The 55,338-nt window shown below is 69.8% G+C and carries 60 protein-coding genes and 2 pseudogenes (2 of these 62 cut by a window edge); 29 read left to right on the top strand and 33 right to left on the bottom strand.

Features of this window, described 5'->3' with window-relative positions; all coding sequences use genetic code 11:
• A protein-coding gene (locus DL991_RS28910) for a LuxR family transcriptional regulator (RefSeq protein WP_125787499.1) crosses the window boundary here: on the bottom strand, positions 1 to 101 show its 5' end (the start). Its footprint begins 2,266 nt before the window's first position; only the first 101 of its 2,367 coding nucleotides appear in the window; the start codon lies at positions 99 to 101; its stop codon lies off the left edge, out of view.
• A 48-nt stretch (positions 102 to 149) separates the two neighbouring features.
• Complete coding sequence (locus DL991_RS28905; protein WP_125787498.1) at positions 150 to 746, bottom strand: QsdR family transcriptional regulator; 597 nt, start codon at positions 744 to 746, stop codon at positions 150 to 152.
• A gap of 140 nt (positions 747 to 886) precedes the next feature.
• On the opposite strand from DL991_RS28905, the gene DL991_RS28900 reads away from it, so the two are divergent.
• From DL991_RS28900 to DL991_RS28875, 6 genes are read left to right on the top strand one after another with little or no spacing between them, the layout of a single operon-like run.
• The gene (locus DL991_RS28900) at positions 887 to 1,744 is read left to right on the top strand and encodes a serine aminopeptidase domain-containing protein (RefSeq protein ID WP_125787497.1); all 858 of its coding nucleotides are present in this window, start codon (positions 887 to 889) and stop codon (positions 1,742 to 1,744) included.
• A 59-nt stretch (positions 1,745 to 1,803) separates the two neighbouring features.
• Positions 1,804 to 2,574: an ABC transporter ATP-binding protein gene (locus DL991_RS28895; protein ID WP_125787496.1), complete on the top strand. Its 771-nt coding sequence runs from the start codon at positions 1,804 to 1,806 to the stop codon at positions 2,572 to 2,574.
• Complete coding sequence (locus tag DL991_RS28890) at positions 2,561 to 3,265, top strand: ABC transporter ATP-binding protein (protein ID WP_125787495.1); 705 nt, start codon at positions 2,561 to 2,563, stop codon at positions 3,263 to 3,265. The genes DL991_RS28895 and DL991_RS28890 overlap by 14 nt, the downstream gene beginning before the upstream one ends.
• An 11-nt stretch (positions 3,266 to 3,276) precedes the next feature.
• Positions 3,277 to 4,155, top strand: a complete 879-nt coding sequence (locus tag DL991_RS28885; RefSeq protein WP_125787494.1) for a branched-chain amino acid ABC transporter permease — start codon at positions 3,277 to 3,279, stop codon at positions 4,153 to 4,155.
• On the top strand, positions 4,139 to 5,158 hold the full coding sequence (locus DL991_RS28880) for a branched-chain amino acid ABC transporter permease (protein WP_233599049.1): 1,020 nt from the start codon (positions 4,139 to 4,141) through the stop codon (positions 5,156 to 5,158). Before DL991_RS28885 ends, DL991_RS28880 begins: the two co-directional genes overlap by 17 nt.
• Entirely contained in the window at positions 5,155 to 6,462 is a 1,308-nt protein-coding gene (locus tag DL991_RS28875; protein WP_125787493.1) for an ABC transporter substrate-binding protein, read from the top strand. The genes DL991_RS28880 and DL991_RS28875 overlap by 4 nt, the downstream gene beginning before the upstream one ends.
• 127 nt (positions 6,463 to 6,589) lie before the next feature.
• Here DL991_RS28875 and fahA read toward each other — a convergent pair whose 3' ends face one another.
• The 3 genes from fahA to DL991_RS28860 all read right to left on the bottom strand — a co-directional run bounded on the left by fahA (position 6,590) and on the right by DL991_RS28860 (position 9,227).
• Positions 6,590 to 7,765, bottom strand: coding sequence for a fumarylacetoacetase (fahA, locus tag DL991_RS28870; RefSeq protein WP_125787492.1), 1,176 nt, complete (start codon positions 7,763 to 7,765; stop codon positions 6,590 to 6,592).
• Positions 7,762 to 8,604 carry a hypothetical protein gene (locus DL991_RS28865; protein WP_125787491.1) on the bottom strand — a complete coding sequence of 281 codons (843 nt, stop codon included), beginning with the start codon at positions 8,602 to 8,604 and terminating at the stop codon, positions 7,762 to 7,764. Before DL991_RS28865 ends, fahA begins: the two co-directional genes overlap by 4 nt.
• An 80-nt stretch (positions 8,605 to 8,684) precedes the next feature.
• Positions 8,685 to 9,227: a MarR family winged helix-turn-helix transcriptional regulator gene (locus tag DL991_RS28860; protein ID WP_125787490.1), complete on the bottom strand. Its 543-nt coding sequence runs from the start codon at positions 9,225 to 9,227 to the stop codon at positions 8,685 to 8,687.
• A 210-nt stretch (positions 9,228 to 9,437) separates the two neighbouring features.
• Between DL991_RS28860 and DL991_RS28855 the strand changes: the two genes are divergently transcribed.
• The 3 genes from DL991_RS28855 to DL991_RS28845 are packed head-to-tail and all read left to right on the top strand — an operon-like array spanning position 9,438 to position 12,036.
• Positions 9,438 to 10,052 carry a DUF1989 domain-containing protein gene (locus tag DL991_RS28855; RefSeq protein ID WP_125787489.1) on the top strand — a complete coding sequence of 205 codons (615 nt, stop codon included), beginning with the start codon at positions 9,438 to 9,440 and terminating at the stop codon, positions 10,050 to 10,052.
• Positions 10,049 to 11,170 carry a tRNA-dihydrouridine synthase gene (locus DL991_RS28850; RefSeq protein WP_125787488.1) on the top strand — a complete coding sequence of 374 codons (1,122 nt, stop codon included), beginning with the start codon at positions 10,049 to 10,051 and terminating at the stop codon, positions 11,168 to 11,170. Before DL991_RS28855 ends, DL991_RS28850 begins: the two co-directional genes overlap by 4 nt.
• On the top strand, positions 11,167 to 12,036 hold the full coding sequence (locus DL991_RS28845; RefSeq protein ID WP_125787487.1) for a polysaccharide deacetylase: 870 nt from the start codon (positions 11,167 to 11,169) through the stop codon (positions 12,034 to 12,036). Before DL991_RS28850 ends, DL991_RS28845 begins: the two co-directional genes overlap by 4 nt.
• On the opposite strand, the gene DL991_RS28840 is transcribed toward DL991_RS28845, so the two are convergent.
• Positions 12,024 to 13,583 (bottom strand): helix-turn-helix domain-containing protein, encoded by a 1,560-nt coding sequence (locus DL991_RS28840; protein WP_125787486.1) that lies wholly within the window; start codon positions 13,581 to 13,583, stop codon positions 12,024 to 12,026. The genes DL991_RS28845 and DL991_RS28840 overlap by 13 nt on opposite strands.
• A 117-nt stretch (positions 13,584 to 13,700) precedes the next feature.
• Between DL991_RS28840 and DL991_RS28835 the strand changes: the two genes are divergently transcribed.
• From DL991_RS28835 to DL991_RS28825, 3 genes are read left to right on the top strand one after another with little or no spacing between them, the layout of a single operon-like run.
• The gene (locus tag DL991_RS28835; RefSeq protein WP_125787485.1) at positions 13,701 to 14,918 is read left to right on the top strand and encodes a serine/threonine-protein kinase; all 1,218 of its coding nucleotides are present in this window, start codon (positions 13,701 to 13,703) and stop codon (positions 14,916 to 14,918) included.
• 56 nt (positions 14,919 to 14,974) lie between these two features.
• Entirely contained in the window at positions 14,975 to 15,601 is a 627-nt protein-coding gene (locus DL991_RS28830) for a ClpP family protease (RefSeq protein WP_125787484.1), read from the top strand.
• Positions 15,598 to 16,188, top strand: a complete 591-nt coding sequence (locus DL991_RS28825; protein ID WP_125787483.1) for a ClpP family protease — start codon at positions 15,598 to 15,600, stop codon at positions 16,186 to 16,188. Before DL991_RS28830 ends, DL991_RS28825 begins: the two co-directional genes overlap by 4 nt.
• Positions 16,189 to 16,191: 3 nt before the next feature.
• Here the strand turns inward: DL991_RS28825 and DL991_RS28820 are convergent, their stop codons facing one another.
• Positions 16,192 to 16,524: a helix-turn-helix domain-containing protein gene (locus DL991_RS28820; protein WP_125787482.1), complete on the bottom strand. Its 333-nt coding sequence runs from the start codon at positions 16,522 to 16,524 to the stop codon at positions 16,192 to 16,194.
• A gap of 70 nt (positions 16,525 to 16,594) precedes the next feature.
• Positions 16,595 to 16,852, bottom strand: a pseudogene (locus tag DL991_RS44060) (AraC family transcriptional regulator); the annotation flags it as partial.
• Here DL991_RS44060 and DL991_RS44055 point away from each other — a divergent pair.
• Positions 16,793 to 17,077 (top strand): annotated as a pseudogene (locus DL991_RS44055) (cupin domain-containing protein); the annotation flags it as partial. The pseudogenes DL991_RS44060 and DL991_RS44055 overlap by 60 nt on opposite strands.
• Positions 17,078 to 17,102: 25 nt before the next feature.
• Here DL991_RS44055 and DL991_RS28805 read toward each other — a convergent pair.
• From DL991_RS28805 to DL991_RS28790, 4 genes are all read right to left on the bottom strand, one after another.
• Positions 17,103 to 17,762, bottom strand: coding sequence for a pentapeptide repeat-containing protein (locus DL991_RS28805; protein ID WP_125787481.1), 660 nt, complete (start codon positions 17,760 to 17,762; stop codon positions 17,103 to 17,105).
• A gap of 94 nt (positions 17,763 to 17,856) precedes the next feature.
• Entirely contained in the window at positions 17,857 to 18,033 is a 177-nt protein-coding gene (locus DL991_RS28800; RefSeq protein ID WP_125787480.1) for a CsbD family protein, read from the bottom strand.
• Positions 18,034 to 18,109: 76 nt separating this feature from the next.
• Entirely contained in the window at positions 18,110 to 18,316 is a 207-nt protein-coding gene (locus DL991_RS28795) for a hypothetical protein (protein WP_125787479.1), read from the bottom strand.
• A 35-nt stretch (positions 18,317 to 18,351) separates the two neighbouring features.
• Entirely contained in the window at positions 18,352 to 19,590 is a 1,239-nt protein-coding gene (locus DL991_RS28790; RefSeq protein WP_125787478.1) for an MFS transporter, read from the bottom strand.
• An 88-nt stretch (positions 19,591 to 19,678) separates the two neighbouring features.
• Between DL991_RS28790 and DL991_RS28785 the strand changes: the two genes are divergently transcribed.
• The 3 genes from DL991_RS28785 to DL991_RS28775 all read left to right on the top strand — a co-directional run bounded on the left by DL991_RS28785 (position 19,679) and on the right by DL991_RS28775 (position 21,723).
• Positions 19,679 to 20,077, top strand: a complete 399-nt coding sequence (locus tag DL991_RS28785; RefSeq protein WP_125787477.1) for a YafY family protein — start codon at positions 19,679 to 19,681, stop codon at positions 20,075 to 20,077.
• A 98-nt stretch (positions 20,078 to 20,175) separates the two neighbouring features.
• Positions 20,176 to 20,703 carry an EF-hand domain-containing protein gene (locus tag DL991_RS28780; RefSeq protein WP_199754114.1) on the top strand — a complete coding sequence of 176 codons (528 nt, stop codon included), beginning with the start codon at positions 20,176 to 20,178 and terminating at the stop codon, positions 20,701 to 20,703.
• A 93-nt stretch (positions 20,704 to 20,796) separates the two neighbouring features.
• The gene (locus DL991_RS28775; RefSeq protein ID WP_233599048.1) at positions 20,797 to 21,723 is read left to right on the top strand and encodes a hypothetical protein; all 927 of its coding nucleotides are present in this window, start codon (positions 20,797 to 20,799) and stop codon (positions 21,721 to 21,723) included.
• A gap of 103 nt (positions 21,724 to 21,826) precedes the next feature.
• On the opposite strand, the gene DL991_RS28770 is transcribed toward DL991_RS28775, so the two are convergent.
• Positions 21,827 to 22,462 carry a response regulator transcription factor gene (locus tag DL991_RS28770; protein WP_125787476.1) on the bottom strand — a complete coding sequence of 212 codons (636 nt, stop codon included), beginning with the start codon at positions 22,460 to 22,462 and terminating at the stop codon, positions 21,827 to 21,829.
• A gap of 82 nt (positions 22,463 to 22,544) precedes the next feature.
• Positions 22,545 to 22,796, bottom strand: a complete 252-nt coding sequence (locus tag DL991_RS28765) for a hypothetical protein (protein ID WP_125787475.1) — start codon at positions 22,794 to 22,796, stop codon at positions 22,545 to 22,547.
• Positions 22,797 to 23,032: 236 nt separating this feature from the next.
• Between DL991_RS28765 and DL991_RS28760 the strand changes: the two genes are divergently transcribed.
• The 5 genes from DL991_RS28760 to DL991_RS28740 all read left to right on the top strand — a co-directional run bounded on the left by DL991_RS28760 (position 23,033) and on the right by DL991_RS28740 (position 32,804).
• Positions 23,033 to 25,096, top strand: a complete 2,064-nt coding sequence (locus tag DL991_RS28760) for a BTAD domain-containing putative transcriptional regulator (protein WP_125787474.1) — start codon at positions 23,033 to 23,035, stop codon at positions 25,094 to 25,096.
• A gap of 60 nt (positions 25,097 to 25,156) precedes the next feature.
• On the top strand, positions 25,157 to 28,810 hold the full coding sequence (locus DL991_RS28755; RefSeq protein ID WP_125787554.1) for a BTAD domain-containing putative transcriptional regulator: 3,654 nt from the start codon (positions 25,157 to 25,159) through the stop codon (positions 28,808 to 28,810).
• 44 nt (positions 28,811 to 28,854) lie between these two features.
• Positions 28,855 to 30,114 carry an ABC transporter substrate-binding protein gene (locus DL991_RS28750; RefSeq protein WP_125787473.1) on the top strand — a complete coding sequence of 420 codons (1,260 nt, stop codon included), beginning with the start codon at positions 28,855 to 28,857 and terminating at the stop codon, positions 30,112 to 30,114.
• Positions 30,115 to 30,125: 11 nt separating this feature from the next.
• The gene (locus DL991_RS28745; RefSeq protein ID WP_125787472.1) at positions 30,126 to 31,487 is read left to right on the top strand and encodes a GH1 family beta-glucosidase; all 1,362 of its coding nucleotides are present in this window, start codon (positions 30,126 to 30,128) and stop codon (positions 31,485 to 31,487) included.
• Positions 31,488 to 31,622: 135 nt separating this feature from the next.
• Positions 31,623 to 32,804: a DUF222 domain-containing protein gene (locus tag DL991_RS28740; RefSeq protein WP_370308062.1), complete on the top strand. Its 1,182-nt coding sequence runs from the start codon at positions 31,623 to 31,625 to the stop codon at positions 32,802 to 32,804.
• A gap of 459 nt (positions 32,805 to 33,263) precedes the next feature.
• Here DL991_RS28740 and DL991_RS28735 read toward each other — a convergent pair whose 3' ends face one another.
• The 8 genes from DL991_RS28735 to DL991_RS28700 form a co-directional block, all read right to left on the bottom strand.
• Positions 33,264 to 34,091, bottom strand: coding sequence for a carbohydrate ABC transporter permease (locus DL991_RS28735; RefSeq protein WP_199754113.1), 828 nt, complete (start codon positions 34,089 to 34,091; stop codon positions 33,264 to 33,266).
• A 2-nt stretch (positions 34,092 to 34,093) separates the two neighbouring features.
• Entirely contained in the window at positions 34,094 to 34,987 is an 894-nt protein-coding gene (locus DL991_RS28730; RefSeq protein ID WP_125787470.1) for a carbohydrate ABC transporter permease, read from the bottom strand.
• Positions 34,984 to 35,106: a hypothetical protein gene (locus tag DL991_RS43815; RefSeq protein WP_255431391.1), complete on the bottom strand. Its 123-nt coding sequence runs from the start codon at positions 35,104 to 35,106 to the stop codon at positions 34,984 to 34,986. The genes DL991_RS28730 and DL991_RS43815 overlap by 4 nt, the downstream gene beginning before the upstream one ends.
• Before the next feature lie 62 nt (positions 35,107 to 35,168).
• On the bottom strand, positions 35,169 to 36,356 hold the full coding sequence (locus DL991_RS28720; RefSeq protein WP_125787469.1) for an RNA polymerase sigma factor: 1,188 nt from the start codon (positions 36,354 to 36,356) through the stop codon (positions 35,169 to 35,171).
• A gap of 5 nt (positions 36,357 to 36,361) precedes the next feature.
• The gene (locus DL991_RS28715; RefSeq protein ID WP_125787468.1) at positions 36,362 to 36,715 is read right to left on the bottom strand and encodes a YciI family protein; all 354 of its coding nucleotides are present in this window, start codon (positions 36,713 to 36,715) and stop codon (positions 36,362 to 36,364) included.
• Between the two features lie 27 nt (positions 36,716 to 36,742).
• Entirely contained in the window at positions 36,743 to 38,563 is a 1,821-nt protein-coding gene (gene glmS, locus DL991_RS28710; RefSeq protein ID WP_125787467.1) for a glutamine--fructose-6-phosphate transaminase (isomerizing), read from the bottom strand.
• 57 nt (positions 38,564 to 38,620) lie between these two features.
• A complete protein-coding gene (locus DL991_RS28705) occupies positions 38,621 to 38,893 on the bottom strand; it encodes a hypothetical protein (RefSeq protein ID WP_199746590.1) in 273 nt (90 codons plus the stop codon).
• A gap of 56 nt (positions 38,894 to 38,949) precedes the next feature.
• Entirely contained in the window at positions 38,950 to 40,026 is a 1,077-nt protein-coding gene (locus tag DL991_RS28700) for a M20 family metallopeptidase (protein ID WP_125787465.1), read from the bottom strand.
• A gap of 159 nt (positions 40,027 to 40,185) precedes the next feature.
• On the opposite strand from DL991_RS28700, the gene DL991_RS28695 reads away from it, so the two are divergent.
• Positions 40,186 to 41,100: a helix-turn-helix transcriptional regulator gene (locus tag DL991_RS28695; RefSeq protein ID WP_125787464.1), complete on the top strand. Its 915-nt coding sequence runs from the start codon at positions 40,186 to 40,188 to the stop codon at positions 41,098 to 41,100.
• Here the strand turns inward: DL991_RS28695 and DL991_RS28690 are convergent.
• The 4 genes from DL991_RS28690 to DL991_RS28675 form a co-directional block, all read right to left on the bottom strand.
• A complete protein-coding gene (locus DL991_RS28690) occupies positions 41,087 to 41,860 on the bottom strand; it encodes a hypothetical protein (protein ID WP_125787463.1) in 774 nt (257 codons plus the stop codon). The two genes, DL991_RS28695 and DL991_RS28690, sit on opposite strands and share 14 nt — an antisense overlap.
• A 9-nt stretch (positions 41,861 to 41,869) precedes the next feature.
• The gene (locus DL991_RS28685) at positions 41,870 to 42,541 is read right to left on the bottom strand and encodes a papain-like cysteine protease family protein (RefSeq protein ID WP_125787462.1); all 672 of its coding nucleotides are present in this window, start codon (positions 42,539 to 42,541) and stop codon (positions 41,870 to 41,872) included.
• A gap of 186 nt (positions 42,542 to 42,727) precedes the next feature.
• The gene (locus tag DL991_RS28680; RefSeq protein ID WP_125787461.1) at positions 42,728 to 44,317 is read right to left on the bottom strand and encodes an adenylate/guanylate cyclase domain-containing protein; all 1,590 of its coding nucleotides are present in this window, start codon (positions 44,315 to 44,317) and stop codon (positions 42,728 to 42,730) included.
• 62 nt (positions 44,318 to 44,379) lie between these two features.
• Positions 44,380 to 45,183 (bottom strand): class I SAM-dependent methyltransferase, encoded by an 804-nt coding sequence (locus DL991_RS28675; protein ID WP_125787460.1) that lies wholly within the window; start codon positions 45,181 to 45,183, stop codon positions 44,380 to 44,382.
• 115 nt (positions 45,184 to 45,298) lie between these two features.
• Between DL991_RS28675 and DL991_RS28670 the strand changes: the two genes are divergently transcribed.
• A complete protein-coding gene (locus DL991_RS28670; RefSeq protein ID WP_199754112.1) occupies positions 45,299 to 45,553 on the top strand; it encodes a hypothetical protein in 255 nt (84 codons plus the stop codon).
• On the opposite strand, the gene DL991_RS28665 is transcribed toward DL991_RS28670, so the two are convergent.
• A complete protein-coding gene (locus DL991_RS28665) occupies positions 45,517 to 46,254 on the bottom strand; it encodes a MerR family transcriptional regulator (protein WP_233599047.1) in 738 nt (245 codons plus the stop codon). The genes DL991_RS28670 and DL991_RS28665 overlap by 37 nt on opposite strands.
• A gap of 62 nt (positions 46,255 to 46,316) precedes the next feature.
• Here DL991_RS28665 and DL991_RS28660 point away from each other — a divergent pair, with 62 nt between their 5' ends.
• The 3 genes from DL991_RS28660 to DL991_RS28650 all read left to right on the top strand — a co-directional run bounded on the left by DL991_RS28660 (position 46,317) and on the right by DL991_RS28650 (position 48,898).
• Complete coding sequence (locus tag DL991_RS28660; RefSeq protein ID WP_125787459.1) at positions 46,317 to 46,793, top strand: DUF6194 family protein; 477 nt, start codon at positions 46,317 to 46,319, stop codon at positions 46,791 to 46,793.
• Positions 46,794 to 46,814: 21 nt separating this feature from the next.
• Positions 46,815 to 47,519: a TioE family transcriptional regulator gene (locus tag DL991_RS28655; RefSeq protein WP_125787458.1), complete on the top strand. Its 705-nt coding sequence runs from the start codon at positions 46,815 to 46,817 to the stop codon at positions 47,517 to 47,519.
• Between the two features lie 218 nt (positions 47,520 to 47,737).
• Entirely contained in the window at positions 47,738 to 48,898 is a 1,161-nt protein-coding gene (locus DL991_RS28650; RefSeq protein WP_125787457.1) for a S1 family peptidase, read from the top strand.
• A gap of 50 nt (positions 48,899 to 48,948) precedes the next feature.
• Here the strand turns inward: DL991_RS28650 and DL991_RS28645 are convergent, their stop codons facing one another.
• The 4 genes from DL991_RS28645 to DL991_RS28630 form a co-directional block, all read right to left on the bottom strand.
• Complete coding sequence (locus DL991_RS28645; protein WP_125787456.1) at positions 48,949 to 49,428, bottom strand: DinB family protein; 480 nt, start codon at positions 49,426 to 49,428, stop codon at positions 48,949 to 48,951.
• Between the two features lie 346 nt (positions 49,429 to 49,774).
• The gene (locus DL991_RS28640; RefSeq protein ID WP_125787455.1) at positions 49,775 to 50,746 is read right to left on the bottom strand and encodes an alpha/beta fold hydrolase; all 972 of its coding nucleotides are present in this window, start codon (positions 50,744 to 50,746) and stop codon (positions 49,775 to 49,777) included.
• Positions 50,747 to 50,759: 13 nt separating this feature from the next.
• The gene (locus tag DL991_RS28635; protein ID WP_125787454.1) at positions 50,760 to 51,224 is read right to left on the bottom strand and encodes a DinB family protein; all 465 of its coding nucleotides are present in this window, start codon (positions 51,222 to 51,224) and stop codon (positions 50,760 to 50,762) included.
• The gene (locus DL991_RS28630) at positions 51,221 to 51,814 is read right to left on the bottom strand and encodes a bifunctional 2-polyprenyl-6-hydroxyphenol methylase/3-demethylubiquinol 3-O-methyltransferase UbiG (RefSeq protein ID WP_125787453.1); all 594 of its coding nucleotides are present in this window, start codon (positions 51,812 to 51,814) and stop codon (positions 51,221 to 51,223) included. The genes DL991_RS28635 and DL991_RS28630 overlap by 4 nt, the downstream gene beginning before the upstream one ends.
• Positions 51,815 to 51,881: 67 nt before the next feature.
• Here DL991_RS28630 and DL991_RS28625 point away from each other — a divergent pair, with 67 nt between their 5' ends.
• Positions 51,882 to 52,454, top strand: a complete 573-nt coding sequence (locus DL991_RS28625) for a helix-turn-helix domain-containing protein (RefSeq protein WP_125787452.1) — start codon at positions 51,882 to 51,884, stop codon at positions 52,452 to 52,454.
• Here DL991_RS28625 and DL991_RS28620 read toward each other — a convergent pair.
• The gene (locus DL991_RS28620) at positions 52,451 to 53,053 is read right to left on the bottom strand and encodes a response regulator transcription factor (protein WP_125787451.1); all 603 of its coding nucleotides are present in this window, start codon (positions 53,051 to 53,053) and stop codon (positions 52,451 to 52,453) included. The genes DL991_RS28625 and DL991_RS28620 overlap by 4 nt on opposite strands.
• On the bottom strand, positions 53,050 to 54,153 hold the full coding sequence (locus DL991_RS28615) for a sensor histidine kinase (protein WP_125787550.1): 1,104 nt from the start codon (positions 54,151 to 54,153) through the stop codon (positions 53,050 to 53,052). The genes DL991_RS28620 and DL991_RS28615 overlap by 4 nt, the downstream gene beginning before the upstream one ends.
• A 119-nt stretch (positions 54,154 to 54,272) precedes the next feature.
• On the opposite strand from DL991_RS28615, the gene DL991_RS28610 reads away from it, so the two are divergent.
• Positions 54,273 to 55,151 carry an ABC transporter ATP-binding protein gene (locus tag DL991_RS28610; protein ID WP_199746587.1) on the top strand — a complete coding sequence of 293 codons (879 nt, stop codon included), beginning with the start codon at positions 54,273 to 54,275 and terminating at the stop codon, positions 55,149 to 55,151.
• 26 nt (positions 55,152 to 55,177) lie between these two features.
• Positions 55,178 to 55,338 carry the 5' end (the start) of an ABC transporter permease gene (locus tag DL991_RS28605; protein ID WP_125787548.1) on the top strand. The gene runs 559 nt beyond the window's last position, so the window shows 161 of its 720 coding nt (coding positions 1-161); it begins with the start codon at positions 55,178 to 55,180; its stop codon lies off the right edge, out of view.

Raw genomic sequence — 55,338 nt, 5'->3', positions numbered from 1 at the left:
TTACCGAGGCCTTCCGTTCCGTGGACCAGCACGGCACGGCCGGCGGCCGAACGCAGCCCACCGAAGAGGTCGTCCCTGCCCCGCAGCGGGTACACAGGCATCGGCGCCTCCTCGAGATCCCTCTCGATGAAACACCAGGCGCAAGTGTTTCACAAGGTCCTGCTCGGCACCCGTCCTTCCACGAGGGCTCCGAGCAGTGTCGACGCCGCGTCGAGATCGGGTGTCCGGGAGGCGAGGACGTCCGAGTACAGGAACGCCTCTCCCAGTCGGACGATCGCGTAACAGAGGCTGTCCAGGCCGACCGCGGGCACGAAACCGCCGTCCTCGACGTCCCGGCGAAGCAGCTCGACGTGGGCCGCGATCACCCTCGGCTGGACGCGTCCGTCCGGGTCGGTGAGCAGCCGGATCGCCAGCACCGGCTCGTCGTCGAGGAAGCGCCGGAACCCGGAGCTCGCCGCCAGCACGGACCGGTACTCGCGCATGATCGAAAGACAGCGCAGTTCACCGGCAGCGTTGCGCACCACGTCGCCCTCTTCGCGCTCCCAGGTGCGCGCGGCGGCCGTCAGGGTGCGCTCGGACAGGTAGTAGAGGGCATCACCGAGCAGGTCTTCCCGATTGCCGACACGGCGGAACAGGGTGCTGCGCGAGATGCCGAGATCCTGGGCGAAGGCGGAGGTGTCGACGCGGACACCGCGATCGATCCACCGCGCCGCTGTGCGGACTATGTCCTCGGCTGAGGGGTTCACGATCGCCGATCGTACGGGCGGGCGGCCCGGCGGGGGCGGTCGCGGATCAAGACTGGCGATTTCACCGATGCAGCCTCCTCCGGCCGTTTGCCACAGTCCATCACCACGGACTGTGTTCAACGGCGAACGGAGAGGGCACCATGCGTAGTACGACCCGGATCCTTTGTGGACTGGCCACCGTCGCGGCACTCGCTATCGCTCCCACGGCCTATGCCGCCGAGAATCCCTACGAACGAGGCCCGGACCCGACGGAAAGCAGCATCGAAGCCTCCCGCGGCTCGTTCGCGGTGTCGCAGACCTCCGTTTCGAGCCTGGCAGTCACCGGATTCGGCGGTGGCACCATCTACTATCCCACCAGCACCACCCAGGGCACGTTCGGCGCGGTCGCCATCTCGCCGGGATTCACCGCGACCCAGTCGAGCATCGCGTGGATCGGCCCGCGGCTGGCGTCGCAGGGCTTCGTGGTGTTCACGATCGACACCAACACGATCTACGACCAGCCCGACAGCCGCGGTGACCAACTGCTGGCCGCGCTCGACTACCTGACCCAGCGCAGCACCGTCCGGTCCCGCGTCGACACCACCCGGCTCGCGGTCGCGGGCCACTCGATGGGCGGCGGCGGTTCGCTCGAAGCGGCTCAGGACCGGCCTTCGTTGCAGGCCGCGGTGCCGCTCGCGCCGTGGAACACCCAGAAGTCCTGGTCCTCGCTGCGGGTGCCGACGTTCGTCATCGGCGGTGAGTCCGACTCGGTCGCGCCGGTGGCGTCGCACTCGATCCCGTTCTACACCAGCATTCCCGCTTCGGCGGAGAAGGCGTACATGGAACTGGACAACGCGAGCCACTTCTTCCCGAACACCGCGAACACGACCATGGCCAAGTACACGATCTCGTGGCTGAAGCGGTTCGTGGACAACGACACCCGCTACGAACAGTTCCTCTGCCCGGCCCCGGACGACCGCACGATCAGCGACTACCGGGACACGTGTCCGCACGCCTGAGTGTCTTGGGTCCCGGCGCACCCGCGCCGGGACCTCCTCTCTCCGTTGGGAGTTCTTGCGTGACCCTGTCGACCTTCGAGATGTCCGGCGTGTCGGTGACCTTCGGTGGTCTCGTCGCACTGTCGGACGTCTCCCTGAGCGTCGCGCCCGGCCGGGTGCTCGGCGTGATCGGCCCGAACGGGGCGGGCAAGACCACGCTGTTCAACGTCGCGTGCGGGTTCGTCCGCCCGGACACCGGCACGCTGACCTGGCGCGGCACGGAACTGCGGCGGCTGCGCCCGCATCACCTCGCCGGCCTCGGCATCGCCCGCAGCCTGCAGGAACTCGGCCTGTTCGACCGGATGACCGTGCTGGAGAACGTGCTCGTGGGCGCGGGAAGGCATGCGAAGTCCGGATTCTGGACTTCGTTGCTGGGCATGACGAAGAGCGAGAAGGCACTGGCCGAACGGGCGATGGCGCGGTTGGAGGAGTTCGGCATCGCCGACCTCGCGCATCGCTATCCCGCCGCTCTTCCTTATCCGGTGAGGAAAAGGGTCGCTCTGGCGCGAGCGCTGGCCGCCGAACCGGATCTGCTGCTGCTGGACGAACCGGCGGGCGGCCTGTCGTCGGCCGAGATCGCCGAGGTCGGCGACCTGGTCCGCGGGCTGACCGAACGCATGTCGGTGATGCTCGTGGAGCACCACATGGATCTGGTGATGGGCGTCTGCGACGAGATCGTGGTGCTGGACTTCGGCAGGGTCATCGCCCGCGGGACACCGGACGAGATCCGCGCCGACCCGGCGGTCCAGGCCGCCTACCTCGGCGAGGAGGTGGCCGGTGCTGACCGTTGAGAACCTTTCGGCGAGCTACGGCCCGGTGCGCGCGCTCGATTCCGTGAGCCTTTCGGCCGCGGAAGGCGAGATCACCGCGGTGCTCGGCGCGAACGGCGCGGGTAAGACCACCTTGCTGCGAACCATCTCCGGACTCGTCCGGCCGACGGGCGGCAGCGTCTCGCTCGCGGGACGGGACCTGAGCCGAGTGTCCACAGAGGACCTTCCCGCGCTCGGACTCGCGCAGGTGCCCGAAGGCCGCGGCGTACTGGCCGAACTGACCGTCGAGGAGAACCTGCGGCTCGGCGCCCTCGGCGCACGCGGTCGCGCGTCGGCGGCCGATCTCCGCCGGATCTACGACCTCTTCCCGGCGCTCGCCGACCGCAAGAACGGTTCCGCGCACGTCCTTTCCGGTGGGGAACGGCAGATGCTGGTCATCGGCCGCGCGCTGCTTTCCCGGCCGAAGGTGCTGCTGCTCGACGAGCCGTCCTTGGGGCTCGCGCCCCGGATCGTGGCGCGGATCTTCGGCCTGCTGCGCGGCCTCGTCCACGACGAAGGACTGGCCGTCGTGCTGGTCGAGCAGAACGCGCGCAGCGCGCTGTCCATCGCCGACCACGGCGTCGTGCTCAACCTCGGCGAGGTCGTCGTCCGGCGGGACGCGGCCGCGCTCGTCGCGGACGACGACCTCCGGCACGCCTACCTCGGATTCTGAAAGGGAGCACTGTGCAGCAACTGCTCACCACCGCGCTCACCGGCCTGACGCTGGGTGCGGTGTACGCCGCGTTCGCGCTGGCGCTGGTGCTGATCTGGCGGGCGACGCGGATCGTGAACTTCGCGCAGGCTCCGATGGCGATGATCACCACCTACCTCGCGCTGGTCCTGATCGACGCCGGCTGGTCGTACTGGGCCGGTTTCGCGGTGGCCCTGCTTTCCGGGCTCGTGCTCGGCGCGCTGGTGGAACGCTTCGTCGTCCGGTTCGTCGACGGCAAGGCCGAGATCAACGCCGTCATCCTCACCCTGGGGTTGTTCATCGTGTTGCACGCGCTGGCGGCGCTGGTGTTCGGCTCGCGGTACCGGTCGTTCCCGGCACCGTTCGGGCTCACCGGGTTCCGGGTCGGCGACACGACGATCGCGCTGACCGGATTCGGCGTGTTCACCATCGCCGCCGTCGGCGTCGTGCTGATCGGGCTCGTGGTGCTGTTCCGCGGTACCGACCTTGGCCTGCGGATGCGCGCCGCGGCGTTCGACCGGGAAGTGGCCCGCCTGCTCGGCGTGCGGGTCGGGCGGATGCTCACCCTCGGCTGGGCGCTGGCCGCTCTCGCCGGTTCGCTGTCGGGCCTGCTGATCGCCGGCGGCGGCCTCGTCCATCCGTCCTATATGGACGGTGTGGTGGTGTACGGCTTCGTGGCCGCGGTGCTCGGCGGGCTGGACAGCCCGGTCGGCGCGGTCGTCGGCGGTGTCGTCCTCGGCCTGTCGTTGAGCCTGGTGAGCGGTTACGTCGGCGCGGAACTGGTGCCGCTCGCCGCGCTGGTGCTGCTCATGGCGGTGCTGCTGCTCAAACCCGGCGGCCTGTTCGCCGTCGTCCGTGAACGGAGGGTCTGAGGTGCTGCGCGGTCATCTGCTGGGCGCGCTCGCCGCGCTGGTCGTCGTCGTACTCGTCCTGGAGACTTCCGGGCCGTTCCTCACCGCGCAATTCACCACGATGGCGTACCTCGCGATCGCGGCGGGCGGCCTGACCGTCCTCACCGGACTCAACGGGCAGCTCTCGCTCGGGCATGGCGCCTTGATGGCCGTCGGCGCGTACTCGACGGCGCTCCTGCTGAAGTCGGCGGTCTTGCCGCTGCCGGTGATCCTGCTGCTGGCGGTGGTGATCACGCTCGCCGTCGGGGCGCTCGTGGGGGTCGCCGCGGCCAGGTTGCACGGCCCGTATCTCGCCGGGGCGACACTGGCGCTCGCCGTCGCCGTGCCCGGCATCCCGTTGTTCTTCGGTGAGGCGCTCGGCGGCGAGCAGGGCTTGCCCGTGCGCATGCCGGAGATACCCGGCTGGCTGGCCGACGCCGCGTACTTCGTCACCGGCCAGGATCTCACGTCGATCCGTTACCTCGCCTACCTTTCGTGGCTCGCGGTGATCGTCGTGTTCGTGCTGCTGGCGAACCTGTCCCGTGGCCGCGTCGGACGCGATTGGCGGGCGGTGCGCGACGAGAACGTGGCCGCCGAACTGGCCGGGATCGACCTCGGTCGCACGCGGGTACGGGCGTTCGTCGTCAGCGCGGGCTGCGCGGGGCTGGCCGGAGCGCTCATGGCGTTGTCGGCGCGGCTCGCGGCGCCGAGCGGGTTCGCGCTGACGTTGTCGCTGCTGCTGGTGTCCGCGGTGGTGCTCGGCGGTCTCGGGAGCCTCACCGGAGCACTCGCCGGGGCCGCGCTGCTGACCTTCCTGCCGCCGCTGGTGACCGGCGCGGGCACGGATCTCGGCCTCTCCGACGTGCAGGCCGCGCATCTGGCGCCGTTGATCTACGGCCTGGTCACCGTCCTGATCGTGCTGCTCGCACCCGCCGGTCTCGCCGGCGGGCTGCGGAAACTCATCCACTCGAGGAGAAGTTCATGAAACGCTGGACCAAGGCCGTGGCCGTCTTCCTGGCCGTCACGGTCACCGCCGCCTGCGGCGCGGGCGGCAGACCCGAGGGCGAGCAGAAGGGCTCGACGGTCGGCGTCACCGACACGACCATCAAGATCGGCGCGCATTTCCCGCTGACCGGGGTCGCCGCGCCGGGCTACAGCGAGATCCCGAGCGGGCACCAGGCCTACTACGACTACGTGAACGCGAACGGCGGCGTCAACGGCCGCAAGATCGAGTTCGTGGTGAAGGACGACGGCTACAACCCGACCAACACCAGCGCCGTCACCAACGAACTGGTGCTCAAGGACGAGATCTTCGCGATGGTCGGCGGCCTCGGCACGCCGACGCACAGCGCCGTCGTCGAGTTTCTGAACACCTCGAAGGTGCCGGACCTGTTCGTGTCGTCGGGTTCGCTGCGCTGGGGCGACGATCCGAAGAAGGCGCCGGTCACCTTCGGCTGGCAGCCGGATTACGAGATCGAAGGCAAGATCATCGGCGACTGGGTGCGGAAGAACCTGCCGAACGCCAAGGTCGGCCTGTTCCTCCAGGACGACGACTTCGGCCGCGACGGTGAGAAGGGCGCCCGGCGTTATCTCGGCCAGCAGATCGTGGAGGTCGCGAAGTACTCCCCTGGCAACACCGACATCGCGCCGCAGATCGCGAAACTCAAGGCCGCGGGCGTCGATCTGGTGCTGGGCTTCACCGTTCCGTCGTACACCGCGCTTTCGCAGCTGGCTTCGCTGAAGATCGGGTTCAAACCGAAGTGGGTCTACAGCAACGTCGGCTCCGATCCGGCGCTCGTCGGCTCACTGCTCGCGCGGTTCTCCGAAGGCAAGGTCACCAACGGCGCGTCGCTCATCGACGGCGTGATCACCACCGAGTACCTGCCGGGTGTCGACGCGCCGGACAACGCGTGGACCAAGCTGTGGCAGAACGTCTGGAAGGCGCACGGCAAGGGCGGCGACCTGACGAACTACCGCATCTACGGGATGGCGCAGGCGTACACGTTCGTCCAAACGTTGCAGGCGGCCGGAAAGGACCTGACGCGCGAGCGCCTCGTCGAGGTGATCCAGCAGTCCGGGAAGGCGTTCGAGGGACCGGGACTGGCGCCGTTCCGCTACTCCGCCGACAGCCACCTCGGCATCTCCGGGATGTCGGTGGTCGAGCTCAAGGGAGGCGTCGGCAAGGATCTGACGCCGGTACTGGTGACCGACCTCGGCGACGCGCCCATCAAGGCGGACGACTCCGCGGCGAACGACGCGCCGCCGCCCAACGGGATTCCGGGTAGCTGAGAGGTGGTCGTGAGGCAACCGTGGCGTGCTGCCGAGGCTCGTGATGGCCTTCCGGGGGTCCGTGAAGGACTCCTTGAGGGACCCTGGGTCCCTCAAGGAGTCCTTCACGGAACGGCCGCTACCCGGCTCACCCCGCGGGCAGCACGCGTCCCCGCACCTCACCGAACCCGATCCGCGAGCCGTTCGCGCCGGGCGCGGTCCCGGTGATCACGACCTCGTCGCCGTCCAGCAGGAAGGTGCGTTCCTCCCCCTTGACCGTGAGCGGTTCCTTACCGCCCCAGGACAATTCGAGGAACGCGCCGCGCTGGTGCTTCTCCGGTCCGGAGATCGTGCCGGAACCGTACAGGTCGCCCGTGCGCGAGGAGGCGCCATTGACTGTCAGGTGGGCGAGCATCTGCGCCGGCGACCAGTACATCTCGCGGAAGGGCGGGCGGCTGACCTCCTCGCCGTTCCATGCGATGACCAGGTCGATGTCGAGGCCCCACGGGTCGCTCTCCCGCAGGTACGGCAGCGGTTCCGGATCCGTCTGGCCGGGCAGCGGGATCCGCGCGGCCTCGAGCGCCAGGATCGGCACCACCCAAGGGGAGATCGACGTCGCGAAGCTCTTGCCGAGGTGCGGACCCAGCGGCACGTATTCCCACGCCTGGATGTCGCGGGCCGACCAGTCGTTGAGCAGGACGGCGCCGAAAACGTGGCGAGGGAAGGCATCCGGGGCGATCGGGGCGTTCAGCGGGGTTCCGGTGCCGACGACGAACCCCATTTCTGCCTCGATGTCCAGCCGCGTGCTCGGACCGAACACCGGCGCCGCGTCGGCGGGAGCCTTGCGCTGGCCGCTCGGGCGCACGATGTCCGTACCGGAGACCAGGACGGTGCCGGACCGTCCGTGGTAGCCGACCGGGAGGTGTTTCCAGTTGGGCAGCAACGGTTCCGCGTCCGGGCGGAACAACCTGCCGACGTTCGAGGCGTGGTGCTCGGAGGCGTAGAAGTCGACGTAGTCCGCGACCTCGATCGGCAGGTGGAGGGTCACCCGTTCGATCGCGTGGATCGCGCCGTCGGGGACCTCGCCGTCGACCAGGTCGCGGATCCGCTCCCGGACCGCCACCCAGCGGTCGTATCCCTGCGCCATGAACGGGTTGAGCGTCGGCGCGGCGAAGACGTCGTCGCCGAGGGCCGCGGCCAGGTCGAGAACGGAGTCGCCGACGCGCACGCCGACGCGCGGGGAATCACCGTCGACGGAGAACACGCCGTACGGCAGGTTGTCGATCCCGAACAGCGAGCCTGCGGGGACGTCGATCGTGGTCATGCCTCTCCTCGGAGCGCCTCGAGCAGGCCGAGTCCGGCCAGTTCGGTCAGGGGGTCGGTGATGCTGCAGGTGCCGAACGACGTGAACGCCGCACGGACGGCGGCGACGCGATCCGCGTCCAGCGCCCGAAGCCGTCCGGCGATGACGGCGCCGTCTCGTTCGGCGAGAACGGCTTCGGCGTCGCCATCGGTGAGGACGGCGTCCGCGGCGAGCATCAGGTTGAGGAAGCCGTGCTGTTCGAAGCCGGTCTCCGGATCGGTGTTGCGGAGGGCGTGGTGCAGTCCGGCGGTGGCCTTGAACGGAACGCCCGCCCCGACGGCGGCCCGGACCGCGGCGGCGAGTTCGGCTTCGCCCGGGTACAGGTCGGCCCGGACGCCACCGGTGCGGAACTTCGCGCGGTGGCCGGTGCCGGAAAGGGCGGTCAGCAACGGAAGACGCCGGTCGTCACGCGGGATCTCGACGAAAACCGGTGCGGTGGCACCCGAAATCGCGGCGAGCACCTCGTCCGCGCCCATCCCCTCGGGGACGGCGATCTCGAGCGCGTCGAGGTCCACCGGCAGTGAGGCGACGGCTTCGAGCACGCCGTCGAGCTGCGCGGGCCCGCCGGGCAGGGTCACCGAGACCGGCAGTGGGGTGTCCCGGCCACCCAGCACTTCGGCGAGGTCGCCGAGCGCGGTGGCGGCTATGACGAGCGGGCCGACCAGGTCGGCGTACCAGGCGGAGACGTGCTCGTCGTGCGCCGCGACGGCGTCCGGCAACGGGGCCAGCCCCGGCGGGAACACCGCGGCGTCGTCGCACAGCCCGGCGAAGAGCGCGGGAATCCGTCCGCCGTCCACCATGGTCTCCTCCTCGCCGATTTAGTTCACACTTTGACTACCCCTCGGGCAGCGTAGCCGGGTCGTCCTCGCGACGGGAAGGCCTACTTGCGGCTCCGGGTGCCGAACTCGGCGCGGCTCGTGATCAGCTTGCCCAGCAGCATGACGAGGATGCGCTGTTCGGTCTCGGTCAGCGCGTTCGTCCAGCCGAACTCGCGCTCGTTGTGCTCGCGGAAGACCGAGACCATCTCCTCGTGCCCCGCCTCGGTCAGCGAGAGCTGCACCGAACGGCCGTCGCGCTCGTCCGGGACCCGGTGGAGCATCCCCTCCGCGACCAGCGTCTTGACCAGATTCGACACCGCCGCCCGGCTCATCCCGGTCAGCCGGGCCGCGCTGGTCGGTTCGAGCGGTCCGGCGAGCCAGACCACGAAAAGCAGCCGGAACGCCGACCACGACCGGCCGCGTGGCCGGTGCACCGCGGCTTCGAGGTCGTAGGTCACCAGGTCCGAGGCACGGTTGAGGGTCAGCAGCACCTCGGTCGCCAACTGGTGCCGGAAGCCGTACTCCTGCGCGAGCCGCCGGTTCGCCAGCGCCACGAACGACCAGAAGTCCAGCCCGGCCGCGTCCACAGCGTCCACGTCTTCCATCGCCGGACACTAACCTGGTGTCTCGAAAATGGTCAAAGTCGAAACTACTTTTCGCCCGCTTTCGCCAGGGCCGGTCCGCGCACATTGGGGGCAACTCGCTGCCGCCGCATCGACCCCAAGCCGTCGGCGTAGAGATTCCTCCATCCAGCCTGCTCGATCTTGGAGGTTCCTCCATAGCGAACCGCAAGTCGTCACCTGTTTGCTGAAGGCATGAGCAGAACGCAAGTCCCACCGGGTACCGCCAAGGCCGTCCGGGTGGCCGCCGGAGACCTCGTCCGGGTGATCGACGTCGAAGGGGGCCAGGTCGGCGACGTGTTCGCGTTCACCGACACCGGGGCCGAGCTGGCCGAGCACCACAGTGCGGCGCACACCCGCGCCGGGATCGATCGACTGTTCCCCGCGGTCGGCGAATCCTTCGTGACCGGCCTGCGCCGCCCGATCCTGACCCTGGTCGAAGACACCTCACCCGGCGAGCACGACATGCTCATCCCGGCCTGCGACCCGGCCCGGTACGCCGCGCTGGGCGCTCCGGGCCACCGGTCCTGTGCCGCGAACCTGCGAGAGGCGCTGGCAGACGAAGGCCTGAGCTTCGCGGGTCCGACGCCGCAGCCGATCAACGTCTTCATGCGTGTCCCGGTCGGCGAGGGCGGGCGCCTGAGCTGGCTGACCGCGTCTTCGCGACCAGGCGACGCGGTGACCCTGCGCGCCGAACTGGACTGCGTCGTCGTGGTCTCCGCGTGCCCGCAGGACCTCGTCCGGATCAGCGACGCCGGACTCTCCCCGCTCGCCATCGAAACCATCCACAATGGAGGAACTCAGTCATGACCACGACCGTCGGGCACCCCGCACTGGCCCCCACCACGCTCGGTGGCCTCGCACTGCGCAACCGCTACGCCGTCGCCCCCATGTCCCGCGTCTCGGCGAGCCCGGACGGCACCCCGACCGGCGAAATGGCCGACTACTACGCCGAATTCGCCCGCGGCGGCTTCGGGCTGGTGTTCAGCGAGGGCACCTATCCCGACAGCGCGGCCAGCCAGGGCTACCTCAACCAGCCGGGCCTCGCGCGGGACGAACACGTCGCGGGCTGGCGAGTGGTCACCGCCGGAGTACGCGCGGCGGGCGGCAGGATGATCGCCCAGCTCATGCACGCCGGGGCGATCTCCCAGGGAAATCCGCACCGCGACCACACCGTCGCTCCTTCGGCCGTCCAGCCGCGCAGGGAGATGATGCCCGCGTACGGCGGCTCCGGGCCGTGGCCGGTCCCCCGCGAGCTGACCACCGCCGGGATCGACGACGTCGTCGACGGCTTCGCGGCCGCGGCCGTACGTGCCCGTCAGGCCGGGTTCGACGGCGTCGAGGTACACGCGGCCAACGGATACCTCCTCGACCAGTTCCTCACCGACTACACCAACCATCGCACGGACTCGTACGGCGGACCGGTCGCGAACCGGATCCGGCTGACCGCCCGTGTCGTGACCGCCGTCGCCGAGGCCGTGCCGGAGCTCGTGACCGGTGTGCGGCTGTCGCAAACGAAGGTCAACGACTTCACTTACCGCTGGCCCGGCGGGCGGGACGACGCCGAGGTGATCTTCGCCGCGGTCGCGGAGGCGGGCGCGCAGTACCTCCACATCGCCAGCGAGGGCCGGAACTGGCTCGAGACGGCGAAGCTGGCCGACGGCGGCACCATCACCGCCCTCGCCCGGCAGGTCACCGGGCTGCCGGTGATCGCGAACGGCGGGATGCACGACCTCACCCAGGCGCACGAGGTCCTCGCCGGCGGGCACGCCGACCTGCTCTCCCTCGGGCACGGCGCGCTGGCCAACCCGGATCTGCCCGCCCGCGTCGCCGCGGCGCGACCCCTGGCGGAGTTCGACCGGGCGATGGTCTCCCCGACGGTCACGGTGGCGAACGCGCGCCGCTGGCGGGAGAGTCGGCAAGCGTGACGGAACCAAGCTGGCACGGCGGCGCGGCCGCGGTGGCGACCCTGACCTTCGACGTGGACGCGGAATCCCCGATCCTCGCGCGAGGACGGGGCTACGCCGAACACCTGTCGACCATGTCCCATCAGGCGTACGGGCCTCGCGTCGGGGTGCCACGCATCCTCGACCTGCTCGACGAACTGGCCGTGCCCGCGACGTTCTTCGTGCCGGGCTGGGTCGCCGAACAGCGGCCCGGCCTCGCCGCCGCGATCGTGGAGCGCGGGCACGAGGTGGCCCACCACTCCTACAGCCACCGGCCGCCGACCACGATGACCGCCGCCGAGCAGCGCGCCGATTTCGAACGGGGCATGGCGGTCTTCGCCGCACAGGGCATCGAGATCAGCGGGCATCGCGCGGCGGGCTGGGAGTCCACTTGGGACACTCCGGCGCTGGTGGCCGAGCACGGATTGAGCTACGACTCGTCGCTGATGGCCGACGACCGGCCGTACCTGATCGAGACCGGGGCGGGCCGGATCTCGGAGCTGCCGGTGCACTGGTCGCTCGACGACTGGGAGCAGTACGCGTTCCTTCCCGCGCCGCAGATCGGTTCGGTGATCACGTCTCCGGTGCGGGTGCTGGAGATGTGGCGCGCGGAACTGGACGCGATGCGCCGCTACCGATGCCTGTTCAACCTGTGCCTGCACCCGTTCCTGTCGGGCAGGCCCGGGCGCCTGGCCGCCGTGCGCTCGCTCATCGAGTTCGGGCTCGGCCTCGGCGACGTCCGGTTCGCCCGGTGCCGTGACGTGGCCGCCGCGGCCTTGGCCGACCCTGCCTTGCCCGTGGAACCGTTGCGGCGCCTCGAAATCGATCCGGCGGTCTATCCGGACTGAGCGGCCTCCAGCGCCAGGAACAGGTCGACCCGGTCCGCGGTCCGCCCGACGTCGCGGCCGGTCAGCTCGGTGACCTTGGCCAGCCGGTTGCGCAAGGTGTTGACGTGCACGTACAGCGCCGCGGCGGTGGCCGCCCACTGGCCGTCATGGTCGAGGAACGCCCGCAGGGTCGTCTCCAGGTCGCCGTCGCGGAGGCGGTCGTGCTCGCGCAACGGGCCGAGCAGGGCGTCGGCGAAGGTATGCCGCCACTGCTCGTCGTGCGACTCCAGCAGCAGCCGGTAGCTGCCCAGTTCGGCGAAACTCGCCGCCACCGGGCCGCCACGCCTGCCGCGGAGCACACGGCAGGCTTCGCGGCTGCGCGACAACGGCACGCGCAGTTCGGCCGCGCCGGATACGGGATCGGCGAGCCCGACGACCACGCGCCCGCCGCCGAGCCGGTGCGAGACCGCCGCCGCCAGCCGGGGCGTGAAAGCGGCGGGCGACTGCCTTCCCGACCGGAACGGCAGCACCGCGACGACGTCTCGGCTGCCCGCCGCCACGACCGCGGGCAGCCCGTCCGCCAGCAGGAAGTCCGTCACGGCCTCCGCCATCCCCGCCCGCGTCGCGGCGTCGTCACCCGCGAACGCCAGCGCGATCACCGCCAGCGGCCCGTCCGGGTCGACCCCGAACGCCCGCAACCTCCCGGGCACCTCCGCGACGCGTTGCGCGCCGGAGAGCACCATGTCCAGCAGTTCGACGGCGAACCGCATCTCGATCGCCTGCACCGCCTGATGCCGGGCCACCTCCAGGCTGAGGTACCGCGCGGTCTGCTCCAGCGCGTCCCGCTCCTCGCGAGTCAGGTCGGCCACGGGACGCAGGCACAGCAGCGCGGCGTCCGCGTCGCCGATCGCGCCCACCGGGAACAACGCCGCCCGGGTCCCCGCGCCCAGATCCGCCTCCAGTGGCGGCGGATGCCCGGCCAAGGCCTCCGCCGCGGCGCGTGACTGCCCGGCGTCCAGTCCGGCGCCGGCGGACGCGAGCTCCCGGCCCATGCGGTCCACGACCGCCAGCGGCAGTTCGTGCTCACGGCGGAGGACCGCGAGCACCCCGGCCGTGCCCGCGCCCCTCGACAGCGCCGAGGTGAGCTCGTCCCCTCGGCGCACCAGCGACATCAACGCGTTCTGCCGGTCCGCGGCCTGGATCGCGGCCGCCGCGCGGGTGACCGCCGTGAACGGCACCGCCACCGAGATCTCCAGCAGCGGCAACCCGGCTTCCCGGCACGCCTCGGCGAGCGCCGGAGGGGTGTCGCGTTGCTCCACGCGCAGCCCGAAGATGATCCCCGCCGCTCCGGCACCGACCACCCGTGCGACGAACTCCGACGGCTCGACGCGGTCCAGCCACAGGCCGTTGGTCAGCACGACCTCGTGCTCGCGCACGTACGGCCCGGGATCGGGAAGCTCGGTGTTGTGCACCCACAGCACCTGCTCGGTGAGCGCCCCGTCGCGGCCGGGGACGACCACCCGCAGTTCGAGATCCGGGTCGTCGGCCAGGGCCGCCAGCGTCAGCATGACTGTGAATATATCCAGCCGCGTACGTCCTTTATGGATGAACGGCCATTTCATCGTTTTGTCATGAGCGCTGGTTAGCGTGCCTCGGAGACCCTTCAGGATTCGAGGAGAGCCACTGTGACGGCAGTTTCCCGCACGATCGCCGAGCGCTACACCCTGCTCGAGGAGCTGGGTCGCGACGGGACGGCCGTGCTGTGGCGTGGCGAGGACGGGCCGGACGGCCGCCGGGTCGCGATCAAGGAACTGCCGCTGCCCACCCACGAGCCCGCCGTCGTGGAACGCCTCCAGCGGGAGGCCAGCGTCGCGGTGGATCACCCGTCGGTGGTGCCCGTGCACGACGTCGTCGCTGACAACGGGACGGCGTTCATCGTGATGGACCTGGTAGAGGCGCGGACCTTGGAGGAGCTGGCGTCGGCGGGTCCGATGCGGCCGCGGTTCGTGGCCGAAATCGGCGGAATGGTGCTCGGCGCGCTCGCCGCCGCGCATACCGCGGGCATCGTGCACGGGGACGTCCGGCCCGCGAACATCCTGGTGGGTCCCGACGGCACGGTGAAACTGACCGGCTTCGGGATCGCCAAGGCCCTCGACCCGGTCGGTACCCCGGCCTTCCTCGCCCCCGAAACGATCGCGGGGCACGAGGGCACTCCCCATTCGGATCTCTGGGCGCTCGGCGTGACCCTGCTGAGTGCGAGCGAGGGCGGGAATTTCTTCCAACGGGCGAACGTCGCGGCCACGCTGTACGCCGTCGTCAACGAGCAGCCGCCCCTCGACCGGACGTACGGGCCACTCGCGGACGTCCTCCGCGGGCTGCTGGCGAAAGCGCCGCAAGCGCGCCTGCTGCCGGATCACGCGCTCCCGCTGCTGGCCCAGGCCGCGAACGGGATCGAAACCCCGGTGCCGATCCTGCCCGCGCCGCGGCGGCCCGGGCTGACCCCGCCCTCCGTGTTCGCGGTCCTGGCCGGGGTGGCGGGCATCGTGCTCGGCTTCGCACTGCTCGGCAACGCGATGCTCATGCACCAGGCGTACTACTTCTTCGAGTTCGCGCATCTGTCGATCACGGTGGGAGACATCAGCTTGGTCCTCGCCGGCGTGGCCGCGGTCGCGGGTGGCGCGAGCCTGCTCGCCAGGATCCGGGCGGGGCAGATCATGCTCAGCGTCTCCGCGGCGCTGACCCTGCTCTCGATGTGTCTACTGACCTTCCTCGGCGAGGAACGGGTGCACCTCGGCCTTCCGGTTCAGCCGGGTCTCACCATCGATGTCCTCGTCCTCGTCTTCGCCGTCGTCCTGGCCGGAGTCGCCTGGTTGGTCCCGGCCAAGCGTCCTGCTGTGGGCTGATCCGCTCACAGCAGAGAAACCGGCGGACGCCCGCGCCCCGGCGGCATCGTCGGGGCATGACCGACTACGAGAAACAGCCACTCTTCGACCAACGGCTCCGGGAACGGTTCTTCAGCCAGCGTGTGCTGGTCCTCGACGGCGCGCTCGACGACGACAACGGCACGGTCCTCACCACCCAGCTCCTGTCCTTGGCGAGCGAGGATCCCCGCAAGGACATCGCGTTGTGGATCCATTCGCCGGGCGGTTCGGTCCCCTCGATGCTGGCCATCCGCGACGTGATGCGGCTCGTACCGTGCGACGTCGCCACCCTCGCGCTGGGGCTGGCTTGCAGTGCCGGGCAGTTCCTGCTTTCCGCGGGCACCCCTGGCAAACGGTTCGCCCTGCCGCACGCGCGGATCCTGATGCACCAGGGCTCGTCGGGCATCGGCGGTTCGGCCGTCGAGGTGGAGGTGCAGGCGGACGACCTGCGCTACACGCGGGACACGGTGCTGGGCCTCATCTCCGACGACACCGGGCAGCCCATCGACCGGATCTTCGCCGATTCCCTCCACGATCGCTGGTTCACCACCGAGCAAGCGCGCGAATACGGCTTCATCGACCACATCGTCGAGAGCCTCGACCAGGTCGTCCCCGTCCGCACGCACAAACTCGGCCTCGGCACGGAAAGGGGTGCGGGCGCATGAGCACCTACACCATCCCCAACGTCATCTCCCGCAGTCCCGCCGGCGAGCGGATCATGGACGTCTACTCGCATCTGCTGTCGGAGCGGATCATCTATCTCGGGACCGCGATCGACTCCGGCGTGGCGAACGCCCTGATCACGCAACTGCTGTACCTGGAGGCGGACAACCCCGAGCAGGAGATCAACCTCTACATCAACACCGAGGGCGGCGACCCGTCGGCGATGCTCGCGCTGTACGACACGATGCGCTTCATCAAGGCGCCGGTGGCGACGACCTGCGTCGGCCAGGCCGTCGCGGCGGGCGCGATCCTGCTGGCCGCGGGCGAGGCGGGGCACCGGTTCGTGCTGCCCCACACCCGGGTGGTGCTCCACCAGCCCGCCGCACAGGGACGCGGCACCATCCCGGACCTCATCCTTCAAGCCGACGAAGTCGTGCGGGTGCGGACGCAGCTGGAGGAGATCCTTTCCGTGCACACCGGCCGCACCGTCTCGGATCTCCGGCACGACACCGACCGGGACCGCGTGTTCGACGCGGCGGGCGCGGTCGCCTACGGACTCGCGGACCGCGTCCTCGACGAACGAGCCTAGCGCCTACGCAGCCATGAGTACGGGTCCTCGCGGGCGGCGGCCGACCGCGAGACCCGTGCTGCCGCCCCGGCTGATCGTGCCCGCGATACCGAAGAGGAGGTCCGCCAGGTCGATCCCGAGCGCGCCGGTGACCGCGGCGATCATCTCGCTGGACGGTTCCTTGCGGCCGCGTTCGATCTCGGAGAGGTACTGCGGCGAGATCCCGGCGCGTTCCGCGATGTCGACGAGGCGGCCGCCCTGGTCCTCCCGCGCGGCGCGCAGGCTCTTGCCGAGCACGTCACGCCACAGCGGCTCCGGTTCGGGCCGCTTCTGCTGGAAAGGGAGGATGTCCGCCATACGATCATCGTGACATCGCGCCGGGACGCGCGGGCTCCGTTCCGCTCAAGGCGAAACCGGGCCCCGGAGCGCGCGCCTCGGTCACACGGCGCGTCAACAGCCATGCCCCCGGCGTGGTGCCCAACTGATCGGCGAACCGCCGGGCGAGCGTGCGGGGCGAGGTGCGCGGCCAGATCGCCCACCGACAACGGTGTCCCGAAGCGGTCGCCCGCCCACTCGAGGAGACCGTCCAGCTCGTCGCCGGGCGGCGGGCCGGCGCGAACTGTGCCTGACCACCGTCGCGGTGCGGCGGCATCACCATGTGCCGGGCGACGAGGGCGGCGTGCGTCCACTGTGGACAAGAGCCGACGGCGCGCACGCCAATGTGCTGGAAATGGATCCCGGCACCTAGTGGCCGCATCGCGACGTCCACGGACCGGGCCCCAAAGAGGCGTTCGTCGTCTCCGGCGCCTTCAACGACGGTGCGCGCGACTATCCGGCAGGGACCTTCCTGCACGCTCCGGCCGGTTCGTGGCACGTGCCCGCCTCGGCGACCGGGTGCACGCTCTTCCTCCAGAACTCGTTGCCAGGTAAGGAGGTCATCCGACGACCGACAATCCACTCTCGGTCGCCAGGATCCCCGCGATCGACACGGCTTGTTCGCCGGTGATCTTCGCGCCGCGCAAAGTCACCAGCCCCCGGACGCCGGACAACCGCGAGCCGCGGAGATCGCAGTCCAGTGCGCCGGTCGCGGCGAATTCCGTGTCCGTGAACTCACAGTCCACAAAGGTCAACCGGGACAGGTCGCCGGAGAACACCGTCTCCCGGAACGAACAGCCGGAGAACACGACCGGACTCTTCACCCGCTCGACCGTCACCGACGCGTAGTCGAACCGCGCGTTCTCGACATAGAGATCGACGGCCGACGCGATCGCGACCCCCAGCCCGATCGCCCGGCAGCGAAGGATTTCGACCCGGCGTGCGGTCAGTTCGCGGATCGCCGCGTTCGACAGGTCGACCCCTTCGAGGGTCACGTCGGAGAGCGCCAACCTGTCGAGGCGGGCGTTCGCCAGGCTGACGTCGGAGACGAGGCAATGCGCGATCTCGCCGCCGCCACGGACCCCGTCCTGGTCGCCGCCGTCGAGATGGACCGAGTCGAATTCGAAGTCACCCCGGAACACGGCGGGTTCGCTTTCGAGGCCGTCACGCTCGACCGAAGGGCGCCGCACCTTGATGCCGTCGAAATCCCGGAAGTCCATGATCCGGACCGTACCGCAGGGGCTCGCGCGTGAAGGCCCCCTTGCCACGACTGAGCCGAGGGAAGGGGGCCATCACACGCTGGTGGCCCGCAAGTCAGTCGCGGACGCCCTTCACCGCGTCCTTGATCTTCTCGCCGGCCTGCTTGACGTTGGCCTTGCCCTGCTCGGTCTTGCCTTCGGCCTGCCACTGCTCGTTGTCCGTGGCGTCGCCGACGGCCTCCTTCGCCTTACCCTTGAGCTCTTCGACCTTGTTCTCGGCCTTGTCGTTCATCAGGGCCTCCCTTCGTTGTCGGCCGCCTCCGGATACCCGGCCTCCGCCTCCGGAAACGGCGTATCCGCTGTGGCCCTCATCTCTCGCCACCCGTGTGGCCGCACGGGTACACCGTCTTCGCGGCAAGGGCTTCGCACGCCGGGCAGTTGTTCACCGGCCGTTCGCGACGGCCCCAGTAGGGATGGACGGCCCCGCAAAGCGCGGCGACCCGCTCACCGAGTCCGGGATCCGGATTGCAGACGGGGCAGTAGGCGTGCGCCGCCCGCTCGACTTCGGCTGTCATCCGCCACCTCCAGGTTCGGCTTGGCGTCCGGCCGTCTAGGTCGTTATACATACTTTCGCCCCTGTACGCCCGTCATCAGGTTGACCGAGGACGAATACCGCGCCACAGCAGATGATCGCGCCCGACAGCACCAGTCCGGGCAGCGCGCCGAAGACCGTGCCGACGAAGCCGGCCGCGAGGCCACCCAGGGTTCCGGTGCCGAAGACCACGGAGAGCGCGGTCCCGTTGACCCGGCCCATCAGCTTCGGTGGCGTGATGCGCTGAACCAGGCTGAGCACGTGGATGTTGAAGACCGAGTCGGCGAAACCGATGAGGAACTGGCTCACGATCAGCATGATCAACGCGGCTTCGTTTCCGCCGATCGGCAACAGCAGGAAGCCCGCTCCGGTCAGCAGGATCGAGGTGGCCAGCGTCCGGCCGAGGGTGAATCTGCGGGCGATCGCGCCGGACGACATCGCGCCGAAGATCAGGCCGGCCGTGCCGATCGCGAACGCGAGACCGACGGCGCCCGGGCTCAGCTTTCCGTCCCCGTAGGCGAAGACCAGCACGAGGGCGTTCCCTGTCGCCACGCCGAGATTCACCGTCGTGCTCGCGAACATCAGATTGCGCAGCCTGACGTCGGACAACAACACCGTCAGGCCCTCCTTGGCCTCTCTCAGCGCCGATCGCGGCTCCCCGGCCCGTGTCTGGGGCGGTTCGCGGTGGCGCATCAGCATCAAGGTCAGCAACGAAGCGAGAAAGGACAGGGCGTCGGCCAGGATCGCCAGCGCGGTGCCGAGGATCTGCATCAGCCCGCCCGCGGCGGCCGCACCGCCGACCTCGGCGACCGCGCGGGAGGTCTGCAGCCGTTCGTTCCCCGCCACGATGCCCTCAGGTCCGGCGAGTACCGGCAGATAGGACTGGGCGGCGATTTCGAAGAAGACCGTCAGCACGCCGACCACACCTGCGACCACGAACAACTGAGCGAGGGTGAGCACGTCGAACAGGTACGCGACCGGGATCGACCCCATCGCCACCAGCCTGCCGGCATCGGCCCCGATCATCGTCTCGCGGAGCGGGAGCCGGTCGACCCACACCCCCGCCAGGGTGCCGATCAGCACGAACGGCAGAAACCTCAGCGCGGCCAGCAGTCCGACGTCCCATGCGGTCCCGCCGAGCCCGAGCAGGGCGGCGGTCGGCAACGCGATCCGCGAAACCTTGTCGCCGAACGCGCTGATCGTCTGGCCGATCCACAGGCGCCGGAAGTCACCGGGGAACGCGAAAGATGAAGGCATCGAAATCCGATCACTGGAAGGAAAAACGAGCCTAAGATCCAATAGACGTCAAAGCCGGGTCGGTTATTCGAAGTCGAGGAGAGCGGAAATGCCCCAGCGGCCGGTCGGTTCCCCGGGAATCGCGGGAATGATCCAGCTGCACCAGGCTGCGCCCCTGATCGAGCGACAGCACGCGATCATCGAACTCCTGCGGGTGCGGGCGCCGCGCCGGGTGACCGGCGCGAGCCTCGCGCAGGCGACCGGGGTGAGCCTGCGGACCGTGGAACGCGACATCACCCGTCTGCGCGAAGCGGGCGTTCCCATCACCATTCACCGGGGGCCGCGCGGCGGCTATGGCATCGACGCACGTCCCGTACTGCCGCCGATCTCGCTGACGCCGGGCGAGGCCTCGGCGCTCATCGCCTCCTTGGTCGCCGTCGGTCCGTACACCTCGGCGGTGGCGCAGTCCGCGCTGGGCAAGATCCTCGCGGCGCTCACCGGGAAATGACCTCGGGAACCAGTGAACGACCGTCCCCCGATCGTGGCTCGCCGGGCCCCTGAATGGCCGATATGCCTTTACCGCATGCGGTTCTATCGTTCGGACGCATGGCTAGCGACTTGCAACGGCGCAAGATCTCGGGCGTTTTCGCCGCGATGGATGCCGACGGCGATGGTTTCCTGCGGGAGCGGGACTTCCAAGAGCTGGCCGAGCGCTGGGCGCGGCGGCGCGGGCCGGGTGACGAACGGCACCTGACCGGCATCATGCTGAGCTGGTGGACGACGTTGCTGGCGGCCTCGGATCTGAACCGCGACGACAAGGTGACCCTCGACGAGGTCCTGCTGGTGGTGGACAAGCTGCCGGACACGCCCGAGGCCGTGACCGCGACCGCCGACGCGATGTTCGAAGCGATCGACGAGAACCGCGACGACCTCATCTCCGCGGCGGAGTACCACCAGCTGATCGAGGTCTGGAACGGCCGCCCCACCGACACCGACGCCACCTTCCCGCTGCTGGATTCCGACGGTGACGGAATGCTGTCCCGGGACGAGTTCGCCGCGCTGTGGCTGGAGTTCTGGGCGGGTGACGACGCCGAGGCGCCGGGCACCCTGGTCTTCGGACCACTCGCGGCCTGACCGTCGCGGCTTTCGGGCCGACCCGGCGTCCATACGGGCCAGACCCCGCCACGTACCACGTCTTGAACGCCCTGTCGGCTCACGATGGCAGGCGTGGACGCCGTACAGGAAGCCGACTCGACGGTCTCGAGCGCGATCGCGCTGTGCCTGCGGGACCGGTGGGCCGAAGCGGCGGAACTGTTGGCGGAGAACGTTTTCTGGCGCACCGAGTCGGCGGTTTCGGCCATGTTGGGCGAGCTCTTCGGTGGCCTGGCCGAGCTCTGGAACGGCCGGCCCGCACGGTTCGGCGCGAACTTGACCGAACGCGAGCGGTGGCCGTTGAGGACGGTGCCGCTGCACCGGAACGAGCAGATCACCTCGTACGTCTCCGCGTTGCTGGTGCTGGGCGAACGAGCTCGCGCGGAAAAGCTGCTCTCCGACGAGGCCTTCCCCGAATCCGGCCTGCGGGACGGCGAACGTTCGATGCTCGCGGCCATGCGCGGCCGGCCCGCCCGGGCGATCGACCTCGCCCGCCGCGCCATCGCCGACCGCTCGCCGCGCGGCTACGACATCGGCTCGGCCGCGATGCACCTTTCGACCGTGTCGGTCCTGCTGTCACAGGGGCGGCCCGCCGAGGCACGGGAACTGCTGGCCTCGGCCCGCGCCACGGCGCCGACGCTGGCGCATCTGCTCGACATCGCGGATGCACGTGTCGACATCGCGGCGGGCGAAACCGACCGCGCCGCCCGGCGCCTGCACGCGGCCACTCGCGGGCTCGCCGTCGGCACGGACATCGCCTGGGCCGATCTCGCCGAACTCGCGTTGCGGAGGAACGACCGGGCAGCGGCGAAGCAGGCACTCGACGCGCTGGAGACTCTCGCCACCGCTATGCCGACGGGACGCGTGTTGCTGCATCGACACCTGGTCCGGGCCTGCCTCGGCGAGGAGCCCGCCGGCGAATGCCTCTGGCTCGCCCGCGAACGCGATCAGCCCCTCGAACTGGCCGTCGTCACCGAACGCCTGGCCCGGCACAACCCGTAACACGCGTGATTGGAGGCGTAACACGCAGTGCGGTCTCCAATCACGCGAGTTACGTCTCCAATCACGTGAGTTACGCCTCTGATCACGTGAGGTCGGGCTCCGGTCAGATGACCCCGGCCCGCACGGCGTAGGCGACGGCGTGCGGGCGGTTCCGCAGCTTCAGCCGTCCGGTGATGCCCTGGATGATGTGCTTCACGCTGCGTTCCGAGTAGCTGAGCTCGCCGGCGATCTCGACGGTGTCCTTGCCCTCGGCCATCAGCCGCAGCACGTCGATCTCCCGCGTGGTGAGCCCGGCGGTGTTGACGCCCATCGGGTCGAGCACTTCGCGCTGGAGCCGTTCGACGTGTTTGAGCAGCTCGCCGAGCAGGCTCGGCGGGAGTACGCCGCCGCCGGTGGCCGCGGCGCGGACGGCGTGCGCCAGCCGTTCGCCGGTCGTGGCCGATCGCGGCAGCACCGCCACCACCCGGCATTCGATGGCGGGTACGAGTTCCGCCTCGCTGATCTGGCTCACCACGAGCACCACGGGCTTGCCGTCCTCGGCGGCGAGCCGCCGCAGCCAGAGCACCGTTTCGGGCGTCAGCCGTTCGGTGGCGAACACCAGTACGTCGGTCTCGGCGCGCCGCTCCCAATCCCGGCTGACGATCCCCTGCTGCGTGCCCAGCTGACTGGCCAGGCCCGCCGTGGTGATCGGGTCGGGCGCGTGCACCGCCACGGTGATCTGTCGGGTTTCCGTGTCCACTTCGTCCCCTCCGCTTGTCCGCGGCCCCAGTCGGATGGGACACAGTCTGCGAAGGAGCTCTTCACGAAGTCTCCACGAGTTCTCAACGAGGCGTGAAGGACTTCGTGGCCAGCTGAAACGCCTCCACGTACTTCGGCAGCTCGTCGAGGATTTCGCGGAGCCTGGCTTCGGGACCGGTGTAGTCCGGGTCGGCGAGCAGGGCGTGACCGAAGGCCAGCGTGCGCCGAAGCTCGGTGATGCGTGCTTCGGCCTCGTCGGCGTCGAGCACCAGCCTGCCGTTCTGGGCGAGGCTGAGCAGGACATCTCCGGCGAACAGCTCCTGATCCTGGCTCACCGGCACAGCATGCACAGCCGCGCATACCCGCCACCAGCGCCGGACGACACTTTGCCCCTGCGAACGTCCGGGTTTGCCCACTCGCCCGTCACCTGTCCGGGAGAACAGTTCCTCACCCGGCGGCCGAAACCCATACGGTGGGTGCCCGCTTGATTGCGAAGCCCACATCGGCGCCAGTAGGCTTTCTGCTGAGCAGGACCCCTTTTTTCGGCAGTCGGAAGCACAGGCGGCAGGTCATGGACGAGGTTTCCTCGCTGACGGTGCGGTTGCTGGGCGGTCCCCCTGCCCGGTCCGACGCCGGCGAGATCGCCCTCGGGCCGGCTCAGCGGCAAGCGGTGTTCGCCGCGCTCGCCCTGCACGCCGGTCAGTTCGTCTCCCGCAAGGAGCTCATCGACGCCGTCTGGGGCGAGCGGCCGCCGGACAGTGCCACCGGCATCGTGTACACCTACATCTCCGCGCTGCGCCGCGCGCTGGAGCCGGTGGGCGGACCGCTCGTCGCCTCCCGCGCCGGTTACCGCCTCGACCTGCCGAAGCAGCAGGTCGACGTCCACGTCTTCGAAGCCGAACTGGAACGCGCCCGCGCGCATCGGCTAGCCGGCGCGCACCAGCGGGAACTGGAGTCGCTTCGCTCCGCGCTCGGGCAGTGGCGGGGGTCCGCGCTGGACGGGATCCCCGGCCCGTTCGCCGAGACCCAGCGCGCCCGGCTGGACGAACTGCGCATGAGCGCGCTCGAACGCCAGGCCGAGGTCGCGCTGTACCTCGGCGGCTACCGCGAACTCGTGGACGAGCTCACGGTGCTGGTCGAGCGCCATCCGTTGCGCGAAGGTCTGCACCGCATGCTGGTCACCGCGTTGTTCCGGGCGGGCAGGCAGGCCGAGGCGCTGGCCGCGTTCGACCGCGCCCGCGAGACGATCATCGAGCAGTCCGGCCTCGAACCCGGCCCGGAACTGCTGACCCTTCGGCAGCGCGTCCTGGACGACGATCCGTCGCTGCACCACCGCGACCAGCCGGAACGGCACCGGCCGACGACGCCGCCCGGACGGCCGTCCATTTTCGTCGGCCGCGAGTTCGAGCTCGCCCGGCTGCGACGGCACCTGTCCGCCCTGCTGAACGAAGGCCGCGGCGGGACGGTCTGGCTGGACGGCGAGGCGGGCAGCGGCAAGAGCACGCTTCTGGCGCAGGCCCTCGCCTCGGTGAGAAGCCGCACGCGCTGGGTCACGGCCGACGAACTGACCAGCGCGGTCCCGCTGAACCTCATCGCCGACAGCCTCGGCGGCGAAGCACTCGACGATCTCGGCAAAACGGTCACCGAACTGTGCGAAGCCGGGCCGCGGGTGCTCGTCTTCGAAGATCTGCACTGGGCCGACGAGGAGAGCCTGCTCGCCTGGCAGCGGCTTCACCGGTTCACCGCGCGGCTGCCGCTGCTGCTGATCGGTTCGGCGCGCCCGCTCCCCCGGCGCCGCCTGCTCGACGTCCTCCGCTCGGAGCTCGACGGCGAGATCGTCTCGCTGCCGCCGTTCGACGCCCCGGCCGTCGCCGCGCTCGCCGAGGAGACGCTGGCCAGGGGCCCCGGCCGGGACTTCCTCGAATTCGCCGCCGAGTACACCGCCGGGAACGTCGGCTACCTGTGCGAACTGTTCGCCGAGTTCGCCGACGGCCGGGAGGCGACCACCGCGCCGCACAGCCGGATCGCCTCGATCGTGGAAGCTCATCTCGCCACGCTTTCGTTGGCGTGCAAGCGAACACTCAACTCGGCCGCACTGCTCGGCTCGTCGTTCACGGTCGCCGGGCTGGCGGACGTCACCGGCCGCGAACCGACGGCGCTCAGCGAAGCGGTCGAAGAGGCGCTCGCCGCGCGTGTGCTCGAATCCGAGGGAGAACGCCTGCGGTTCCGCGTCCCGCTGGTGGCCTCGGTCTTCGCCGCGAACACCCCGCCCGCCATCCGCGCCGTACTGCACCAGGAGATCGCCGCGACCATGGCGGACTCCGGCGCGCCCGCGGACCGGGTCGCCGAGCAACTGCTCCAGGCAGGCGACGAACTGACGGCGCCCTGGATCCCGCGATGGGTGCTCGACAACGTCCGCGCGTTGCCGGCCGGACCCGCCGTCGAGCTGCTCCATTTGCTTTCTCGCCAACGGAATCTCACCGAGGAGCAGCATCAGGACCTGGCGGGCGAACTCGCCGCGCTGCTGCTACTGCCCGCGACGGACGCTGTGCCCTCCTTGCCCGCCCAGCCCTGGTGCACACCGCTGCACGCGCTCGCCCGGGTGCGCGACCGAACCGCGCCGAGGACGTCCTAAACTGCGGGGACACAGTAGTGATCCGGCCACTTTCGGTGCATGACGAGAAACGGAGCCGGCGTGACGAACGGGCTGCGCGTCGAGTTGCTCGGGCCGCCTCGTGCCTGGCTCGAAGACGTCGAGCTGAAGCTCGGGCCCGCCCGCCAGCGCGCGGTTTTCGCCACCCTGGCGGCTCGCCGCGGCCAGGCGATCTCGCTCGGCGAACTGATTTCGAGCGTCTGGGGCGAGTCGGCACCCGCCAGTGCCACCGGCAGTGTCCACACTTACGTCTCCGGCCTGCGCGGGGCGATCCGCAAGGCGGGCGGCGACGCGCACGAAATGCTGCGTTCGTCCGGATCGAGTTACGCCCTGCGGCTGGACCGCGAGGCGCTCGACGTCCACCGGTTCGAACAGGACGCCGCCGCGGCCAGGAAGCTGCTCGCCCACGCCGATCGGCGCGGCGCGGCCACGCGGCTCACCACCGCGCTCGGGGTCTGGCGCGGCGAGGCCTATTCCGGCGTACCGGGCCCGTTCGCGGAAGCGGAACGCGTCCGGCTGACCGAACTCCAGCTGGCCACCACCGAGCTGCGCGCCACCGCGCTGCTCCGCCTCGGCGACCACCGCGAACTGGTGGCCGAGCTGACCGCGCTGGTACGGCGGCATCCGTTGCGCGAGTCGCTGCACGAGACGCTCATGCGTGCCCTGCACGCCAGCGGCCGCCAGATCGAGGCGCTCGCCGCGTACCGCGAGGCAAGGCGAATACTCCGGGACGAGCTCGGCGTCGAACCCGGCGCCCCGCTGCGTGACCTGCACCAGCGCATCCTGAGCGGCACCGAAAAACCTGTCACCGACGCGAAACCGGCCCCGATCCGGGTCGTGCCGCCGCCGGTGGCCAAGGCGATCGAACGCGGCGGCCAGAGCCGGCTGCCCGGCCGGACCCGGCAGGTCGAACGGCTGGACGGGTTCGTCACCGACGTGCTCGCCGGCCGCGGCCGTCCGGTCTGGCTCGAAGGCGAACCGGGCATCGGCAAATCGGAGCTGCTGATCGCCGGGCTGTCGGGCGCCGCGGCACGCGGCTGCCAGCTCGCCTGGACCGCGGCCGACGAGCTCCAGCAACGTTTCCCGCTGCAGGTGATCATGGAATGCCTCGGCGTGCACCACGGCGCGGCGGATCCGGCCAAGGCCAAGCTGGCAGGTGAGCTGCACGCCGAGCCCGCGCACGGGAACTGGGGCCCCGCCGACCCGATCCTGTCCACTGTGGACAAGCTGCTGGCACTGGTCGACGACACCTGCGCGGCGGGCCCGCTGGTGCTGGTGATCGACGACCTCCACTGGGCGGACGAGGCCAGTGTGCTGCTGTGGCAGCGGCTGGCCGCCGCCACCCGCCAGCTGCCGTTGCTGCTGGTCGCCGCCACCCGCACCGGGCACGGCCGCCGGGACCTTGCCCGGCTGCGCCGCGGGGTCGAGGCGAGGGACGGCGAGATCATGCCGGTCGAGGTGCTGAGCGACGACGAGATCGCCGCCGTGTTCGAAGTGGTGCTGGGGGCCAGGCTGGGGCCGAGCCTGCGTCCGCTGGTCCGGCGCGCGGCCGGGAACCCGCTCTACGCCAGGGAAATCGCGCACGACCTGGTGCGCACCGGCTCGCTGCTGATCAAGGCGGGCGTGGCCGAGGTGACCCTGGACGGCACCGAGAACGCGCCGCGGTCACTGCTCGCCGCGGTGGCCCGCACGCTGGGATGCCTCGATCCGGCCACGACCGAGATCCTGCGCACCGCCTCCCTGCTGGGCGCGGAATTCGCCGTCGAAGACCTCGCCACGCTGGCGGGCAAGAGCCCGCTGGAGGTCCTGCGGGAACTGGAACCGGCCACCACCGCGGGCGTGATCGAGTACGCAGGCGACAAACTCGCCTTCCACCATCCGTTTCAGCGGCAGGCGCTCTACGGCGGCATCGCCGAACCGGTCCGCGCCGCGCTGCACCGGCGTGCCGCCGAGTCGCTCGCGAGGGCGGGCGCGCCGGTCAAACGGGTCGCCGAGCAGCTGGCGGCCGGGCCGGTGCCGTTCGACCCGTGGCTGGCGGGCTGGCTCACCGCCAACCACGTCGCGGTGTCCAACCGTGCCCCGCATATCGCGGCCGATCTCCTCCGCGGCGCGCTCGGCAGCACGGTGCCCACCCGCGAACAGCGGGGGACGCTGATCGCCGCGCTGGTGCGGGTGCTGTTCCGTCTCGAACAGGCGCCGGAGGCCGAAGCCGAGCAGGCGGTGAAGATGGTCGAAGACAAGGCGGATCTGGCGCAGATGCGGCATTTCCTCGCCGCGCTGCGCTACCGCCGGGGCGACACGCCCGGCGCGATCGAGGCACTCGCCGACACCGCGGACGATCCGTCGATACCGGAACTGTGGCGCACCAGCACCCGGACCCTGCTCGCCAACTTCCGGCGCGGCACCCTCGACGATCTCGACGAGACCGAACGGATCGCGCGGGGCCTGCACACCGAAGCCGTCGAGGCGGGCGAACGCTATCCCGCCGCGCACGCGCAGCAGACGTTGTGGCTCGTGCACTCGATTCGCCGTGAGCACGACCGGGCGCTGACCGCGATCGACGCCGCGCTCGAGACCACCGGCGACCAGGCCGAGCTGGCGACCCTGCGTTTCGACCTGCTCGACAACCGCCTCTTCACCCTGCAGAACCTCGACCGGCTCGCCGAGGCCGACGCGACGCTGCACGCCGGGTACGAGACGGCGGCCCGGCACGGCTTGCCGACCGGTCCGCAGGTTTCGGCGGCCGTGCACTACTACTGGACCGGCCGCTGGGACGAGGCGCTGGCCGAACTGGATTCGGTCACCGAGGACGGCCCGGCGATCACCTTCTACGGGGTGCGCGAGCCGGGCGCCGCCGCGCTGTTGCTGCACGGGGTCGCCGCCCTCATCGCGGGCCACCGGGGCGAACGCGTCTCCGTCCGCGCCCATCTGGAAGCCGCCGAAGCGCATTCGCCGTCGAACTCGTCCGAGCGCGAGAGCTGCGACTTCTACCTCGCGGCCTTGGCGATGGCCGCCGAACAGCGCGGCGCGCTCGACGACGCGCTGCGGCTGATCGCGCCGGTGCTGCGCCCCGACTACGCCCGGATGATGCTGCGCCACCAATGGCTTCCCGACGTCGTCCGCGTCGCGCTCGCGGCCGGGAACGACGCCGTCGCACGGGAAGCGCTCGCCGTCTGCGCCGAAGAGGCGAGCCAGGAGACCGTGCCGGCCAGGGCGACCGCAGCCGCCGCCCGATGCCGCGCGCTGATCGACGGCGATCCCGAAGGCATGCTGTCCGCGGCCGATCACTACCGCGAGGTCGGCCGCCCGATCGAACTCGCCGCCGCGCTGGAGGACGCCGCCGAACTACTCGGCCGCGCCGGTTACCTCGAGGCGGCCACCCGCTCGCTCACCGAGGCGTGCGAAGTGCTCGGGCCGGTGGGCGCCACCTGGAGCATCCGCCGGGCGGAAAACCGGCTGCGCCGCTACGGGGTGCTGAGCCGCGCCGAGCGCGGACCCCGGCACAGCGGCGCGCTGTCGCCGCTGGAACTGCGGGTCGCGCGGCTGGTGGCGGCGAAACTGTCCAATCCCGAGATCGCCGCGGAGCTGAGCCTGCCGAGGAGGACGGTGCAGTCGCTGGTGTCGAGGGTGCTGACCAAACTGCACGCGGATTCCCGGCTGACCGTCGGCGATCAGCTGCCCAGACGGCTCGCGTGAAGGCCGGCGTGAACGCGATCATCACCGTACGACCGAGGAGAACCATGAACCGCGTGCTGGCCGGCTTGACGGCCCTCGTGCTGTTGCTCACCGGCTGTTCGGGCACGCCGGAACCCGGCGACCCGATCAAGCTCACCGTCGCCACCTTCGGCGAGTTCGGGTACGAGAAACTCTTCGACGACTACGAGAAGGCGCATCCGGGCATCACCGTCGAGGGCCGGGTCGCCGACTTCGAGACGCACCACCGGCAGCTCGCCACCGGCCTCGGCGCCGGACGCGGCAGCGCGGACGTCGTCGCGATCGAGGAGCAGTACCTTCCCAAGTTCCGCCAGTCCACGGACAAGTTCACCGATCTGTCCGAATTCGGCGCGCAGGGTCTCCGCGAGCAGTGGCCTGCCTGGAAATGGGATCAGGGCACCGCGGACGGCGGGAAGTTCGTGATGGGGCTCGGCACCGACATGGGCAGCCTCGCCCTCTGCTACCGCCGCGACCTGTTCGCGAACGCCGGCCTGCCGACCGACCGCGATCAGGTGGCCGCGCTGTGGCCGACCTGGGAGAAGTTCGCCGAAACCGGGGAGCGGTTCAGTGCCAAGGCGCCGGAAGACGTCAAATTCGCCGACTCGGCGGGCACGATCTACACGGCGATGCTCAACCAGGCGGAGGAGAACTACTTCGCCAAGGACGACACGTTCGTCGCGGACAAGAACCCCAACGTGCGCAAGGCTTTCGAACTGGCGGGCGGGATGGCGCTGAAGAAGGAGACGGCGGCGGTCACCACGTTCACGCAGCCGTGGACGGTGGCGATCAAGCAGAGCCGGTTCGCCGCCATCACCTGTCCCGCGTGGATGCTCACCCAGATCGAAGAGGCGGGCGGACCGGAGCTGGCGGGCAAATGGGACGTCACCGCGGTTCCCGGCAAGGCGGGCAACTGGGGCGGCTCGTTCCTGACCGTGCCGAAACAGGGCGCGCACCGCAAGGAGGCCTACGATCTCGCCGTCTGGCTTACCGCGCCCGAACAGCAGAAACGGATCTTCCTGGAAAGCGGGCTGCTGCCGAGCTCACTCGGCGCCTATCAGGACAGCGCCGTGCTTTCCCACACCAGCAAGTACTTCGGCGACGCGCCGGTCGGCAAGATCTTCGCCGCCTCCGCCGAAGCGCTGCGGCCGAACTACCGCGGGCTGCGTGACGGCGAGGTGCGGCCCGTATACGGGCACGCGCTCGGCCGCGTCGAGGAGGGACGGCAATCGCTCGACGAGGCCTGGAACCAGGCTTCGACGGAGGGCCGCGCCGCGGCCGCCAAATGAGCGAGGACGGCGTGACACGCGGGTTTCCGGCCGGGTTCCGCTGGGGCACGGCGACGGCGGCTTACCAGATCGAGGGTTCGACGACGGCCGACGGCCGCGGACCGTCCATTTGGGACACTTTCACCGCGCGGCCCGGCCGGGTGCTCGACGGCGCCACCGGCGAACCGGCGTGTGACCACTACCGGCGCTATCGCGAGGACATCGGCCTGCTGAGCGGACTCGGCGTGCCGTATTACCGCTTCTCCGTCGCGTGGTCGCGGGTGATGCCGGACGGCCGCACGAGCGAACCGCGCGGCCTCGCCTTCTACGATCGCCTTGTCGACACGGTGCTGGAGCACGGGATCACTCCGATGGTGACGCTCTACCACTGGGATCTGCCGGAGGCGCTGCAAGCGGAAGGCGGCTGGCCCAACCGCGATCTCGCGGAGCTTTTCGCCGACTACACGCTGACCGTCCACAAAGCACTCGGCGACCGCGTCCGGCAATGGACCACGATCAACGAGCCGTTCTGCGCCGCCTTCATCGGCTACGGCAACGGCGACCACGCGCCGGGTATCCGGGACGAGGGCGCGGCGCTGGTCGCCGGGCACAACCTCCTGCTCGCGCACGGCCGGGCCGCGCAGGCGTTGCGGGCCGGTGGCGGAGAGCAGGAAGTGTCCATCGTGCTCAACTTCGCCCCCGTGCTGACCGACGTGGACGACGCCGCGCACCGCGAGGCCGCGCGCAAATTCGACTTCCTGCACAACAGGTTCTTCCTCGATCCCCTGCTCGGCCGCGGCTATCCGCCCGAATTGCTGGCGGATCTGGCGCATCTCGGCACGCTGGAATCGGCGATCGCCGACGGCGACTTGGAAGTGATCGCGCAGCCGCTGGACGTCCTGGGCGTCAACTACTACGCGCCCGCCCGCGCCGTGCCGCTCGACGATCCCGAAGCCGACAGCAACTGCCCGTTACCCGGCCTGCGCGGGATGGACGTCCAGCGACCACGCGGCGAACTGACCTCGCTCGGCTGGGAGCAGCGGCCGTCGTCGTTCACCGATCTGTTGCTGTGGCTGCACGAACACTGCCCCGGCCTGCCGCTCCTGATCGCCGAGAACGGCGCCGCGTTCGAGGACGAGGTCGTCGACGGGCGCGTGCACGACGCGAAACGCGTGCGGTACTTCGCCGAACACCTCGCCGCCGTGCACGACGCCATCGAACAGGGCGCCGACGTCCGCGGCTACATGGCCTGGTCGCTGCTGGACAATTTCGAGTGGGCCATGGGGTACACGCAGCGGTTCGGCCTCGTGCACGTCGACTTCGAGACGCAGGAACGAGTACTCAAGGACAGCGCCCGGTTCTACGCGGACGTGGTGGCGCGCAACGGGCTCTAGCGGTTCTGGAGGGCCGGCCTCGTTGTTGCCGAAAATCGGCGGCCGGAAACTGTCGGTGGCCGGTTGTACGTTCTCTGTGTGGACACACGCAACGCCACTGTGGCGCTACTCAAGGAAATCACCTCCTCTGCCGCGTTGAAGGAGGTCAATGTCGCGCTGGATTCGTTGGAGGACAAGGATGCTGTCGACGCTGCCGTGGCGGCGTCGGAGGGAATCGCGCGGCTGGAAGCGGTCCGTTTCCGCGCTCTCGCGCAACTGAACCGTCACCGCGACGGTGCGGCCGGCGTGACGCAGGAAGTCGCGTTCGCTCTGTCTGTTGTGGACGGTCACGCGGCTGGACTGGTGTCGACGGCCCAGGCGTTGACCACCCGGCTGCCACGAACACTGGGGCTCCTGGATCGCGGGCAGGTGGGCGGCTACGGGGCGATGAAAGTCGCCACGGCCACCGCGTGGCTGTCCGACGACGACGCACGTGCGGTGGACGAGGTACTGGAGGCCCGGTTACCGGGCAGGAACTCCGACCAGATCCGGAAAGCGGCGAACCACGCGGCGATGATGGCCGACCGCGACGGGGCGGGTCTTCGGACCGAACGCCACCGCGCCGGGCGCCGCCTCTCGATCCGGCAGGGCGAGACCGGGGTCGCCTCGATCGAGGTCGAAGACGGCCCCGTCGAGAAAGTCGCCGCCGCCTACACCCGGATCGACCGCGAAGCACGCGCCCTCAAGACCGGCGACGAGCCCCGCACCCTCGACCAGCTCCGCGCCGACGTCGCCCTCGATCTCCTGCTCAGCGGTCAAGGCGGCAAGAGTGAACGGTGCGAAGTGTTCCTCTACATGGATCTCAACACCTATCTGGGCGTGAACGAGGATCCCGCCGAGCTGGCCGGACACGGCCACATACCGGCTGCACTGGCCCGGCACATCGCGTCCGGGCCGGACACCGTGCTGCGCCGGATCATCACCGACCCGCTCTCCGGACAGGTCCTGGATCTGGGCCGTGACCGGTATCGGCCCACCGCCGGGTTGGGCGAGTTCGTGCGGGTACGCGACCGGGAATGCCGAAGACCCGGCTGCCACCGCGTCGCCCAAGCCTGCGACCTCGACCACTCGCTGCCGTGGCAACACGGCGGCCACACCAGTGATACCGAACTGATCGACCTCTGCCGCCGTGACCACCGCCTCAAAGACGAACCCGGCTGGGTCTACCGGCTGGCTTCCGACGGGACTCTCACCATCACCACCCCCACGGGGCGGAGCTACGACAGCACACCGCCGCCACTGCACGAACCCCGCGCCGAGGAACCGCCGCCGTTCTGAGCCGTTGCCGAAATACGGCCACGGCTCGATCGGGTCTGGAATCCGCTCATGAACTTGCAGAGGCGCCTGACGTGACCACGCTCTGATCTGATCTGATCTGATCTGATCTGATCTGATCTGATCTGGCGGTGGCCGGGGAACCGCCCGCACCCCGTCAGCATCGTCGAAACACGGCAACAGCCCGCACCCGCAACCACCGGCACCAGCCCGGTCGCCGAAATACGGCAACGGCGCCACGACCGCGATTGCGCGATCGGCGCCAGCCCTGTCGCCGAAATACGGCAACGGCTCAATCGCGGCTGGAATCCGCTCATGACCTCGCACAGGCACCCGACGTGACCACACTCTGATCCAGCCCAGCAGTGGCAGCGAAACCACTCGCAGCCCATCGACATCACCGAAACACGGCAACAGCCCGCCTGCCAGACCGAATCCAGGCGCTCGACGCGACCGCGGTCGTCAGCCCCGTGGCGCGCCACGCATGACGCCGTCGACCACCTTCCTGGCCAGCACGATGAACAGCACGATCACGGGCAGCACACCGATCGTGGCCGCGGTCAGCATCAACGAGTAGTCGGTGAAGTAACCGCTCGCCAGCCGCGACAGCGCCACCTGGACGGTCGGATGCGCGTTGGGGTCGAGCACGATCAACGGCCAGAAGAAGTCGTTCCACGCCGTCATGAACGTCAGCATCCCGAGCACGGCTGCCTGAGGACGGATGGCGGGCAGGGCGACGCTCCAGAACAGTCGCACCGTCGAGCAGCCGTCGACGCGGCCGGCGTCGAGCAGTTCGCCGGGGATCGCCTCCTCGCACGCCTGCCGCATCCAGAACACGCTGAAGGCACCGACCAGGCCCGGCACGATCACCGCCTCCAGCCGCCCGTACCAGCCGAATTCGCCGACCACCAGGTAGAGCGGGATCACCCCGAGCTGGGCGGGCACCATGGCGGTGCCGATGACGACCAGGAAGAGCGAGTCGCGGCCGGGAAAACGCAGGCGCGCGAAGGCGAATCCGGCCATGCTGGAGAGCAGCACGTTCGATACGGTCACCGTGCCGGCGACGATCAGCGAGTTCTGCATCGCCAGCCAGAAATCGACGGTGTCGAAGACCTTGCCCACGTTCTCGATCAGGTTGCCGCCGGGCAGCAGCGGCGGAGTCGTCTCGCCGAGCGCGGAATTGTCCTTCGAGGACACCACGAACGACCAGTACAGCGGGAAGATCGACGCGACGGCGACAGCGAGCAGCAGCCCGTAGGCGACGAATCCGGTCCGTTCCCTCGCCGCCACGATCACTCGCCGCCCCGCATCCGGCGCACGAGCGAGAAGTTGACCAGCGCGAAGCCCGCCGAGAACAGGAAGAGCAGCCACGCGATGGCCGCCGCGTATCCGGCGTCGAACTCGCCGAACCCCTTCTCGTACAAGTACATGGCGAGTGTCTGGAACTGGCGGTCGGCGCCGCCGGTGCCGTTGGTCCCGGTGTCGTCGAACAACTGCGGCTCGGCGAACAACTGCAACCCGCCGATGGTCGAGACGACGACGGTGAAGGCGATGGTCGGGCGGATCGCGGGCACGGTGATCGACCAGAAGGTCCGCCAGCGCGAGGCACCGTCGAGCATGGCGGCGTCGTAGCGTTCCTGCGGCACGGACTGCATGGCCGCCAGGTAGAGCAGCGCGTTGTAGCCGGTCCAGCGCCACATCACCATCACGCTGATCGCGACGTGTGCGGCGAACCGGTCCGTCCGCCAGTCCACCGGGTCGAGCCCCACCAGGCCCAGCACCCAGTTGACGACGCCGTAGTCCTCGGCGAAGAGCTGGCTGAACACCAGCGCCACCGCGACCACCGAGACGACGTTGGGCAGCAGCACACTGGCCCGCCACAGGGTCCGCGCGCGCAACGGGCGGTCGAGGAGTGCTGCGAGCCCGAGCGCGGCCAGCAGTTGCGGGACGGTCGAAAGAACGAAGATGCTGACCGTGTTGAAGAGCGCGTTGTAGAACTTCGGATCCTGGAGCAGGGCGGCGAAGTTGCCGAGACCGGCGAACCCGGTGTCACCGTTGACCAGATGCCAGTGGTGCAGCGCCACCCAGGCGGTGTAGAGCAGCGGGAAGAGACCGAACACGCCGAACAGGACGTAGAACGGCGCGGTCATCAGATATCCGGCGAGCCGCTCGCCCGTACGCTTCAAACGGTGATCACCTTGACCCCAGCCCGGGTGATCTCGTCGGCCACCTGTGGATCGACGCGGGTGTCGGTGATCAGGGTGTCGACGTCACCGAGATCCCCGAAGCGGGCCGCGCGTTTCACCGTCGCCTTACCTCCTGCCCTGGCGGATGAGCGGTCACCGCGACAATAGTTGGTCGAGATCGTCACGGGGACCCGAGGCGTGCCCGGCGGTTCTCCAGGAAGGCTCGTTCGGTGTCGTTGGTGGCCAAGGCGACCGCCTCGTCGTAGAAAGCGATGGCTTCCGAAGTCCGGCCGAGGCGGGCGAGCAGGTTCGCGCGGGTGGCGGGCAGATGATGGTAACCCGGCAGATCCAGCTCGGCGATCCCGTCCAGTGCCGCCGCCGGGCCGTGCACCTCGGCGACGGCGACCGCGCGGTTGAGCGCGACGATCGGTGTCGGGGTGAGCCGCCACAGCCGGTCGTAGAGCGCCAGCACCTGCGTCCAGTCGGTCGCCGATCCGTCCGTGTGCACGGCGTTGATCGCGGCCTGCACCTGGTACGGACCCGGCCGGTCGACACGCAGGCATCGCCGCACCAGTTCGTGCCCCTCGGCGATCAGCTCGCGATTCCACAAGGACCGGTCCTGGTCCGCCAGCACCACCAGCTCACCGGAAGGCCCGACCCGCGCCGGCCGCCGGGCTTCGGTGAGCAGGAGCAGCGCCAGCAGCCCGAGTACCTCCGGCTCGTCCGGCATCAGCTCGGCGAGCGCCCTCGCGAGGCGAATCGCTTCCAGGCAGAGGTCCGTCCGCAGCAGGTCTCCCGACGTGGACGTGTATCCCTCGTTGAAGACCAGGTAGAGCACGGTGAGCACGGAGCCCAGCCGATCGGGGAGTTCATCGTCCCGCGGCACCCGATACGGGATGCCCGCGTCGCGGATCTTCTTCTTCGCTCGGACGATCCGCTGGGAGACGGTCGTTTCCGGGACGAGGTACGCCCGCGCGATCTCCCCCACCTCCAGCCCGCCGAGCAGCCGCAGGGTGAGCGCGGTCCGCGCGAGCGGCGAAAGCGCCGGATGGCAGCAGGTGAAGATCATGCGGAGCTGGTCGTCGCGCACCGGCCCGACCTCGGCGGGCTCATCCGGCTGGTGCAGCAGCAAGGCCTGCGCGTGCCGGGCCTCGCGGGTGGATTCCCGGCGCAGGCGGTCGATCGCCCGGTTGCGGGCGGTGGTGACGATCCAGCCGCCCGGATTGGGCGGTGGCTCGGCCCACTTCTCGACCGCGGTCGAGAACGCGTCCTGAACCGCCTCCTCGGCGAGCGAGATGTCGCCGAGGAGGCGGGTCAGGGTGGCCACGCACCGGCCGTACTCCGCCCGGTAGATCCCGTCGAAATCCATCGACGTCAACGCCGCGGGTCGCCGAACGGCCGCACTTCGATCGGCTGCCCGCAGGCGAGCGCGCATTTCTCGGCCCAGGCCAGCGCTTGGTCGAGGTCGTCGACCTGGATCACCCAGAACCCGCCGAGCTGTTCCTTCGTCTCGGCGAACGGCCCGTCGGTGATCGTGGTCGTGCCGCCTTCGGGACGGACGACCGTGGAGACGTCCGAGTGCTCCAGGCCGCCCACGAAGACCCAGGACCCGGCGGCCTTCATCTCGTCGGTGACCTTGCCCGTCCTGGCCATCATCGCCAGGACCTCGTCCTCGGGCGCGTCCCGCGTGCTCTCGTCGAGCTGGACGGCGAGCAGGTACTGCCTCATGACTGACCCCTTCGACGGCTCAGGAGATCATTCCACGGTGACGGACTTCGCGAGATTCCGCGGCTTGTCGATGTCGTGGCCGAGGATCAGCGCGGCGTGGTAAGCCAGCAGCTGCAACGGGATCGTGAGCAGGATCGGGTCGAGTTCGGGCTCCGAACGCGGGACGACGAACCGCGGCACGTCGAGATCGCCGAAGTCCACGTCGGCGTGGGTGATCGCCAGCACCTGGCCCTTGCGTGCCTTGATCTGCTGCATCGCGGCCAGGTTGCGGTCGGCGAGGTCGTCGGACGGCACGATCGCGACCGTCGGCAGCTCCTCGTCGATCAGCGCGAGCGGACCGTGCTTGAGCTCCGAGGTCTGGTAGGCCTCCGCGTGCCGGTACGAGATCTCCTTGAACTTCTGCGCGCCCTCCCGCGCCACCGGGAAGCCGCGGACCCTGCCGATGAAGAACAGGCTCCGCGCGTCCGCGCAGATCTTGGCGTGCTCGGCGATCTGGGCCTCCGCCTCGACGATCTCCGCGACCTGCTTCGGCAACGCGCGGAGTGCCGCGACGATCCGCTGTCCGTCCGCATTGGACAGATCGCGGACGCGGCCGAGCGCCAGCGCGATCATCGCGAAACCGACGGCCATGTTGGTGAGCGCCTTGGTCGAAGCGACGGCGATCTCCGGACCGGCGTGCAGGTACAGGCCGCCGTCGCAGGCCCGCGCGATCGTCGAGCCGACGACGTTCACGAGGCCGACCACCCGGCCGCCCTTGCGCTTGACCTCTTCGACGGCGAACGCGGTGTCCGCCGTCTCGCCGGACTGGCTGACCGCGATGTAGAGCGTGTCCGCTTCGATGATGGGGTTGCGGTAGCGGAACTCGGACGCGGCCTCCGCGTCGGCCGGGACCCGCGCCAGGTCCTCGATCATGGTCGCGCCGATCTGGCCCGCGTAGTACGCCGAGCCGCAGCCGAGGATCTTCACCCTCGCGAAACCACGCAGGTCACGGGGAGTCAGGTTCAGACCGTCCAAACGGGACACTCCGAACCGGTCGTCGAGACGGCCCCGGATCATGCGCTCCAGGCATTCCGGCTGCTCCTGGATCTCCTTGTACATGTAATGCCGGTGCCCGCCGAGGTCGAGGTCGTCTGCCTGGATGTCGATCGCCGTGGCGGCCTTGCCGGTGTCGCTCTCGTCGACGGTGAAGGTGCGGTAGCCGGTGGCCGAGACGCTGGCGAACTCGCCGTCGTCGAGGTGCACCACCTGCGAGGTGTGCCGGACCAGCGCGGACAGGTCGCTGGCCACGAACATCTCGCGGTCGCCGACGCCGATGATCAGCGGCGAACCGTTCCGCGCGACCACGACGCGGTCGGGGTGCCCGGTGTCGGTCACGGCGATCGCGTAGGTACCGGTGACCCGCGAGACGGCCTCGACGACCGCGTCTTCGAGGGTCTTCGCGCCCGACCTCGCGATGAGGTGGGCGAGCACCTCGGTGTCGGTCTCCGACGTCAGCGTCACCCCGGCCTGCGTGAGCTGCTCGCGGAGGGCGTCGGCGTTGTCGATGATCCCGTTGTGCACCACCGAGATCCGGCCGTCCTCGGAAACGTGCGGATGGGCGTTGGCCTCGGTCGCCGGACCGTGCGTCGCCCACCTCGTGTGCCCGATGCCGACTTTGCCCGCGAGCCGTTTGGGCAGGGCCGCGGTCAGATTCCGCACCCGCCCCACGATCCGGTGCACCTGGGCGCCTTTACCGCCCAGGACGGAGATCCCGGCCGAGTCGTAGCCGCGGTATTCCAGCCGCGTCAGCCCCTCGATCAGGATCGGGGCGGCGTTCTGGCCGCCGATGTAGCCGACGATTCCGCACATGACGAGTCAACCTCACAGAGAAAACGGACAGGGCACGCGAAGAGCGGGCGCGCTCCGTCAGCCGTAGACGATGCGGCGCAGTTGCCGCTCGGACAGGTCGGGAGGCGCGACGAGACGACGGCTCAGTTCTCCGGCGATCCGGGGGAAGATCTCGGGGTTCTTCCCGCCCTCGGCCTGCAATCGGGCATGCCGCTCCCGGACGTACTGCTCGACAGACTGCCGATAGAACGCCAGGACGTCCTCGACGACACGGGCGGCGATGGCCGTCGACAGACCTGTCGACAAGGCCACCTGCTCGACGATGTCCGCGTCCTCCACGGAGCCCATCATGCACATCGGGCCTCCGAAACGCCAGTTCTTGCCCGAAATCGGGCAAGAACAGTGGGTCAGCGGCCTCGGGTCGCCGTCACCAGGCCGGTGACGAGGCCTGCCCGCTCCACCATCGACTCGACCAGCAGGTACTCGTGATCGGCGTGGGCTCCGCCGCCGACGGCGCCCAGCCCGTCGAGGGTCGGGACGCCGATCGCGGCGGTCAGGTTGCCGTCGCTCCCGCCGCCGACGGACACCCCGACGACTCCGGGCAGTAGCCGCCCGGCGACGGCGAACAGATCCGCCGCGGCCGATTCGGGCATCGGCGGCCGGTGGATCCCGCCCCGCACCATGATTTCCGCCCCTTCGAGGCGCGGGGTCAGCGCGGCGAACCCCGCTTCGACGCGCTCCTTCTCCGCGGCGGACTCGACCCGCACGTCGACCACGACGGTCGCGGAGGCGGGCACGACGTTGCTCGCCGTTCCCGCCGAAGCGACGGTCGGGGTGACGCTCGTCCCGATCTCGGGCCTGCCGAGCGCGACGATGTCCAGTACCTGATGCGCGGCTTCGGTCAGCGCGTTCACGCCGGCCTCCGGCTCGAGACCGGCGTGCGACGCCCGGCCGGTGATGACGACCTCGAACGTGCCGCAGCCCTTGCGGGCGATCTTGAGTCCGCCGCCGTCGGCCGCTCCTTCGAACACCAGCACCGTGCCGCAAGCGCGGGCACGCTCCTCGATGAGCGCCCGGGATTCGTGCGAACCCGTTTCTTCGTCGGCCGTCACCAGGATCTCGACGCCGGTCAGGTCCTCGAGCGCCGCCAGGCCGTGGATCGCCTGCACCAGTCCGCCGAGCATGTCGAACACCCCCGGACCGGTCACCCGGCCGTCGGCCACCGCGAACGGACGGCGCGCCAAGGTGCCGATCGGGAACACGGTGTCGTGGTGCCCCAGGATCAGCACGCGCGGCTCGCCGCCGCCGGACCACCGGACGTGCGGTCCCGCCGCGCTCTCCACCAGGGTCGCGGTTCCGCCGAGACGGGTCTCGACGAGAGCGGCGACGGCTTCGGCCGAGGCCGTCAAAGCCTTGATGTCCCCCGAAGGAGACTCGATCTCGACGAGCGTCCTGAGGTCTTCGATCATCGCGTCGGCTGTCATGCGAACACTTTCGCGTATACGCCGTCGGCGCCGCGCATGGGATCGGGCAAGCCTGCGGCTCGAATTCGCCTGAAAGTCCGGTTTTCGACCTTAGGCGGTTGCCGACCGGCGCCGGACTGCGCATGCTTTGCGCCAACCCGGCGTCGGTGGGGGGTGTCCATGTACCAGGAACGCGAGTTCAGGCCCAGCCCGTTCCCCCGCGCGCTTTCCGAAGCGGTGGAGCACCGCGGGCTTTCCCTGTCCCGGATCCGCGCGCATCTGGCGGCACGCGGGGTTTCCGTGGCCGAATCGACCTTGAGCTATTGGCAGCGTGGGCTCCGGCATCCGTCGACGCCGCGCTCGCTCGACGTCGTTCGCGCGCTCGAAGCGGTGCTGGGCCTGCCCGCGGACAGTCTGGTCGTCCTGATCGGCCCGCAACGGCGGCCGCCCGGCGACGACCGCAGGCCCTCGTTGCCGGAACTGCGGCAAAGCTGGACCGAAACCTGCTCGCTGCTGGACGAACTGAGCGAAACACCCGGCGCGGCGGGAAACGCGAAGCTCGACGTCGCGACCGTCGTCGACGTGCTGACCATGACCGGGGAAGGCCGGATCTCGGAGATCTCCTCGACCATGGTGGTGCGGGCCCGGGAGCCCGGCGCGGACGGTTTCGTGGTGACCCATCAGGACGAACCCGGCACCGACATGGAGGCCACGACGGTCTTCGCGACCGACGGCTGCCGAAGAGGCAGAGTGCGCCGAAGCGCCTCGTCGCCGGGGATGGTGTTCGAGCTCCTCTTCGACCGCGGCCTGGCCGAAGGGGAAACACACACCTTCGCGTTCACGTTGCGCCTGGCCGCGTCAGTCCGTTCGACCTGTTTCCACCGGACGGTGCGCTCCCGCATGTCGGCGTATCTGCTCCGGATACGGTTCGACGACGGCGCGATCCCGGCCCGCTGCGTCAAAACCGTGCGGGAGCGCGAAGAACTGGCCCCCGTGGTGAGCGAACCGCTGCACCCCGGGCCGGGTGCGACGGTCAGTGCCTACTTCGAGGATCTCGGCGTCGGGATAGCGGGGATCGACCTCATCTGGGAGTGAGGCGGCGTTTCCGCCACACCGCGACCAGCACGACTCCCGCCCCGGCGACCCCGGCGGCGATCAGACCGGCCACGATCGCGACCGGCGGCCCGGTGTCGACGGGCGGGGGCACGGCCTGCCTGAAGCCGATCCCGCGATCGCGCTGGTAGTCCGATCCCGGCAGTTTGTCGGCGTAGCGGCCGTGTACTTCCCGCTGATAGCCGGAAAGCGGCACGAACTTCCCCACCGGCGACTGCGGCAGGCTCGCCTGCAGGAGCACCACACCGTCGGGGCCCAGTTCGTACCAGCCGTTGATCTGGGGTTCGTTGAGCAGGACCGAACCGGGCTTCAGCCGCACGCTCAGGGTTTCTTCGTCGTTGCCTGAGAACACGCTCGCCGCGACCCATTTTCCCGCGCCCTCGGGCATCGCTTGCAGCGTGGCCTTCTGGCCGGAATCCGCGGTGGCCGTCACCGCGACGGATCTCAGCACACCCGCGGGCGCGCCGGTGATGCCCCTGACGAAGTCGGGATTGAGGGTGTAGACCGGGATTCCCTTCTCCCCCATGGTGATCCGCCGGGGTTCGATCCGGGCGACCTGCCGGAAGTTCGATCTCGCGAGGCCGATCGCGTCCGGCTGCCCGGCGACACGCACGGCGGCCGCGAGATCGCCGTCCGAAAGCGGGACGACTCCCTCACCCGCCGCGGCGGGAAGCGTGGCGGGCAGCAGCGTCGCGACGGCCACCGCGAGACAACCGGCGAACTTCCGGCAGATCGTGTTCATGACCGCGGGTCAGCCCTTCCGGATGTTGACGATGGTGTCGTTCCAGCGGAACTGGCCGTTGCTGCGGTACTGGTTGTAGTTCCAGGTCTGGTAGCGCTGATACGTAGGCCACGGGTCGCCGACCATGATCGACTGGTTCGCCGAGTCGTAGCCGTAGATCACCTCGGCATGGCCGCCGCCGGAGGTCCAGTAGATCCCCGTCAGGTTCAGGATCCCGGCGTCGATCTGGCTGACGACGGAGCTGAAACCGATGGGCCCGCCCGCGTCCTGCGCGGAGAAGCCGGTGCCGCGGAAACCGCGGACGATCTCGGGGATCTGGGCGGGCTGGTTCGGGCAGTACCCGGCCGACGTGCCCTTGCCCGCGGCGCAGAACTGAGCCTGGGTGGCAGTGCCGCCCATCGACCGCTCGATGCTCGAACCGTCCGCCGCCCAGCACCATTGGTTGTACTGCTGCACCTGCTGGGTGTAGTTCAGCTGCTTGGAGGCGGCGGTCGCGGCGACCGTCATCGCGGTCCCCGCCACCGGCGCGACCTCGCGCACCTGGGTGTGGGTCTGGGTCTGGATCAGGCCGTGGGGCCGGTCCCCGGCGTCGCCGGGCTGCGCGAGAGCGGTGGCGGGCAGCATGCCCAGCGCGAAGACGGCGGCTCCGGTGGCCAGCGCGGCCCTCGAAAGACTCTTCACAGATGTCTCCTTTGACACGGGGATGGGGAGATCACCGTGCGCCGCTCCGGCTTCGGGAACAACGCCCTCACCGGGCGCGAAGGAGCCGCTGTGATCGTTCACAGGGCATGGACGCGCTCGCGTGCCAGGAAACATCAGGTCCGTGTGTGGCGGAGCGAGGGCCGCCGCGCAAGATTCACGGCCCCTTCACAAGGGCTGTGAATCCACCACAGGTCGGGACTTGGGTGTCGCGAGCGTGGTGGGCCGGCTGCGGCCCCGCAACGTGACGTCCTCCGTCGCCATCCACTGTGCGGCCTCGTCTTCGGCCGCCGACTCGATCGCCGTCCACGAAGCGAGCAACCGGGCTTCGACGTTCTTCGCCAGTTCGGTCAGCCGGGCGGCTTCGTTGACCGGGTCGCCGATCACCGTGTACTCGAACCGGCGCGGGTCGCCGACGTTCCCGGCGACCACCTCACCCGTCGCCACGCCGATCCCGGCCGGGCATTCGGGCACCTCCGCCGCCAGCCTCCGCGAAATCGCCCGTCCGGCGGACAGCGCGAGGGTCGCGTGGTCCTCCAGCCGCACCGGTGCGCCGAAGATCGCCAGCGCGGCGTCACCGACGAACTTGTTGACCAGCCCGTGGTTGCGGTCGACCTCGTCGACCACCACCGCGAAGAACCGGTTGAGCAGGCCGACGACCTCTTCGGGCGGACGGCTCGCGGCCAGCGCGGTCGACCCGATCAGGTCGACGAACAACACCGACACCGTCCGCACCGTGCCGCCGAGTTCGGCGGACGTGCGCATCGCCTCGATCGCGACGTCCTCGCCGACATGCCTGCCGAACAGGTCGCGCAAACGTTCGCGTTCCGCGAGACCGGCGGCCATCCCGTTGAAGCCCGCTTGCAGCAGACCGAGTTCGGTGCCGTCGTAGACCGGGATCTCCACGGCGAAGTCACCGGCACGCACCCGGCCGAGCGCGTGCTGCACCGACCGGATCGGGTTCACCACGGCGCGGGCGGTGAACACGGTCACCAGCAGACCGAAGACCAGCACCACCAGGCCGAGCACGATGACCGAGATGGCGAGCTTCGTGGTCGACACGTCGCCGCGCGCCCACGCCAGCACCGCCGTGACCACCAGCCCGGCCACCGGCACGCCGGTGCCGAGGCACCAGAACAGCAGCATCCGCAGGTTGACCCCGCCGCTGAGCCGCCGCGCCGGCGAGGTGCCCGTCAGCGCCAAGGCTGCGTACGGCCGCAGGATGAACTCTCCCGCCAGATAGGCGATCGCGCAGACGACCACGCCCGCGAACGCGACGACGAGCAGTTCGGTGAGCACCACCCGCGGCTGCACCAGCGCGGCCAGCACGCCGAAGACCACGGTCGCGACGCCCCACAGCACCGCCTGGACCAGCGTCAGGCGCAACGGGACACGAAGACTCGCCGCGCGCTCCTCGTCGGTCGGCGTCCGGCCGTCGGCCGCCCAGCGCAACGTCCGCAACGCGCCGCGGGTGCCCCACAGCGCGCCCACGACCACGGCGGAGACCACGTAGACGGGGACCGCGATCGCGGTGACGCGGACGAGATCGCCGGACATGCCGGGAGCGGGCATGAGCAGGGCCGCCAGTCCGACCACGACCAGCGCGCCGATGACGTTGGTCGCGATCAGCGTCCCGGTGAGCAGCCCCTGGACGCGGCGCCGCAACACGGCCGAGTCCTGATCGAGCGGACCGAGCAGCCAGGAGCCGAACGGTCCTTGCCCTCGGCCCCGGACAGTGGAGTCGTTGTCTGGTCGCACCCGTGTCCCACCCGTTCACCCCGGTTTGAGTGAACGACTGTACACCGAAGCGGACACTGTCGTCAGCGGACGGTGCCGGAGCCGATCAGTGTCGTCGCGTCGAGTTCTGTCACGCCTTCGGCGCGCAGGGAATCGAGGTAGCGCTCATGCACCTGCTCGACGGCGCCGGGTTCGAGGTCGGCGAGAAGACCACGGAACCCGGAGCCGATGACGACCAGCCAGGCGACCTCCGGTGTCATGGTCAGCCGCAGCTCGTTGACCACGACGTCCACATCGGACAGATTCCGCTCGGAAAGCCATGCGGCATAAGTGTCGGTCTGATCGACGCGGTCGATCAAACCCGGTTTCCGTTCCGGTGGCGGAGCGGACTCGGTCACCTCGGCCACCGCGCGGCCGAGGTGACGGCCCGCCGCCACCATGGATCCGCCGCGCCAGATGGTGAACACGGCCCGGCCGCCGGACCGGGCCCGGGAGATCAGCCGCTCGGTGCCGTCCGTCATGTCGGGAAAGAAGAAGATGCCGAGCGCGGACTGCACGACGTCGTAGTCGCCCGTGTCCCACGCCGTCGCGTCGGCTTCGTGCACGCGCAGCTGCGGCAGATCCGCCGAACGGCGGCGCAACTCGCCGATCATCGGGCCGGAGAGGTCGATCGCGTCCACCACGCCGCCGGCCCCGACAGCACGCGCCGCGGGAATCGCCGAGGCCCCGGTGCCGCAGCAGGCGTCGAGGACACGGTCACCTTCACCGAGTCCGGCGGCCGCGACCGTGGCCGCGCCGATCGGCTCCCACAGATGGCGGCCCAGCGCGGTGAAATCGGCGGCCGCGGCGTCGAAGGCGCGCCGGGTTCCCACTTCGCGAGAAGACATGCCGTGACGATATCCGGTTCGCGCCCCGTGCGAACCCGCCTGCGACGGACGGCGGCAGCAGGAACCTCCATCCAGTGGGCGAATCGCGCACTGGACCGGCCCTAGCGTGGTCGGTATGAGGAGAACCTTGCTCGGACTGCTCGGCGCGGCCGCCGTCATGGGCGCGATCGCCACCCCTGCTTCCGCGAGTCCGCTCGAGACCAGGGAATTCGTCGGCCACGGGTCGAGCGACTTCGGCCTCGCGCTGTTCTACGCGCGCCACGACGCCAGGACCCAGGCGGAGCGGGCCGGGTTCACCGACTGCGAGGAGTACTTCAAGCTGGTCATCTCGCCCTACGACGCGACGGTCTTCTGGCGCTGCACCCGCTGATCCGGCTCCACCACGCGGGAAAGCTCGGCGGTGCCGTCGAAAAGAGCCCGCGAGCGGGCCGTGATCCCGGCGTCCCGGGCGGAGAGCGCGGCCGCGACGTCCTCCAGCCGCCGGGATCGCCGCAGCTCCGGCATCAGGGCCCGAAGGGGCGCGACGCGGTACCCGGCCAACCGCAGCTGCTGCACGATCCGCGCGTCCCGCACCTGGGACGGCGTGTACCGCCGCGTCCCCCGCTCGTCGCGGCCGGGGACGACGAGCCGTTCCGCGTCCCAGTGACGCAACGTCGAAGGACGCACGCCGAGCGCCGACGCCAGTTCGGAGACGCTCATCGAGTCCGAGCCGCGGACGTCTGCGATCGGTTCGCGGGAGATCACCCGGACGGCTTCCCTGGCCTCCTTGAGGTCCGCGCGTTCGGCGTCGAGCCCGGCGTGGGCGGCGTCGAGGAGCGCGAGGACGTCGGGGAGCGAATCCCGATGCAGAGCGCGGACGATCTTCTTCGCCTCGACCGGCCCCACTCCGGCGGCGAGCGCGCGATACGCCAGCGCGGACCGGAGATGAATCTCCTCGTAGCTCCGGTAGCCCGAGGCCGTCCGCGTCGCCGCCGGGAGCACGCCGTCACGTTCGAGATTCCGCACCTGCTGCACGGAGCAGCCCGCCAGGCGAGCGATCTCCGCTGTGCGCAGTGATTTGAGACTTGACACCTTCACCCCGTCGAAAACGTACCCGAACCCTCCATAAGCACTTTAATGCGACGCTTGAACACATGAACATCGACGACATCATCGGCTTCGTTTCGGACCTCGACGGCGTCCTGACCCTCACGCCGGGACCGGGCGACGAGTGGCCGGAGCTCAGCTGGGGCGACGCGTTCTTCTACTACTCCCCCGACGGCGTCGTCCCGGCGAACGTCCAGCCCTTCGCGACGGTCGTGACCAAGAACTACCCCGGCGACGAGGCCTCACGGCTGGACCGGCCGGGCACGTTCCGCGTGAACATCCACGCGGGCAAGGAGGACTTCACCCGCCTGCTCGGCCGCGCTCCCCGCGACGCGGCCGAAACCGACATCGACCCCGCCGTCGAAGACACTGCGATCGCCCATCCGGTGTACGGGACGGCGGGCTGGCTGGCGGTGGTGAACCCGGCGTCGAAGACCGAAGCGGTCATCCGCGAACTGCTCGGCACGGCCTACCGGCTGGCCCGCGCGCGGTACGAACGGCGCGCGGATTCCTCGCGCGGTTAGCGGACCGAATATCGTGGGGCGGTGGGCCGAAACCTTCAAACCCGCGAGCGGCTCAGGCCGGTCGACCTGGCACGTGAGCACGGCCTGTCCACGCAGGCCGTCCGCAATTACGAGGCGGACGGCATCCTTCCCGCCGCCGAACGCGGTCCGCACGGCTATCGCACCTACACGCCCCGGCACGCCCAGGCCCTGCGGGCGTTCTTGGCCCTCGTACCCGGGCACGGTCATGCGACGGCGGCGTCGATCATGGAGGCGGTCAACCGGGACGCGGTCGAGGAAGCGCTCAGGCTCGTCGACGAGAGCCACGCGCAGCTGCTGGAGGATCGCCGCACCCTCCAGGCCGTCGCGGACGCGCTCCGCGATCTCGAACCCGTGCCGCACGAGCGGGGCGAGATGTTCGTCGGTCCGCTGGCCAGGAAACTCGGCGTCCGGCCCGCCACGCTGCGCGAATGGGAACGTGCGGGCCTGCTCCGGCCCGAACGCGACCCGCGGACCGGCTACCGCGTCTACAGCGCGGCCGACGTGCGCGACGCCAAGCTGGCCCGTCAGCTCCGGCGGGGCGGCTACCTCCTGGAGCGGATAGCGCCGCTGATCGACCAGGTCCGCTCGGCCGGAGGTGTCGTGCCGCTCGAGTCGACACTGAGCGACTGGCACTCGCGGCTCTCGGCGAGGGGCCGGGCCCTGCTCTCCGGCGCAGCCGCGCTGAACACCTACCTCGACTGCTGACACTTTTCGGACAATGACACTTCCGCGCGATTGAATACACGGCTATTCACGCTTTTGCCTACGAAAGTAGGACCGTGATCGCGGAACCTACTTTCGGCGCTACGGCGAGGAAGACGGGCGCTCGTACTGTGCGTGACGTCGAGATGAACCGCCCGGTCCCTGCCTTTTAGAACATATTCCGGCGGTTCGTCGTCCCCTCCTTATCGAAGGAAATTCGCATGCGAATTCGCGGACCCGTCATGCTCACCCTGCTGAGCGTCTGCGCCGGAATCGGCGCTTTCGCCGTCCCGGCGACCGCCGCACCGGTCACCGCCTACGACCAGACGATGCTGGAGACCCTCGCCGCCCAGCTGCGCGTCAGCCCGCTTCAGGCCGCGCAGAAGCTGGACCACGAGAAGAACCTGATCGCCTCGCTCGAGAGCATCAGAACACGCGGTCTCCACACCGAAGGCGCGTACTTCGACGACGCCGGCGCCCTTGTGGTGAACGCCGCCGACGCCGGATCCGCCGAGGCGCTCCGCTCTGCCGGGCTGACCCCGCGCACCGGCGCCCGTGGCGAGAACGCGCTGAACGCCTTGTCCGCCACCGTCGGCAAGGTGATCGGCAAGGACGTCGGCCAGGTGCAGGCGTGGGGTCCGGAACTCGCGGCCGACAAGGTCGTCGTCACCGTGCAGCCGGGTGCCGACAGCGCGCTCGTCCGCCGCCTCACGGCGCTGCCCGGCGTGGCGGTCCAGACCGGTGTCGCCAACGGCAACACCACGCAGGCCGACGTCATCGCCGGCCAGATCATGGACCTCGTCCCCGGCACCAACTGCTCGCTCGGCTTCCCCGGCACCACGAGCAACGGCAACAACGTGCTGCTCACCGCCGGGCACTGCGTCGAAGGCAACCCGGACATCCTGAACCGCAACGGCGTCCACATCGGACGGGGCGTCGCCACCCAGTTCCCGTCGGCCGACATGGGCCTGATGGACATCGACGCCGAGGACACCGGCCGCGGCTACGTGGACACCCGCAAGGGCACCACGGTGCGGATCACCGGCAGCTCGAAGGCGCCGGTCGGCACCACGCTGTGCAAGGCGGGCAACACCACCGGCTGGACCTGCGGCAAGATCACCGCCTACAACCAGACCGTCCGTTACAGCGGCGAAAGCGTCGCCACCTCCGGGCTGGCGAAGTCGACCGTCTGCACCGAGGGCGGCGACAGCGGCGGCGCCTACATCGCGGGCAACACCGCGCAGGGCATGACCTCCGGCGGCCCCGCCGACGGGCACGACTGCGGCTACAACCAGGGTGCCAACGCCACCGGTTCGTACTCGTACTACCAGCCGGTCGTGGACGCGGCGAACAAGTACGGGGTCACGCTGACCCGTTCCTGACGAAGAACGCCCGATGGCGGGGAGCGCCTGCTCCCCGCCATCGGGCGTTGTCACGCGTTCAGGATCTGCTCCCGCAGGATGTCCGCGTGGCCGCCGTGCTGGGCGAGTTCACGCAGCATGTGCAGGTACACCCACCGCAGCGGAAGCGGACCACGCCGGTTCCCAAGGAGCAGGTCGTCCAGATCGAGGGCCGCAGCCGCCTTGCGCGACGCCTCGCAGGCTTCGCGATACGCCTGCCGCACGGTGGCGATCGTGTCCTCCTCGTCGAGGACGAACGATTCGTCAGGGGTGGCGGGGAGGCCGATCTCGGTCCGCGGGCGGCAGGTGACGGCTTCGTCGAACCACACCTTTTCCACGAAGGTCGCGTGCTTCACGAGACCGAGCAGAGTCGTGCGGGAGGGAACGAGCGACCGGCGCGCCTGCTCCTCGGTCACCCCCTCCAGGCAGTCGTCGAGCACCCGGCGATGCTCGTCGAGGAACACCTCGAACTGTTCGCGGAGAGGATGGTTGAGGACGTCCAACGAAGGCATCGGTGAAGAGGACACGGGCGAAGCATCCCACCAGCCACAGCCGCGCGTGAAGGCCCCCTTCCCTCGGCTCAACCGAGGAAACTCGACCTTCACACCCCTCCCCGCCGCATAGCCGCTGGTCAGTCTCGCCCGTGGTGAGTCGAGCTGGACATCTTCGGCGACCCGGAGCGGCAGCTGACCGGGATGAGCCCGAACCCTGTATGTCCACAAAGGACGCTATCCGACAGTCGGATTTCCATTTGGTGTATGTATGTACGGATTTCGACAGGGCGGTTCCATTGAGGGGCAAGGCAAAGGTGACAGGCCACGAAACCCCCGCGACCCGACACCTTTGCCTTACCCCTCCCTACTTCAGGAACTTGACCAGTTCGGCGCTCACGAACTCCGGATTCTCCTCGGCGAGCCAATGTCCCGCCCGCGGCACGTCGACCGCGCGGGCCAGGTTCGTGACACGGGGCGCCAGGGTGGCCTTCTGCGGTTCGAGCAGTCCTTCGGCGGTCATCAGCAGGGTGGGCGTGGTGATGGGTTTCGCGACGGTGTTCGCGGTCGCGTCCTGGCCGAGCGTGCGATACAGCTCGAAGCCGCCGTGCAGGACCTCCGGCCGGGTGTAGGTGCGGGCGTACTCGTCGATCTCGGCGTCGTCGAAGGGCGACGGCGCCCCGGGACCGCCGAACGCGGTCCCCGAGTAGGCGACCTGGGGATAGAACAGGGACAGGTACTCGCGCACGTCGTCGCCGACGACGGCTTCGGGAACCGTCTTCTGCGAGTGGAAGGCAATGTGCCAGCTCAGGTTCCGGTAGGCCGTCGCGTCGAGCGCGGGACCCGGCAACGGCAGGTCGAGGTACGCGAGCTTGGTGAGGTCGCCGGGGAACTGCGCGGCGTACTGGAACGCCACCGCGGCGCCGAGGTCGTGGCCGACGATCCGGGCGTCGCGCAGGCCCAGCCGTCCGGCGACGAGACCGTGGACGTAGCGGGCCAAGGTGGCCTTGTCGTAACCGGGCGGCGCGCCGGCGCTGTCGCCGAGACCGGGCAGGTCGAGGGCGTACACCGTGAAGTGCTCGGCCAGCGCGGGCATGACACGGTGCCAGCCGTACCAGGTCTGCGGCCAGCCGTGCAGCAGGACGAGCGGGGCTCCCTTGCCGCCGGTGACGTAGTGCATCTTCACCCCGTCGACGTCGGCGAACTCGTGGCGGAACTGCTGCGCGAAAGCCGCGTCGCCGCGGGTGATGTTCTCGTGGGGCGGAGCGGCGGCCGAGGGCGAACCACACGCGGTCAACAGGACGAGGGCCACGACGAACGCGGCGGCTCGGTGAAGCATGGAAGTCTCCGTTTCAGCGCCCGGTGGCGCCGTCGATCAGTTCGCGCAGGATGTCGGCGTGTCCCGCGTGCCGTGCGGTTTCCTCGATCAGATGGGTCAGCGTCCAGCGCCGCGATCCCCGGCGTGGCCCCGCCGCGGCGAGGTCGTCCCATGACGCGATTTCGGCGTTCGCCTCGGCGATGGTTTCCCGGTAGGCGGCGAGAATCGACGCCGCCGTGTCGTCCGGGCCCGGACGGAACGTCGCCTTCCAATCGGCGACGCGGTGGCCGAGCAGCCAATGCCGTTCCACTTGGGTCAGGTGGTTGACCAGGCCCAGCAGGTTCGTCCCCGACGGCACGCCGGGAGCACGGGCTTGGTCTTCCGGTACTCCTTCGGCCTTCGCCGCGACCGCGGAACGCAAGTAGTCGAGGAACCCGGCGAGCACGTCCTTCTCGCCAGGACCCGTCGAAGGCGGCCCGGCGTCGCGTTTGCGGCTCACCGCCCGGCCCTCCGGAGGATGAGGACGTGGTCGATGACGGTCGCGGTCCGGCCTTCCGGGCCGGTGGCCTGGCGTTCTGTCGCCTCCGCGCGGTCGATCGACCATTCCGCCTGGTCGAGATCCAGTTCGGCCGCCACGTCACCCGGAGTGGGGTACTCGGCGTCCTGGTCCCACGACCAGGGCGCGGCGGAGCCGTGATCGACGACGACCAGCCGCCCGCCGGGATTCACCGAGTCCGCGGCGGTGCGCAGGACACGGGCACGATCGAGTGCGAAAGGGGTGTGGAAGTACTGCGCGGACACCAGGTCGAAGGTGCCGTCGGGGAAGTCTTCGGCGAGATCGACGCGGAGCGCCGTGATCGGCCCGCCGCGTTCCCGGAGCGCGCGCACGGCCGCTCCGGAGATGTCGACCGCGGTCACCCGCCAGCCTCGGGCGGCCAGCCACAACGCGTCGCCCCCGCCCCCGCAGCCCAGGTCGAGCACGGTGCCCGGGCTCAGCGGTCCGGCGATCTCGGCCAGCCTCGCGTTCACCTTCGGCGTTCCGGCGGCACGCCGTTCGTGGAGTTCGTCCCAGAATTCCGTCGCGTTCATGACCACACCTTCGCCTCAGCGCAGCCGAACTGGCACGAAAACTTGCCGACCTGGCAAGATCGACGGCATGGCGGACGAGACGGACGAAGTACTGGACTCGGTGGGTCCCCGGTTGCGCGCCCTGCGCAAACACCGTGGCCTGACTCTGGCCGAACTGTCGGTGGCGACCGGAATCTCGGAAAGCACGTTGTCACGGCTGGAAAGCGGCGGACGACGGCCGACCCTGGAACTGCTGCTCCCGCTGGCCCGCGTGCACGGTGTGCCGCTCGACGACCTGGTCGGCGCTCCCCGTACCGGCGATCCGCGCATCCATTTGCGGCCGATCCACCGCCACGGCATGACGTTCCTGCCGCTCACCCGGCGCGCCGGCGGCGTGCAGGCGTTCAAGATGCTCATCCCCAGCCGCGACGAACCGGCGGAACCCAGCCCGAAGACGCACGGCGGCTACGAATGGGTGTATGTCCTCAATGGACGGTTGCGGCTGGTGGTCGGCGACCGTGACCTGGTGCTGCCGCCCGGCGAGGCCGCCGAGTTCGACACCGCGCTGCCGCATTGGCTCGGCTCGGCCGACGGTCACGCCGTCGAAACCCTCGTCCTGTTCGGACCGCAGGGCGAGCGCGCCCACGTCCGGCCACGCTAGAGCCAGTCGTGCTCTCGGGCGTACCTGGCCGCCTGGTGCCGGGTCTGCGTCTGGGTCTTCTGCATGGCGTTCGAGAGATAGTTCCGCACCGTGCCCTGCGCGAGGTGGAGCCGGGCGGCGATCTCGGCGACGGAATAGCCTTCGCCGGTCACCCGCAGCACCTCCAGTTCCCGCTCGGTCAGCGGGCAGTCGTCGACGACGGCGAGCGCGGAGACGTCCGGGTCGATCCAGCGTTTGCCCTGGTGCAGGGCGGCGATGACGAAGGTGATGTGCGAGGGATCGGCCGCTTTGCTGACGAAGCCCTGCACCCCGAGTTTGAGTGCTTTGCGGAGCACGCCGGGTTTCGCGTGCCGGGTCAGCATGAGGATGACCTGGTTCGGCCGGGTGCGGCGGATCTCCGCGACCGCGCCGAGGCCGTCCACGCCGGGCATTTCGAGGTCGATGACGAGGACGTCGGGCTCGTGCCGCAGGGTGGCCTCGACGGCCTGCTCGCCGTTCTCCGCTTCGGCCAGGACGGTGATCTCGCCTTCGAGCGGGAGCAACGCGGCCATCGCCTTGCGCAGCAGGGCTTCGTCGTCGGCGAGCACCACCGTGGTCATGTTTCCTCCCGGGCCGGGAAGGACGCGGCCGTCACGAACTGCCCGTCTTCCTGTTCCACCGTCAGTTCGCCGCCGTCCGCGGCGACGCGTTGCCGGAGCGCGGCGAGCCCCCGGAGTTCGGGCAGTGGCCCTCGCTGGGCGCCGTCGTTGACGATACCGATGCTCCATTCCGACAGGGTGATCCGCACTCGGGTCGCCTGCGCGTGGCGGAGGATATTGGTCGTGGTCTCCCGCAGTACCTGGCCGAGCAGCCTTCCGGCCTCCGGATCGACGTCCGCCTCCCGGTTGACGCGCACGCGGATCCCCGCGGCCTCGAAGAGGTTCCTCGCGTTCTCCAGTTCGGCGGACAGGTTGAGCCATCGCTGGGCATAGGCGAGTTCCTTCGTCTGGGTGATCGTGTCGGCCACGAGCGCGTGAATCTCCCCCAGTTCCTGTTTGGCCCGTTCGGCGTCGATGTCCACCAGCTTCCTGGCGAGCGCGGTCTTCAGCTTCACCACGTGCAGCGTGTGCCCCTGGATGTCGTGCAGATCGCCGGCGAACCGGACACGTTCGCGGATCACGGCCAATTCCGCCTCCCGCTCGCGCGACTCCTCGAGTTCCTTCACGACGTCGTAGAACCGCTTGTTGGGGAACATGAGGCCGAGCACGACGGCGGTGATCGCGGCCGGGACGAAGACGAAACTGACCAGCTCACCGGCGACGTCCTCGTGGGAGACCAGGAGCCGCATGGCGCCCACTCCCGCGATGTACACGATGAGCGCGACACCCGCCGCGACCCGATGGCGGGGAAGCTGGGGGACGACGAGCGAGCCCACGAGGAAGACGCCGAAGAACGCCGAACTGCCGCCGGCCACCAGCACCGAGAACGGCCACACGGCCGCCGTGACGACCAGGCACGGGATCGCGACCCGCAGGACCTCCCCCGCCGCCCACCGCACGAAGGCGACCATGGCCGCCAGCACGCCCGCCCCGAGGACGACCGCCTGCCACCAGGTCCGCGCGTCCGACGCCACCACGACCGCCCCGCCGACGGCGAGCAGCGGGAAGAACATGGTGAGGTTGAGCCTGCGCAGCTTTCCCTGCGCCGGCTCGGTGTCCACATCAGACATGGGACCAGTATCGGCCCTCCGCGACGGCGGGCACCAGTGACACCACGTCATGGGTCGGTGGTGACGTGACGGCACTGCCCTGGCCGCGCCTCAGCGGGTGAGATCCGGGTATGACACCAGTGATCGACGTTGAGCGGCTGAACCTGAAATACGGCGACTTCCACGCCGTGAAGGATCTGTCCTTCCAGGTCCGGCGAGGCGAATTCTATGCCTTGCTGGGCACGAACGGGGCGGGGAAGACCTCGACCCTCGAAACCCTGGAAGGACACCGGACACCGACCTCCGGCACGGTCCGGGTGCTGGGCAAGAGCCCGCGTGACCGCGCCGCCGTCCGCCCCGAGATGGGGATCATGTTGCAGGAGAGCGGTTTCTCCCCGGATCTGACGGTCAAGGAGTCGGTCCGCCTGATCGGGACGCTGACCCGGCGCACGGACCGGCTCGAACGGGTACTCGGCATCGTGGACCTGACCCGCAAGGCCGACACGAAAGTGTCGCAGCTTTCCGGTGGCGAGAAGCGGCGGCTCGACTTCGCGACCGCGGTGTACGGCTCGCCGCGGCTGGTGTTCCTGGACGAGCCGACGACCGGTTTGGACATCCAATCGCGGGACGCGCTGTGGGACGCCGTCGACAAACTGCGCGAGGACGGTTCGACGATCGTGCTCACCACGCATTACCTGGAAGAGGCGCAGCAGCGCGCGGACCGCATCGGGCTGATGCACCGCGGGACCTTCCACCAGGAGGGCACGGTCTCCGAACTGACGCGGACGCTGCCCGCCGTGATCCGGTTCTCGCTGCCGCCGTCGGCCCCGGCGCTGCCTCTGCAAGGCAGGCGTGAGACCGACGGGAAGTTCGTCATCGAGACCCACGGCCTGCAGAAGGACCTGCACGTCCTGTTGCGGTGGGCGCAGGACCACGCGATCGACCTGCAGGACCTCGAAGCGGGACCGACCCGGCTCGACGACGTGTTCCGCGCCATCGACAACGACTAGCCGACCCTCCACAAAGGACTAGAATGATGCTTTCGATAGCCCGTGGCGAGCTGATCCAGATCTTCCGGAACCGCTCTGTCCTGATCACCAGCTTCGTGATGCCCGTCGCCGTCTCCGCGTTCTTCATCCACCAGCACGAAACCTTCGCCAAGATCGGCAGTCTCGGATACATCGCGGCGATCGTGAT

Origin of the sequence: Amycolatopsis sp. WAC 01375, assembly GCF_003947325.1 — a bacterium.
In the GTDB taxonomy this organism is placed as follows: Bacteria; Actinomycetota; Actinomycetes; order Mycobacteriales; family Pseudonocardiaceae; genus Amycolatopsis.
The sequence above is the reverse complement of the archived record's forward strand: the minus strand, read 5'-3'. Positions and strand labels throughout refer to the sequence as shown.

Coding starts and splice junctions, on each gene's coding strand:
- DL991_RS28900 (WP_125787497.1), top strand. CDS start 887: ATGCGTAGTACGACCCGGATCCTTTGTGGACTGGCCACCGTCGCGGCA.
- DL991_RS28875 (WP_125787493.1), top strand. CDS start 5,155: ATGAAACGCTGGACCAAGGCCGTGGCCGTCTTCCTGGCCGTCACGGTC.
- fahA (WP_125787492.1), bottom strand. CDS start 7,765: ATGACCACGATCGACGTCCCCGCAGGCTCGCTGTTCGGGATCGACAAC.
- DL991_RS28865 (WP_125787491.1), bottom strand. CDS start 8,604: ATGGTGGACGGCGGACGGATTCCCGCGCTCTTCGCCGGGCTGTGCGAC.
- DL991_RS28860 (WP_125787490.1), bottom strand. CDS start 9,227: ATGGAAGACGTGGACGCTGTGGACGCGGCCGGGCTGGACTTCTGGTCG.
- DL991_RS28855 (WP_125787489.1), top strand. CDS start 9,438: ATGAGCAGAACGCAAGTCCCACCGGGTACCGCCAAGGCCGTCCGGGTG.
- DL991_RS28850 (WP_125787488.1), top strand. CDS start 10,049: ATGACCACGACCGTCGGGCACCCCGCACTGGCCCCCACCACGCTCGGT.
- DL991_RS28840 (WP_125787486.1), bottom strand. CDS start 13,583: ATGCTGACGCTGGCGGCCCTGGCCGACGACCCGGATCTCGAACTGCGG.
- DL991_RS28830 (WP_125787484.1), top strand. CDS start 14,975: ATGACCGACTACGAGAAACAGCCACTCTTCGACCAACGGCTCCGGGAA.
- DL991_RS28825 (WP_125787483.1), top strand. CDS start 15,598: ATGAGCACCTACACCATCCCCAACGTCATCTCCCGCAGTCCCGCCGGC.
- DL991_RS28820 (WP_125787482.1), bottom strand. CDS start 16,524: ATGGCGGACATCCTCCCTTTCCAGCAGAAGCGGCCCGAACCGGAGCCG.
- DL991_RS28805 (WP_125787481.1), bottom strand. CDS start 17,762: ATGGACTTCCGGGATTTCGACGGCATCAAGGTGCGGCGCCCTTCGGTC.
- DL991_RS28800 (WP_125787480.1), bottom strand. CDS start 18,033: ATGAACGACAAGGCCGAGAACAAGGTCGAAGAGCTCAAGGGTAAGGCG.
- DL991_RS28795 (WP_125787479.1), bottom strand. CDS start 18,316: ATGACAGCCGAAGTCGAGCGGGCGGCGCACGCCTACTGCCCCGTCTGC.
- DL991_RS28790 (WP_125787478.1), bottom strand. CDS start 19,590: ATGCCTTCATCTTTCGCGTTCCCCGGTGACTTCCGGCGCCTGTGGATC.
- DL991_RS28785 (WP_125787477.1), top strand. CDS start 19,679: ATGCCCCAGCGGCCGGTCGGTTCCCCGGGAATCGCGGGAATGATCCAG.
- DL991_RS28780 (WP_199754114.1), top strand. CDS start 20,176: ATGGCTAGCGACTTGCAACGGCGCAAGATCTCGGGCGTTTTCGCCGCG.
- DL991_RS28760 (WP_125787474.1), top strand. CDS start 23,033: ATGGACGAGGTTTCCTCGCTGACGGTGCGGTTGCTGGGCGGTCCCCCT.
- DL991_RS28750 (WP_125787473.1), top strand. CDS start 28,855: ATGAACCGCGTGCTGGCCGGCTTGACGGCCCTCGTGCTGTTGCTCACC.
- DL991_RS28720 (WP_125787469.1), bottom strand. CDS start 36,356: ATGGATTTCGACGGGATCTACCGGGCGGAGTACGGCCGGTGCGTGGCC.
- DL991_RS28715 (WP_125787468.1), bottom strand. CDS start 36,715: ATGAGGCAGTACCTGCTCGCCGTCCAGCTCGACGAGAGCACGCGGGAC.
- glmS (WP_125787467.1), bottom strand. CDS start 38,563: ATGTGCGGAATCGTCGGCTACATCGGCGGCCAGAACGCCGCCCCGATC.
- DL991_RS28705 (WP_199746590.1), bottom strand. CDS start 38,893: ATGATGGGCTCCGTGGAGGACGCGGACATCGTCGAGCAGGTGGCCTTG.
- DL991_RS28700 (WP_125787465.1), bottom strand. CDS start 40,026: ATGACAGCCGACGCGATGATCGAAGACCTCAGGACGCTCGTCGAGATC.
- DL991_RS28695 (WP_125787464.1), top strand. CDS start 40,186: ATGTACCAGGAACGCGAGTTCAGGCCCAGCCCGTTCCCCCGCGCGCTT.
- DL991_RS28690 (WP_125787463.1), bottom strand. CDS start 41,860: ATGAACACGATCTGCCGGAAGTTCGCCGGTTGTCTCGCGGTGGCCGTC.
- DL991_RS28675 (WP_125787460.1), bottom strand. CDS start 45,183: ATGTCTTCTCGCGAAGTGGGAACCCGGCGCGCCTTCGACGCCGCGGCC.
- DL991_RS28670 (WP_199754112.1), top strand. CDS start 45,299: ATGAGGAGAACCTTGCTCGGACTGCTCGGCGCGGCCGCCGTCATGGGC.
- DL991_RS28660 (WP_125787459.1), top strand. CDS start 46,317: ATGAACATCGACGACATCATCGGCTTCGTTTCGGACCTCGACGGCGTC.
- DL991_RS28650 (WP_125787457.1), top strand. CDS start 47,738: ATGCGAATTCGCGGACCCGTCATGCTCACCCTGCTGAGCGTCTGCGCC.
- DL991_RS28645 (WP_125787456.1), bottom strand. CDS start 49,428: ATGCCTTCGTTGGACGTCCTCAACCATCCTCTCCGCGAACAGTTCGAG.
- DL991_RS28640 (WP_125787455.1), bottom strand. CDS start 50,746: ATGCTTCACCGAGCCGCCGCGTTCGTCGTGGCCCTCGTCCTGTTGACC.
- DL991_RS28630 (WP_125787453.1), bottom strand. CDS start 51,814: ATGAACGCGACGGAATTCTGGGACGAACTCCACGAACGGCGTGCCGCC.
- DL991_RS28625 (WP_125787452.1), top strand. CDS start 51,882: ATGGCGGACGAGACGGACGAAGTACTGGACTCGGTGGGTCCCCGGTTG.
- DL991_RS28620 (WP_125787451.1), bottom strand. CDS start 53,053: ATGACCACGGTGGTGCTCGCCGACGACGAAGCCCTGCTGCGCAAGGCG.
- DL991_RS28610 (WP_199746587.1), top strand. CDS start 54,273: ATGACACCAGTGATCGACGTTGAGCGGCTGAACCTGAAATACGGCGAC.